Annotated in this window: 48 protein-coding genes and 2 pseudogenes (2 of these 50 only partly in view); 21 read left to right on the forward strand and 29 right to left on the reverse strand. The window is 71.4% G+C overall.

The genetic code is table 11. The features are described from left to right. Positions 1 to 1,589: the 5' portion of a SpoIIE family protein phosphatase gene (locus tag AC3EUV_RS17490; protein ID WP_435603282.1), read on the reverse strand. 910 nt of this gene lie to the left of the window's left edge; 1,589 of the gene's 2,499 nt are visible here — the first part of the coding sequence; the start codon lies at positions 1,587 to 1,589; its stop codon lies off the left edge, out of view. A gap of 241 nt (positions 1,590 to 1,830) precedes the next feature. On the opposite strand from AC3EUV_RS17490, the gene AC3EUV_RS17495 reads away from it, so the two are divergent. The 5 genes from AC3EUV_RS17495 to AC3EUV_RS17515 all read left to right on the forward strand — a co-directional run bounded on the left by AC3EUV_RS17495 (position 1,831) and on the right by AC3EUV_RS17515 (position 9,159). Further along, positions 1,831 to 3,534 (forward strand): sensor histidine kinase, encoded by a 1,704-nt coding sequence (locus AC3EUV_RS17495; RefSeq protein WP_435603283.1) that lies wholly within the window; start codon positions 1,831 to 1,833, stop codon positions 3,532 to 3,534. Continuing rightward, positions 3,527 to 4,213: a response regulator gene (locus AC3EUV_RS17500; protein WP_435603284.1), complete on the forward strand. Its 687-nt coding sequence runs from the start codon at positions 3,527 to 3,529 to the stop codon at positions 4,211 to 4,213. Before AC3EUV_RS17495 ends, AC3EUV_RS17500 begins: the two co-directional genes overlap by 8 nt. Before the next feature lie 274 nt (positions 4,214 to 4,487). Continuing rightward, a complete protein-coding gene (locus AC3EUV_RS17505) occupies positions 4,488 to 5,291 on the forward strand; it encodes an ABC transporter ATP-binding protein (protein WP_435603285.1) in 804 nt (267 codons plus the stop codon). Between the two features lie 41 nt (positions 5,292 to 5,332). Beyond that, positions 5,333 to 7,954: an ABC transporter permease gene (locus AC3EUV_RS17510; protein ID WP_435603286.1), complete on the forward strand. Its 2,622-nt coding sequence runs from the start codon at positions 5,333 to 5,335 to the stop codon at positions 7,952 to 7,954. Between the two features lie 143 nt (positions 7,955 to 8,097). After that, entirely contained in the window at positions 8,098 to 9,159 is a 1,062-nt protein-coding gene (locus AC3EUV_RS17515; RefSeq protein WP_435603287.1) for a zinc-binding dehydrogenase, read from the forward strand. On the opposite strand, the gene AC3EUV_RS17520 is transcribed toward AC3EUV_RS17515, so the two are convergent. Both AC3EUV_RS17520 and dnaE read right to left on the reverse strand, forming a co-directional pair. After that, positions 9,153 to 9,629, reverse strand: a complete 477-nt coding sequence (locus AC3EUV_RS17520; protein ID WP_435603288.1) for a hypothetical protein — start codon at positions 9,627 to 9,629, stop codon at positions 9,153 to 9,155. The genes AC3EUV_RS17515 and AC3EUV_RS17520 overlap by 7 nt on opposite strands. A 124-nt stretch (positions 9,630 to 9,753) precedes the next feature. Next, entirely contained in the window at positions 9,754 to 13,350 is a 3,597-nt protein-coding gene (dnaE, locus tag AC3EUV_RS17525) for a DNA polymerase III subunit alpha (RefSeq protein ID WP_435603324.1), read from the reverse strand. A 523-nt stretch (positions 13,351 to 13,873) separates the two neighbouring features. Between dnaE and AC3EUV_RS17530 the strand changes: the two genes are divergently transcribed. Continuing rightward, entirely contained in the window at positions 13,874 to 14,611 is a 738-nt protein-coding gene (locus AC3EUV_RS17530; RefSeq protein WP_435603289.1) for a flavodoxin family protein, read from the forward strand. Between the two features lie 67 nt (positions 14,612 to 14,678). Here AC3EUV_RS17530 and AC3EUV_RS17535 read toward each other — a convergent pair whose 3' ends face one another. The 5 genes from AC3EUV_RS17535 to AC3EUV_RS17555 all read right to left on the reverse strand — a co-directional run bounded on the left by AC3EUV_RS17535 (position 14,679) and on the right by AC3EUV_RS17555 (position 19,713). After that, entirely contained in the window at positions 14,679 to 15,380 is a 702-nt protein-coding gene (locus AC3EUV_RS17535) for a zinc ribbon domain-containing protein (RefSeq protein ID WP_432144059.1), read from the reverse strand. Positions 15,381 to 15,438: 58 nt separating this feature from the next. Next, entirely contained in the window at positions 15,439 to 15,816 is a 378-nt protein-coding gene (locus AC3EUV_RS17540) for a hypothetical protein (protein WP_432144058.1), read from the reverse strand. Between the two features lie 21 nt (positions 15,817 to 15,837). Further along, positions 15,838 to 17,433, reverse strand: coding sequence for a zinc ribbon domain-containing protein (locus tag AC3EUV_RS17545; RefSeq protein ID WP_432144057.1), 1,596 nt, complete (start codon positions 17,431 to 17,433; stop codon positions 15,838 to 15,840). A 191-nt stretch (positions 17,434 to 17,624) separates the two neighbouring features. Further along, entirely contained in the window at positions 17,625 to 18,371 is a 747-nt protein-coding gene (locus AC3EUV_RS17550; RefSeq protein WP_432144056.1) for a MerR family transcriptional regulator, read from the reverse strand. 115 nt (positions 18,372 to 18,486) lie between these two features. Then, positions 18,487 to 19,713 (reverse strand): cytochrome P450, encoded by a 1,227-nt coding sequence (locus tag AC3EUV_RS17555; RefSeq protein WP_432144055.1) that lies wholly within the window; start codon positions 19,711 to 19,713, stop codon positions 18,487 to 18,489. A 341-nt stretch (positions 19,714 to 20,054) separates the two neighbouring features. Between AC3EUV_RS17555 and AC3EUV_RS17560 the strand changes: the two genes are divergently transcribed. Further along, a complete protein-coding gene (locus tag AC3EUV_RS17560) occupies positions 20,055 to 20,933 on the forward strand; it encodes a dienelactone hydrolase family protein (protein WP_432144054.1) in 879 nt (292 codons plus the stop codon). 277 nt (positions 20,934 to 21,210) lie between these two features. Beyond that, positions 21,211 to 22,395, forward strand: coding sequence for a CaiB/BaiF CoA transferase family protein (locus tag AC3EUV_RS17565; RefSeq protein WP_432144053.1), 1,185 nt, complete (start codon positions 21,211 to 21,213; stop codon positions 22,393 to 22,395). A gap of 142 nt (positions 22,396 to 22,537) precedes the next feature. Here the strand turns inward: AC3EUV_RS17565 and AC3EUV_RS17570 are convergent, their stop codons facing one another. Then, positions 22,538 to 23,785, reverse strand: a complete 1,248-nt coding sequence (locus tag AC3EUV_RS17570; RefSeq protein WP_435603290.1) for a DegT/DnrJ/EryC1/StrS family aminotransferase — start codon at positions 23,783 to 23,785, stop codon at positions 22,538 to 22,540. 231 nt (positions 23,786 to 24,016) lie between these two features. Then, positions 24,017 to 25,048 (reverse strand): LacI family DNA-binding transcriptional regulator, encoded by a 1,032-nt coding sequence (locus AC3EUV_RS17575; protein WP_432144051.1) that lies wholly within the window; start codon positions 25,046 to 25,048, stop codon positions 24,017 to 24,019. Positions 25,049 to 25,198: 150 nt separating this feature from the next. Between AC3EUV_RS17575 and AC3EUV_RS17580 the strand changes: the two genes are divergently transcribed. Genes AC3EUV_RS17580 through AC3EUV_RS17595 form a run of 4 tightly spaced genes read left to right on the forward strand, consistent with a single transcriptional unit; the run spans position 25,199 to position 30,082 of the window. Then, positions 25,199 to 26,524, forward strand: a complete 1,326-nt coding sequence (locus tag AC3EUV_RS17580; RefSeq protein ID WP_435603291.1) for an extracellular solute-binding protein — start codon at positions 25,199 to 25,201, stop codon at positions 26,522 to 26,524. Beyond that, a complete protein-coding gene (locus AC3EUV_RS17585; RefSeq protein ID WP_432144049.1) occupies positions 26,521 to 27,525 on the forward strand; it encodes a carbohydrate ABC transporter permease in 1,005 nt (334 codons plus the stop codon). The genes AC3EUV_RS17580 and AC3EUV_RS17585 overlap by 4 nt, the downstream gene beginning before the upstream one ends. Next, positions 27,522 to 28,370 carry a carbohydrate ABC transporter permease gene (locus AC3EUV_RS17590; RefSeq protein WP_432144048.1) on the forward strand — a complete coding sequence of 283 codons (849 nt, stop codon included), beginning with the start codon at positions 27,522 to 27,524 and terminating at the stop codon, positions 28,368 to 28,370. Before AC3EUV_RS17585 ends, AC3EUV_RS17590 begins: the two co-directional genes overlap by 4 nt. 23 nt (positions 28,371 to 28,393) lie before the next feature. After that, positions 28,394 to 30,082, forward strand: coding sequence for a glycoside hydrolase family 13 protein (locus AC3EUV_RS17595; RefSeq protein WP_435603292.1), 1,689 nt, complete (start codon positions 28,394 to 28,396; stop codon positions 30,080 to 30,082). A gap of 59 nt (positions 30,083 to 30,141) precedes the next feature. On the opposite strand, the gene AC3EUV_RS17600 is transcribed toward AC3EUV_RS17595, so the two are convergent. The 15 genes from AC3EUV_RS17600 to AC3EUV_RS17670 all read right to left on the reverse strand — a co-directional run bounded on the left by AC3EUV_RS17600 (position 30,142) and on the right by AC3EUV_RS17670 (position 42,540). Next, positions 30,142 to 30,993, reverse strand: a complete 852-nt coding sequence (locus AC3EUV_RS17600) for a sirohydrochlorin chelatase (protein WP_435603293.1) — start codon at positions 30,991 to 30,993, stop codon at positions 30,142 to 30,144. 3 nt (positions 30,994 to 30,996) lie between these two features. Beyond that, positions 30,997 to 31,905 carry an ABC transporter permease gene (locus AC3EUV_RS17605; RefSeq protein ID WP_432144045.1) on the reverse strand — a complete coding sequence of 303 codons (909 nt, stop codon included), beginning with the start codon at positions 31,903 to 31,905 and terminating at the stop codon, positions 30,997 to 30,999. Beyond that, the gene (locus AC3EUV_RS17610) at positions 31,892 to 32,695 is read right to left on the reverse strand and encodes an ABC transporter ATP-binding protein (RefSeq protein ID WP_435603294.1); all 804 of its coding nucleotides are present in this window, start codon (positions 32,693 to 32,695) and stop codon (positions 31,892 to 31,894) included. Before AC3EUV_RS17610 ends, AC3EUV_RS17605 begins: the two co-directional genes overlap by 14 nt. A 40-nt stretch (positions 32,696 to 32,735) precedes the next feature. After that, positions 32,736 to 33,845, reverse strand: coding sequence for an aliphatic sulfonate ABC transporter substrate-binding protein (locus AC3EUV_RS17615; RefSeq protein ID WP_435603295.1), 1,110 nt, complete (start codon positions 33,843 to 33,845; stop codon positions 32,736 to 32,738). 212 nt (positions 33,846 to 34,057) lie between these two features. After that, the gene (locus AC3EUV_RS17620; protein ID WP_432144042.1) at positions 34,058 to 35,413 is read right to left on the reverse strand and encodes a sulfate adenylyltransferase subunit 1; all 1,356 of its coding nucleotides are present in this window, start codon (positions 35,411 to 35,413) and stop codon (positions 34,058 to 34,060) included. A 2-nt stretch (positions 35,414 to 35,415) separates the two neighbouring features. Continuing rightward, on the reverse strand, positions 35,416 to 36,351 hold the full coding sequence (gene cysD, locus AC3EUV_RS17625; protein WP_432144041.1) for a sulfate adenylyltransferase subunit CysD: 936 nt from the start codon (positions 36,349 to 36,351) through the stop codon (positions 35,416 to 35,418). Further along, positions 36,348 to 36,881 carry an adenylyl-sulfate kinase gene (gene cysC / locus AC3EUV_RS17630; protein ID WP_042159386.1) on the reverse strand — a complete coding sequence of 178 codons (534 nt, stop codon included), beginning with the start codon at positions 36,879 to 36,881 and terminating at the stop codon, positions 36,348 to 36,350. The genes cysD and cysC overlap by 4 nt, the downstream gene beginning before the upstream one ends. Before the next feature lie 20 nt (positions 36,882 to 36,901). Next, a complete protein-coding gene (locus AC3EUV_RS17635) occupies positions 36,902 to 37,603 on the reverse strand; it encodes a phosphoadenylyl-sulfate reductase (protein ID WP_435603296.1) in 702 nt (233 codons plus the stop codon). Then, positions 37,600 to 37,788, reverse strand: coding sequence for a hypothetical protein (locus AC3EUV_RS17640; protein ID WP_148591000.1), 189 nt, complete (start codon positions 37,786 to 37,788; stop codon positions 37,600 to 37,602). Before AC3EUV_RS17640 ends, AC3EUV_RS17635 begins: the two co-directional genes overlap by 4 nt. Continuing rightward, on the reverse strand, positions 37,785 to 39,482 hold the full coding sequence (locus AC3EUV_RS17645) for a nitrite/sulfite reductase (RefSeq protein ID WP_435603297.1): 1,698 nt from the start codon (positions 39,480 to 39,482) through the stop codon (positions 37,785 to 37,787). Before AC3EUV_RS17645 ends, AC3EUV_RS17640 begins: the two co-directional genes overlap by 4 nt. A gap of 214 nt (positions 39,483 to 39,696) precedes the next feature. Further along, positions 39,697 to 39,780, reverse strand: coding sequence for a putative leader peptide (locus AC3EUV_RS17650; protein ID WP_350257049.1), 84 nt, complete (start codon positions 39,778 to 39,780; stop codon positions 39,697 to 39,699). Between the two features lie 92 nt (positions 39,781 to 39,872). Further along, positions 39,873 to 40,472: a GNAT family N-acetyltransferase gene (locus AC3EUV_RS17655; protein ID WP_435603298.1), complete on the reverse strand. Its 600-nt coding sequence runs from the start codon at positions 40,470 to 40,472 to the stop codon at positions 39,873 to 39,875. A gap of 188 nt (positions 40,473 to 40,660) precedes the next feature. Further along, a complete protein-coding gene (locus AC3EUV_RS17660; protein WP_435603299.1) occupies positions 40,661 to 41,353 on the reverse strand; it encodes a class F sortase in 693 nt (230 codons plus the stop codon). 174 nt (positions 41,354 to 41,527) lie between these two features. Beyond that, entirely contained in the window at positions 41,528 to 41,722 is a 195-nt protein-coding gene (locus AC3EUV_RS17665) for a DUF397 domain-containing protein (protein WP_432144036.1), read from the reverse strand. Further along, positions 41,719 to 42,540 carry a helix-turn-helix domain-containing protein gene (locus AC3EUV_RS17670; protein ID WP_432144035.1) on the reverse strand — a complete coding sequence of 274 codons (822 nt, stop codon included), beginning with the start codon at positions 42,538 to 42,540 and terminating at the stop codon, positions 41,719 to 41,721. The genes AC3EUV_RS17665 and AC3EUV_RS17670 overlap by 4 nt, the downstream gene beginning before the upstream one ends. A gap of 118 nt (positions 42,541 to 42,658) precedes the next feature. Between AC3EUV_RS17670 and AC3EUV_RS17675 the strand changes: the two genes are divergently transcribed. Both AC3EUV_RS17675 and AC3EUV_RS17680 read left to right on the forward strand, forming a co-directional pair. After that, entirely contained in the window at positions 42,659 to 42,853 is a 195-nt protein-coding gene (locus AC3EUV_RS17675; protein WP_432144034.1) for a hypothetical protein, read from the forward strand. A gap of 802 nt (positions 42,854 to 43,655) precedes the next feature. Next, positions 43,656 to 44,363, forward strand: coding sequence for a phosphotransferase (locus AC3EUV_RS17680; RefSeq protein ID WP_432144033.1), 708 nt, complete (start codon positions 43,656 to 43,658; stop codon positions 44,361 to 44,363). 12 nt (positions 44,364 to 44,375) lie between these two features. Here AC3EUV_RS17680 and AC3EUV_RS17685 read toward each other — a convergent pair whose 3' ends face one another. Further along, on the reverse strand, positions 44,376 to 45,665 hold the full coding sequence (locus AC3EUV_RS17685; protein ID WP_432144032.1) for a GAF domain-containing protein: 1,290 nt from the start codon (positions 45,663 to 45,665) through the stop codon (positions 44,376 to 44,378). Positions 45,666 to 45,933: 268 nt separating this feature from the next. Between AC3EUV_RS17685 and AC3EUV_RS17690 the strand changes: the two genes are divergently transcribed. Further along, on the forward strand, positions 45,934 to 46,350 hold the full coding sequence (locus AC3EUV_RS17690) for a hypothetical protein (RefSeq protein WP_432144031.1): 417 nt from the start codon (positions 45,934 to 45,936) through the stop codon (positions 46,348 to 46,350). A gap of 149 nt (positions 46,351 to 46,499) precedes the next feature. Here AC3EUV_RS17690 and AC3EUV_RS17695 read toward each other — a convergent pair whose 3' ends face one another. Next, entirely contained in the window at positions 46,500 to 48,143 is a 1,644-nt protein-coding gene (locus tag AC3EUV_RS17695; RefSeq protein WP_432144030.1) for an acyl-CoA dehydrogenase family protein, read from the reverse strand. Positions 48,144 to 48,161: 18 nt separating this feature from the next. Here AC3EUV_RS17695 and AC3EUV_RS17700 point away from each other — a divergent pair, with 18 nt between their 5' ends. Together AC3EUV_RS17700 and AC3EUV_RS17705 are read left to right on the forward strand one after the other, a co-directional pair. After that, positions 48,162 to 49,208, forward strand: coding sequence for a YihY/virulence factor BrkB family protein (locus AC3EUV_RS17700; RefSeq protein ID WP_435603300.1), 1,047 nt, complete (start codon positions 48,162 to 48,164; stop codon positions 49,206 to 49,208). Between the two features lie 215 nt (positions 49,209 to 49,423). Then, positions 49,424 to 50,815 (forward strand): MFS transporter, encoded by a 1,392-nt coding sequence (locus tag AC3EUV_RS17705; protein ID WP_432144028.1) that lies wholly within the window; start codon positions 49,424 to 49,426, stop codon positions 50,813 to 50,815. 93 nt (positions 50,816 to 50,908) lie between these two features. Here AC3EUV_RS17705 and AC3EUV_RS17710 read toward each other — a convergent pair. Further along, positions 50,909 to 51,688 (reverse strand): annotated as a pseudogene (locus tag AC3EUV_RS17710) (helix-turn-helix transcriptional regulator); the annotation flags it as partial. 3 nt (positions 51,689 to 51,691) lie between these two features. Here AC3EUV_RS17710 and AC3EUV_RS17715 point away from each other — a divergent pair. Together AC3EUV_RS17715 and AC3EUV_RS17720 are read left to right on the forward strand one after the other, a co-directional pair. Then, on the forward strand, positions 51,692 to 51,802 hold the full coding sequence (locus AC3EUV_RS17715; RefSeq protein WP_435603301.1) for a DUF3224 domain-containing protein: 111 nt from the start codon (positions 51,692 to 51,694) through the stop codon (positions 51,800 to 51,802). A 137-nt stretch (positions 51,803 to 51,939) separates the two neighbouring features. Then, positions 51,940 to 53,616, forward strand: coding sequence for a CocE/NonD family hydrolase (locus AC3EUV_RS17720; RefSeq protein ID WP_435603302.1), 1,677 nt, complete (start codon positions 51,940 to 51,942; stop codon positions 53,614 to 53,616). 16 nt (positions 53,617 to 53,632) lie between these two features. Here AC3EUV_RS17720 and AC3EUV_RS17725 read toward each other — a convergent pair whose 3' ends face one another. Next, complete coding sequence (locus tag AC3EUV_RS17725) at positions 53,633 to 55,318, reverse strand: IclR family transcriptional regulator domain-containing protein (RefSeq protein WP_432144026.1); 1,686 nt, start codon at positions 55,316 to 55,318, stop codon at positions 53,633 to 53,635. 174 nt (positions 55,319 to 55,492) lie between these two features. On the opposite strand from AC3EUV_RS17725, the pseudogene AC3EUV_RS17730 reads away from it, so the two are divergent. Continuing rightward, positions 55,493 to 56,293, forward strand: a pseudogene (locus tag AC3EUV_RS17730) (CoA transferase subunit A); the annotation flags it as partial. A 186-nt stretch (positions 56,294 to 56,479) separates the two neighbouring features. Next, on the forward strand, positions 56,480 to 56,675 hold the 5' portion of the coding sequence (locus AC3EUV_RS17735) for a CoA-transferase subunit beta (RefSeq protein ID WP_435603325.1). 566 nt of this gene lie beyond the right edge of the window; 196 of the gene's 762 nt are visible here — the first part of the coding sequence; it begins with the start codon at positions 56,480 to 56,482; its stop codon lies beyond the right edge, outside the window.

The raw sequence follows: 56,675 nt of genomic DNA on the forward strand, positions 1-56,675 counted from the left end.
GAGTTCACCTCGCCGGTGGGGGTGTCCGGATAGTTCCGGGTGAGGTCCTGCCGCGATTCGATGAAGAGCGGAGCGCCGGCGGTCAGGGCCTCCGTTCCGGGCAGCCGGGCGTGCAGCGGTGCGCCCTCCAGCCCGTCGAGGAAGTCCTCCTGGCGCCCGGTGTGGAAGAGCCGGTGCATCGTTCCGTGGCGGACCACGTAGACGGCCAGCTGCTGGCCTCCGAAGGCGGGGAGGAGCTGGTCGGAGACGACCTCGCAGACCTGGCGGGTGGTGACCGCCTCGGTCAGCGCGCTGCCGAGCTGGAGGACGTGGTGCATGACTCCCAGCCGCGTCGGGGTGGCGGCGGTGGCGGGTTCGGCCGCGGACGCGGGCGGTGTGGAGACCGAAGGGGGATGGCCGAGGGGCACCACCCGGCCGGTCACGCCGTCGGCTTCCGGATGGAGGGAGAAGGCGAGCCAGTCGTCGGGCGCCCGGCAGGCGAGGAAGGAGGACGGCGCCTGCGAGATCATCGCGGACCGGTGCCGGGACTCGACGTCGGGGTCGGACAGCCAGGGCAGCGCGTCCCAGAGCACCCGGCCCAGCAGCTCGTCGCCGGACACGTCCAGCTGCCGCAGGGCGGTGTGGTTGGCGTAGGTGACCCGCCCGTCGGGGGCGAGGGAGAACAGTCCGTCCCGCAGCCGTTCGACCGCGGCGACGGCCGCGCTGCCGGCATGGCTGTCGACGACCGCGCCCACCAGTTGGCGGCGGCCCGGCGGGTCGCCGGTGTCCAGGACGCGGGCCCACAGCTCGACCGTGCGGTACCCCTCGCCGCCGCCCCCGCGATCCCGTACGCGCAGGCGCCGCGCGGTGATCCGGTCGCCCCCGGCGGCGGCCTCCCGGGCCGCGGACAGGAAGGCGGCGAGATCGCCGGGGTGCAGGCAGGCGGCCAGCGAGGTGGCCCGTCCGTCGAAGGTACGGGGGTCGCGGCCGAAGATCGCGCAGAGTTCGTCGTCCCCGCGGAAGGTGCCGGAGTCGAGGTCCCAGCCGAACAGGCCGACCCGTACGGCCGTGGCGGAGGGCGCCGGGATCTCGACGGGAACCGTCTCGGGGGCGCATTCCACCGGATCGCCGGTCCGGGCGCGGAGCGCGGCGAGGGAGCTCCCGAGCCGGCCGGCGACGGTCCGGACGTGGCGGCGCCGGGCCCGGGACAGCCCTTCGCTGCCGGGTGAGGCCGCCCAGACGATCGCCAGCGACCCGAAGGTTTCCCCGCCCGCGCCCACCGGCACGGAGCAGGAACCGAAGGCGTACGGCAGCGCCACCGAGAGCTGCGGATAGCGGCGCATCGTCTCCTCGGCGTTGGCCAGGTGGACGGTGCGCCCGGAGCGGTACGCCGTGGCGACCGGGATGGGGCTGCTCACCGGGATGAGGCGCCAGCCGCCCAGCAGGGAGGGTGGCACCCCGAACGTCGCGGCGAGCACGATCGACCGGCGGTCGCGGGAGCGGAGAAAGACGCTGCCCGCGTACGCGCCGGTTCCTTCGACGGCGTCGACGGCGGCCGCGGCGAGCAGATCCGCGCGCTCCGCCGTCTCGCCGACGGTCATCCCGCGCATACCTCCAGTGTGCGCATGAGTCGGCCCACCGGCCCAGAGCGGCAACTCAGGGAGATGTCCGGGTCACAGCCTGCACCCCCGCCGCGCCGGGGCGCCCTCCGGCCCGCACCCTGCCCGTACTGGTCCCGCCTCTGGGGCCGCTGTCTTTGGGCAGCGGCCCCGTGGCCTCTGTCTTTGGGCAGAGGCGGCTCACCCTCAAGAAGCAGGGAAGCCCCGTACGGAGCCCCTGATAATCGTCGTCATGTCCTCCAGTGCCCCGCCCGAGACCGAGCCCCCCGTTTCCCGAAGCCTCTTCGCGGGGCCGGGGGAGCGGGGACGGTGGCTGGTGTGGCGGGCGGTGGGCGAGGCGGTGGTGGCCGCGGCGCTGGTGCTGCTCGTCCATGAGGGGGCGTCGCTGGTCGAGGCCAGGCTGGTGGGTGCGGCGGCGGGCCTGGCGGCTCTCGGCATCGTGCTGGTGCTGGTGCGGCGCCGGTTTCCGGCGGCCTGTGTGGTCGGGCTGGCGGCGCTGATGGGGGCGGTGCCCTCGGTGGCGCTGCTGACTGCGGTGGCCGCCTACACCGCGACCCGGCAGCTGAGGACCTCACGGCAGCGGGCCGGGGTGCTGCTGGGGGCGGCCGCTCTGACGATGCTGGTCGGCGCGGTGCTCGCTCCCGCGGTGGAGCTGGGCAGCAGCCTGTTCGGCCTGGCGCTGGGCGCGGTGCTCGCCGTCAGCACGGTCGTCGTGCCGGGGCTGGTCGGTACCGCCGCCGGGCAGCAGGGCCGGCTGCTGCGGGCGCTGCGGGAGCGCGCGGCCGCCGCCGAGGAGGCGCGGCGGCTGGCCGAGAGCGAGTCCCGTATGCGCGAGCGGTCGCGGATCGCCGCGGAGATGCACGATCTGGTCGGGCACCGGCTGAGCCTGGTCTCCCTGCACGCGGGCGGGCTGGAGATGGCGCTGGAGAAGGCGGCGCCCGAACTGCGGGACGAGGCCGCCGTGGTGCGCCGCGCCACCCGGGACGCGATGCAGGAGCTGCGGGCGGCGCTGGGGGTCCTCGGCCCGCTGGAGAGCGACACCGGCACCGGCGCGCTGACCGACGCGACGGGCACCCGCGCCGACATCGAGGCGCTGGCCGAGGAGTCGCGCCGGGGCGGCATTCCCGTCGAGCTGTGCTGGGAGGGGGCGGACCTGGATGCCCGGCAGGCGCGGGTGCGGCGGGCGGTGCACCGCGTGGTGCGCGAGTCGCTCACCAATGTGCACCGGTACGCGGCCGGCTCACATGTGACCGTCGACGTTCGCCACACCGGCGAGCGGGTGGTGGTGCGGGTGCGTAACGGCGTTCCGCCCACCCGGCCCGCCGCCTCGACGGGTCTCGGCTCCGGGCGCGGGCTGGCCGGGCTGCGGGAACGGGTGGCGCTGCTCGGCGGAGAACTGGAGGCCGCGCGGACGCCCGGTGGCGGCTTCACGGTCGCGGCCGACCTCCCCGCCGACCCCGGGCCCGGCGCCGAGCCGACGGACGCGCGACCGGAGGCCGGTGGCCCGGTCGCTGCCGACGAGCCCGCCGGCCGGCTCTCCGCCCTCCAGCGGCGCGCCGTCGGCGCCGTCATCGGGCTGCTCGGCCTGACCGGGGTGGGCGTGATGGCGCTGTTCGGGGTCCTGCTGGTGGCCCATGCACGGTATGACCTCGCCTACGAGCGCCCCGAACGGCCCCGGTTGGGGATGACGAAGGAGCAGGTGAAGCGGGCCCTGCCACCGGACGACGCGGCCGTGCGCGCGGCCGCCGCGGGGCGTGAACCGCCACGGCGGCCGGCCGCCACCGACTGCCTGTATCCGTACGCGAGCGATGCCGCCGAGGGCAACCGGCTGCCGATCGTCCGCTACTGCTTCCGGTCCGACACCTTGATCGCGATCGACCGCTTTACCGTTCCGATGGTGACCGAACCTCATGCTGGGAGCAGGACGCATGACTGACTACGCCAACTCCGCGGTCTCCGGGCCGGGTTCCGCGATCCGGGTGCTGCTCGCCGACGACGAGGAGATGGTCCGGCACGGCGTCCGGCTGATCCTCCGGCACGCCGAGGGCATCGAGGTGGTGGGGGAGGCGGCCAACGGCGCCGAGGCCGTCCGGCTCGCCGCCGGGGACCGGCCCGATGTGGTGCTCCTCGACGTCCGGATGCCCGTACTCGACGGGCTCGCGGCCGTCGAACCGCTCACCGCCCTGGACCCCGCGCCGCAGGTCGTCATGCTCACCACCTTCGGCGACGAGGAGAACGTCCTGCGGGCCCTGCGGGCGGGCGCCACCGGCTTCCTGCTCAAGGACGAGGGGCCGCAGGAGCTGATCCGCGCGGTACGGGCCGCGGCCGCCGGGGACGCGGTGCTCTCGCCCGGTGTTACCGGGACCGTCGTCCGGCGGATGCTCAGCGGCGGCGGGCCCCCCGTCCAGGACCGCAGGGTGGCGGGGCTGACGGACCGGGAGCGGGAGGTGCTGGTGATGCTGGGCGAGGGGCTGTCGAACCTGGAGATCGGCGGCCGGCTCGGCATCGGGGTGGGGACGGTCAAGACCCACGTCGGCTCGATTCTGGGGAAGACGGGGTGCGGCAGCCGGGTGCAGGCGGCGCTGCTGGCGCACCAGGCCGGACTCATGGGCTGAGGTCCGGGCCATGGGCTGAGGTCCGGCCCGGCCCGTACGGCTGTCTCTTCCGGGACCCGTACGGGCCCCTCCGGCTCCCCCTTCCGGGCCCCTCCGGCTCTCCCTTAGGGGAGAGGGGCCGTGGTCCGTGCGGACGAGGGCGCGGCCCTCTCTCTGCCCTGGGGCAGGCGGCGGATTCCCGACCTGAGGGCGACGGATCCGGGGGTGTGCCGCGACCACGATGGTCGGGAATCCCGCACCCCTCCCGGGCCGACCAACAACTTACGGAGCCCCCATGGCACAGCCCGCACTCCCGGCCACCGGCCTTCAGACGTCCGGCGCCGCCGCCCGCGCGACGGAGCTCACCAAGGTCTACGGCGCGGGCGAAACCCGCGTCGTGGCGCTCGACTCGGTCTCCGTGGAGTTCGGCCGCGGCCGCTTCACCGCGATCATGGGGCCGTCCGGCTCGGGCAAGTCGACGCTGATGCACTGCATGGCCGGGCTCGACTCCTTCTCCGGGGGCTCGGCCCGGATCGCCGACACCGAACTGTCCCGCCTGAGCGACCGTCAGCTCACCAGGCTCCGCAGGGAGAAGGTCGGCTTCGTCTTCCAGTCGTTCAACCTGCTGCCCACGCTGAACGCCCTGGAGAACATCACGCTGCCGATGGATATCGCCGGCCGCAAGCCCGACCAGGAGTGGCTCGACCTGATCGTGGGGACCCTCGGTCTGTCCGGGCGGCTGCGGCACCGTCCCTCGCAGCTCTCCGGCGGCCAGCAGCAACGCGTCGCCGTGGCCCGCGCACTGGCCGGCCGACCCGAGATCATCTTCGCGGACGAGCCGACCGGCAACCTCGACTCCCGGTCCGGCGCGGAACTCCTGGGCTTCCTGCGGGACTCGGTACGCGAGCTGGGACAGACGGTCGTGATGGTCACGCATGACCCGGTCGCCGCCTCCTACGCGGACCGGGTGGTCTTCCTCGCCGACGGGCGGCTCACCGACGATCTGCCCGCCCCCACCCCCGAGGCCGTCCTCGACCGGATGCGGCACTTCGACGCCCAGGACGCACGACCTGACGTGGCCGCCACTCAGCGCCGGTAACCCGCCTCCGCCCCTCGCACCTCTCTGGGACTGAATCGACCATGCTGCGTACCGCCCTGCGCAACGTCCTTGCGCACAAAGCCCGCTTGATCATGACCGCGCTCGCGGTCCTGCTCGGCGTCGCGTTCGTCTCCGGCACCCTCGTCTTCGGCGACACCGTCGCCCACGCCTACCGCAACGCCTCCGCCGCGAGCCTCCGGGGCGTGGCCGTCTCCGTACGGGCGGCGGAGGCCACCCCCGCCACCGATACGGCCGGCGGCGAGGAAGCCCCGGCCCCCGACACCTCAGGCGACGGGGACCCCCGGCGGACCACCCCTCTCGACACCGCGCTGGCCCGGAAGATCGGCCAACTGCCCGGCGTCGCCTCGGTACGCCCCACCGTCCACGGCGAAGCCACCCTGGCCGGCAAGGACGGCCGCCCGGTCGGCGCCGACAGCGACCGGCAGCACCTCGCCACCAACTACGTGCCGGGCAAGGACGGCAAGGACAGCCGCTATCCGCTGACGGCGGGCCGCGGCCCGGCCGCCGCGGACGAGCTGGCCCTCGACGCCAGGACCGCCCAGCGGGCCGGCTACCGCATCGGTGACACCATCCGCTTCGCCCTCGACGGGCCCGTCCTGACGAAGAAGCTGGTCGGCCTCGTCTCCACCGACGATCCCCGGGTCACCGCCGGCGGCACCCTCACGCTCTTCGACACCCGGACCGCACAGCAACTGTTCCTCCACCCCGGCGAGTTCGACGAGCTCGCGGTCGCGGCCCAGCACGGCACGGACGAGCGCGCGCTGACCGGCCGGGTGCGGGCGCTGCTCCCAGCGAAGGGCGTCCAGGCCCTCAGCGGCACCGACCTGGCCGTCGAACAGGCCGACCGGATCGCCCGGAACACCCGGTCCCTCACCAAGACGCTGCTGGTCTTCGCCGGAATCGCGCTGTTCGTCGGCGCGTTCCTCATCGCCAACACCTTCACCATGCTCATCGCCCAGCGCAGCCGCGATATCGCGCTGATGCGGGCCGTGGGCGCCTCGCGCCGCCAGGTCGTACGCGCCGTCCTCATCGAGGCCGCCCTCCTCGGCCTGGTGGCCTCCGCCGCCGGATTCGCGCTCGGCCTCGGCATCGCCACCGCCCTGCGGCCGCTGCTCAACACCACGGGTGCCGGACTGCCCGACGGACCGCTGGTCATCACGCCCGCGGCCCCGCTGGCCGCGCTCGCGGTCGGCGTCGTCATCACCGTGCTGGCCGCCTGGCTGCCGTCCCGCAAGGCCGCGAGGATCGCCCCCGTGGCGGTGCTCAGCAGCGTCGACCAGGCGCCGCCCGGCCGCGCCCTGAGGGTCCGCAATGTGCTGGGCACCCTGCTCACCGGGGCCGGGGCGCTGGTGATGCTGTATGTCTCCACGCTCCGGACGAGCAAGGAATCGAACCTGATGCTCGCGATGCTCGGCTCCGCCCTCACCCTCGGCGGCGTGATCGTGCTGGCCCCGCTGCTCTCCCGGCCGCTGATCGCGCTGGCCGGCCAGGTCACCACCCGACTCTGCGGCGTCAGCGGCAAGCTCGCCAAGGAGAACGCGCTGCGCAACCCGCGCCGTACGGCCGCCACCGCCTCGGCCCTGATGATCGGGCTTGCCCTGATCACCGGACTGACCGTCGGCGCCCACTCCGCCCAGCGCGCCATGGCCAAGGAGGCCACCCAGGGCCTGACCGCCGACTACAAGGTCACCAACAGCACCGCACGCGGCCTAGCCACGGACACCGCCGCCAAGGTCGCCCGCGTCCCCGGAGTCGCCGCGGCCGCCCCCGTCACCTCCGCCGGGCTCGACGTCCGGGGCGAGTACGCCGTGCTGACCGGCACCGACCCGAAGGCGTTCGGCAAGGCCGTGCGGCTGGACGTCCGGGCCGGTTCGCTGGGCGACATCGGCAACGGAAAGATCGCCATCTCCGACGCCTTCTCCCGGCGGACCGGCCTCGGCGTCGGCGACACCCTCGACGCCCGGCTGGGCTCCGGCACGGGGAGCGGCACGACGCAGCGGAAGACGCTGGCGGTGGTCGCCCTCTATGCCAAGACCCGCGCCGCCGACGACGCACTGGGCACCCTGACCGACGTACTCCCGTACGCCGACTCCCAGGAGCTGGAAAACGTGCTGGTCAAGGCCGACCCCGGCAAGGCGGCCGGCCTCGAACGGAAGATCCGCGCGGCACTCGGCGACAACCCTCTGCTGAAGGTCCGCAGCCGGCAGCAGCTCATCCAGGAGAACAACGGCCCCGTCACCACCGTCCTCAACATGCTGTACGGGCTCCTCGGCATGGCCGTCGTCATCGCGGTGCTCGGCGTCGTCAACACCCTGGCCATGTCGGTCTTCGAGCGCACCCGTGAGCTCGGGATGCTCCGCGCCATCGGCCTCGACCGCTCCGGCGTCCGGCGGATGGTCCGGCTGGAGTCGGTGGTGATCTCGCTGTTCGGAGCCATCCTCGGCATTGCCACCGGCACCTTCCTGGCCTGGGCCGGAGGCGGCCTCACGACCTCCTCCATGCAGGAGTACGAAATGGTCCTCCCCTGGGGACGGCTGGCACTCTTCCTCGCACTGGCACTGGCCATCGGCGTCCTCGCCGCGATCTGGCCGGCCCGCCGCGCGGCCGGCCTGAACATGCTGCGCGCGATTCAGCCGCACTGAACCAAGGGGCCGGGCGCGCACCGCACCACGGTCGTGCCGGGTCGGCCGAACGGGCGAAGATGCCGCGACCGGCCGTCGCCAGGCCCGGTCCACGGGAAGGGCGATGACATGAGCCACCCGCAACGAACGACAGGCAATCCGACGTGAGAGCTTTTGTGCTCCGGAGAGTCGGCGAGGTCGGCGTCATCGAGAAGCCGGTCCCCGAACCCGGCCCCAATGACGTGGTCGTGCGCACCACCGCGGCCCTGGTGTGCACCACCGATGTGCACGTCATGCGGGGCGTGATTCCGGTTGCTCCGGACGTGACACTGGGGCACGAGGCGGTCGGTGTCGTCCACGCGCTCGGCTCGGCCGTCGAGGGACTGACCGAGGGACAGCGCGTCGCGGCTGCCGGGATCACGCCCTGCTTCCAGTGCGATTCCTGCCAGCGCGGCTTCTCCTCGCAATGTGAGGGACGGATGCTGGGCGGCGCCCGATTCACCAACCGGCGCGACGGAACGCTGGCCCAGTACTTCCTCGTCAACAACGCCCAGGCCAACCTCGCCCCGATCCCCGAGGAGCTCTCCGACCACCACGCGCTGTACGCCACCGACATGCTCTCCACCGGATTCGTCGCCGCCGAACACGCGGAACTCCAACTCGGCGAGACCGTCGCAATCTTCGCGCAGGGCGCGGTGGGACTGTCGGCGACGATCGGCTGCCGCCTGCTCGGCGCCGGCCTGATCATCGCCGTCGAGTCGGTCCCCGCCCGTCAGGAACTCGCCCGCCACTTCGGCGCCGACCTGATCGTCGACCACACCCGGTGCGACCCGGTCGAGCGCATCCTGGAGCTGACGGACGGTCAGGGAGTCGACGCCGCCATCGAGGCGCTCGGCGCTCCCCAAACCTGGGAGGCGGCCTTCCGGGTCACCAAACCCGGAGGGCGCATTTCCAACGTCGGCTACCACGGGGAGGTGCGGGAGCCACTGCACATCCCCCTGGAGCCCTTCGGATACGGCATGTCCGACAAGCAGCTGTACGGCGGCTTCAACCGCGGAGGCCGCGGCTGGCTTCGGCGCATCTTCCGGCTGATGGAGACGGGCAGGGTCGACCCCACACCGATGACCACCCATGAATTCCGCTTCGACGACATCGAGGAAGCCTTCCGGATGATGGCCTCGAAGGAAGGGGGCATCATCAAGCCGCTGATTCACTTCCCTCAGTGATACTCCCTCAGCTCTCCCGGCCGTGCGAAGTAGAAGCCCCGCGGCCCCTCCGGCTCACCGGTGCCCCCGCAGAGGCAGGGCGCGGGCCGCCCCTCGACCAGCTTGCTGCCGTTGACCACGGGCTTGCCGTCGAAGCGGCGCCCGGCGAAGCCGAAGATATGTGTCCCCCGCCCCAGCCGCAGCATCCCCGCGGTGACCTGCGCCGCCGGCACCGGCAGCCCACCGGCCACGAGACGGACGAGAAAGAAGAGGTTCAGCTTCTCCCGCGCGGCGGGGCCGGCCCACAGCGCGACGATCACCGCCGCCTCGTCCCGTTCCGGGACGCACCCCCGCACGTAATACGGCTTGGCCAACGGCGCGTCCGTGTAGTGCCGGAGCGCCGCGGCAACGGTCCGCTGCGCCCGGGAAAGACACGAGGACGAGCAGGTCACCGGCGGCGCCTGGACGGACATGTCTGGCTGCACCCCCATGCAGTTGTCATCGATTCCGATGACAGTGATGATCCCTCGCGGCCGGGGTACTTGCGGTACGAGGCGACGTGCCGGGCAACGCTCGCACGAGGGGGCAGCGTTCCGGTGCATAGGCGCATCGACCTCACCATGGCGCTTCCCAGGCGTCGGCGCCGAAGGTGCCTTTGACATCGGAGGCGATGGTCGTGGGGTTCACCGTGGCGTGCAGGGCGTAAACGGTGGTCTTGCGTGCGCCGCGGACGCTGAGGTGCACGGGGCTGTCGCCCGGGTGGTCCGCGAGGATGCGCTTGAGTTCCTTGACGGACTGTTCGGTGATGCGGTGCGCGGGGAGCGCGAGCCGTACGGGGGGCTTGCCGCCGTGCTCGGCGGAGGAGATGTCGAGGACAGTGAGTTCTCTGCCGAAGATGTTCACCGTTCCGTCCCGGTCTTCGACCTTGCCCTTGACCGAGATGACGTTGTCCTCGGCCAGTGCGTGCTGGACGAGCTGGTAGGCGGCGGGGAAGAACAGGACCTCCAGGGCGGCGTCGCGGTCGGCGAGGGTCACGATGGCCCAGGGGTTGCCTTGCTTGGTCATCTTGCGCTGGATGCCGGTGATCAGGCCGGAGACCTGCACGTCTCCGGTGCTGCTCCCGGAGGCGAGCAGTTCGCCGATGGTGCAGTCGCGTGCGCCGGCGAGCACATGCTCGGCACCGTCCAGCGGGTGGGCGGAGACATAAAGGCCGAGCATTTCGCGTTCGGTGGCCAGGAGCTGCCGACGGGGCCATTCCGTGTCGTCGAGGGGGAAGTCGAGTCCGAAGGCGGGTTCGCCGCCGCTTTCCGCGGCCAGATCCGCGAAGAGGTCTTCCTGTCCAAAGCTTGCCGCCTTCTTCACCGGGGTGATGGTGTCGATGGCTTCCTCGTGGATGGCGGTGAGGCCCTTGCGGGTGTGGTTCAGGGAGTCGAAGGTGCCGGCCTTGATCAGGGATTCCACGGCTCTCTTGTTCAGTGCGGGCAGGTCGGCCTTGTCGAGGAAGTCGGCGAAGGAGGTGAACTTTCCCTGACCACGGCGGGCCTCGACGATCGCGTCGATGACCTGGTCGCCGACATTGCGCACCGACCGCAGCCCGAAGCGCACATCATCGCCGACGGCGGTGAAGGCGGCGACGGATTCGTTCACGTCGGGCTGGAGGACCCGGACGCCGTTCTTACGGGCGTCGGCGAGGTAAGTGGCGGCCTTGTCCTTGTCGTCGCCGACGGAGGTGAGCAGGGCCGCCATGTACTCGGCCGGGTAGTTGGCCTTGAGGTAGGCGGTCCAGTAGGAGACGAGGCCGTATCCGGCGGTGTGGGACTTGTTGAACGCGTATCCGGAGAAGGGGAGCATGACGTCCCACAGGGCCTTGATGGCCTCCTCGCGGTAGCCGTTGTCCCGCATGCCGGCGTGGAACTTGTCCCACTCCGCGGCCAGCACCTCGGGCTTCTTCTTGCCCATCGCACGGCGCAGCAGGTCGGCCCCGCCGAGGGTGTAGCCGGCGAGCTCCCGGGCGATGGCCATGATCTGCTCCTGGTAGACGAGCAGATGGAAGGTGTTACCGAGGATGGGCTCCAGTGCGTCCTTCAGGTCGGGATGGATGGGGGTGATGTCCTGGCGGCCGGTCTTGCGGTGGGCGTAGTTGGTGTGGGCGTTGGCCGCCATCGGGCCGGGCCGGTAGAGGGCGTTGACCGCGGCGATGTCCTCGAACCGGGTGGGTTCCATCTGCTTCAGCAGGACGCGCATGCCGCCGCCGTCGAGCTGGAAGACGCCGAAGGTGTTGCCCTCGGCCAGCAGCCGGTAGGTCGTGGCGTCGTCCAGCGGGATGACGGTGGCGGAGGAGGCCCCGTCCAGAGGGTCCACCGTGGTCAGGCTGATGCCGCGGTTCTCGCGGATGTTCTCGATGGCCTGGTCGATGACGCCCAGGTTCCGCAGCCCGAGGAAGTCCATCTTGATCAGGCCCATGGCTTCGCAGGACGGATAGTCGAATCCGGTGATCTTCACGCCGTCCGAGGCGCGCATGTGCAGTGGGATGCGGTCCGTGAGGGTCGTCTTGGAAAGGATCACCGCGGCGGCGTGCACACCGGTGCCGCGGGTGAGGCCCTCGACCCCACGGGCGGTGTCGATGACACGTCGGACATCCGGTTCGCTCTCGTACATCTGCCGGATCTCCGCTGCCTCCCCGTACCGTTCGTGGGAGGAGTCGAAGATGACGGCGAGGGGAGCGGACTTGCCGTTCTGGTCCGGCGGGAGTGCCTTGGTGATGCGTTCTCCGTGGGAGAACGGATAGCCGAGAATGCGCGAGGAGTCCTTGATCGCGTTCTTGGCCTTGATCTTGCCGAAGGTATTCACCATGGCGGTGTATTCCTCGCCGTACTTCTCGGTCACGTAGCGGACCATCCGGTCCCGCTGACGGTCGTCGAAGTCGAGGTCCACATCCGGGGGGTTGATGCGCTCAGGATTCAGGAACCGCTCGAAGAGCAGGCCGTGTTCCAAGGGGCACAGCTCGGTGATGCGGGTGGCGTAGGCGACGATCGATCCGGTCGCCGAGCCCCGTCCGGGACCGAGCGGGATCCGGTTCTCCCGGGCGTGGCGGCAAATATCCGCCACGACGAGGAAGTAGGAGCTGAAGCCCATGGGGCCGATCACCGACATCTCGGTCTCGAAGCGCTCCAGAATGTGCGGGGGGACCGGATTTCCGTAGCGCAGGGCCAGGCCCTGGAGAACCTCCTTGCGCAGCCACGATTCCTGGGTCTCTTCCGCGGGCACGTCCGGGAATTGCGGCATTTCGTCGACGTAGTCGAAGACCTCGTCGTAGGACTCGATGCGCTCGGCGATCAGCAGAGTGTTGTCACAGGATTCCGGGAGCTCCGAGAACAGGCGGCGCATTTCCGCGGCGGTCTTGAGGTAGTAGCCGGACCCGTTGAAGCGGAAGCGGTTCGGGGCGTCCTTGTTCTTGCCCACGCCGATGCACAGCAGACTGTCGTGGGCGTCGGCCTGGTCCTCGGTGACGTAGTGCGCGTCGTTGGTGGCCAGGAGCGGGATGCCGAGATCCTTGGCGAGGCGCAGCAGGCCCTGGCGGACATCACGCTCGATGTCCAGGCCATGGTCCATCAGTTCCAGGAAGTAGTTCTCCTTCCCGAAGATGTCCTGATAGGCACCGGCGGCTGCCCGGGCCTCGTCGTACTGGTTCAGCCGCAGCCGGGTCTGGATCTCCCCCGACGGGCAGCCGGTGGTGGCGATGATGCCGTCCGGCCTCTCGGCGATCAGCTCCCGGTCCATACGCGGCTTGCCGGCCGGAAACTGGCCCTCGTAGCTGGCCTGCGTGCTGAGCCAGAACAGGTTCCGCAGCCCCTGAACGTTCCGCGCCCACATGGTCAGGTGAGTGAAGCGGCCACCACCGGACACATCCTTCGAGCCCTCGCCGTCCTCACTCATGGCGCGACGGCCTCCCGGCCCCCAGAACTCCTGCTTCCGGACGAAGCGTGCGGTCGGCGCCATGTACGCCTCGATGCCGATGACCGGTTTGACGCCCTCGAAGCCCTTCGCGACCTGCGCGAACTCGTAGGCGCCGAACATGTTGCCGTGATCGCTCATGGCGATCGCAGGCATCCCCTGGCGGGCCACCTCACGGAACATCGGCGTCAGCTTCTGCGCGCCGTCAAGCATCGAATACTCGGTGTGGTTGTGCAGGTGGACGAAGGAATCCGGCACGAGCGGGGTCACCTCCAGAGGCACAGGGGAAACCCCGACCGGCCCGGAGCGCGGGGAAGACACGTTCCGTGGCCGAACCACCGGCTCGGCGGCGGGGCGAAAAGCCGTCGCGGTGCGGATGCGCCGAGGCGACCACCGAACGCCGCTACGAGAGGCGTCTGCTCAGCTCACGCCGGCGACGCGCGACCTCCCGTCAGGGCGATCGAAGGCCCTGTGCAACCACACGTTGACCCCAGACATGAAAGCGGGCGGTGCACAAAGGAATCAAACAACCATTTCGACGCCATGAACAACGGATGGTTGTACTCGTAGGGTGGGCGTCTCGCACCGTCGCGCTGACGGATCACACCACATCACGCCGCGGCCGCCACCCGTGACCGACCCGCCCGTCGCCTGTTCCGCTGTCGGGGTGGTCGTCGGGGACGGGTCGTGCCGCTGCGGGGTGAGCGGGTGGGGGAGCAGCACGATGGGCAGCGCTGCGCCGCCGTGACCGGCACGGTGGCACGACCCCCGGGAGCGCTCCGTGACCGCCCAGCCGCCGCGTACCGATGCACCGCCCGCCCGCTACGACGACCTGCGCGCCCTCGTGTTCAACTGCACCCTCAAACGGTCGCCGCAGCCCAGCAACACCCAGGGGCTCATCGACCGCAGCGTGGGCATCATGGAGCGGCAGGGCGTGCAGGTCGAGGTCGTACGGGCCATCGACCATGACATCGCCACCGGCGTCTGGCCGGACATGACCGCACACGGCTGGCGGACCGACGCCTGGCCGGCCCTCTACGAACGGGTCATGGCCGCCGACATCCTCGTACTGGCAGGCCCGATCTGGCTGGGTGACAACAGCTCGGTGACCAAGCAGGTGATCGAGCGCCTCTACGCCTGCTCCAGCCTGCTCAACGCGTCCGGACAGTACGCCTATTACGGGCGGGTCGGCGGCTGTCTGATCACCGGCAACGAGGACGGGGTCAAGCACTGCGCCATGAACGTGCTCTACAGCCTTCAGCACCTCGGCTACACCATCCCCCCGCAGGCCGACGCCGGCTGGATCGGTGAGGCCGGCCCCGGCCCCTCGTACCTCGACCCCGGCTCGGGCGGCCCGGAGAACGACTTCACCAACCGCAACACCAGCTTCATGACCTGGAACCTGCTGCACCTGGCCCGCACCCTCAAGGACGCCGGCGGCATCCCGTCCTACGGCAACCAGCGCACCACCTGGGACGCGGGCTGCCGCGACGACTACGAGAACCCGGAACACCGGTAGCGGCCCCCGGCCCCTTCCCCGTCTCTCCCGTTGGCGCGGAGGCGGGGAAGGAGCGAGCCGGGGGCGCTCACCTCTGGGAGATGTCGGCGCTGACGATCGCGCCGTCGGACACCGTGTAGGTGCCTTGGTACACCCGTACCGAGCCATCGGTCTGGGTCGCGCGGAGGACGGCGCTGACCTGTCCGGAGCTGCCGTCGTTCACCGCGCTGAGTTCGATGTTCACCGTGGTGCCGAAGCCCGACTTCCACTCCGAGTACGAGGTGCCCCCGATGTTCTTGCCGCCGAGGTCCCAGGCCGCGGAGAAGTCACCGGCGTTGATGTCCCGGTAGTACTCCTCCACGACCGCGCTCGCGTTGTCGGGAGACGGCGAGAGGTCCGACGGTGTGGGGGAGGGGAAGTCGGTCGGCGGCAGGGTCTCGGTGTAGGTGGGCGGCACGGAGCCGATGTCGGTCGGGGGCGGGGAGCCGAGGGCCGGGTCCGGGGTGGGGCCGGCCGAGGAGAGCGCGCCGACCGTTTCCTCGTCCGGGGAGCCGTCGGACGAGGAGAGCACCAGGGCGGTCGCGCCGCCCGCCACGATCAGGGCCGCCACCACCCACAGCAGCCACTGCGGGAGGATGGTGGGCCCCACCCGGACGTAGCCGTGCCCGGTGCCCCCGACGGGCTGACGGGTGCCGGCGGGCGCCCCGCTCTCGTGCGGCGTACCGCAGCTCGGGCAGAACGTCGCGGCGGCATCCTCCTGGCGCGCGCCGCAGTGTGTGCAGGACGGCATGGTCATCTCCCCCCGTTGTCCTGGGTGTTCCCGGACCCGGCCTTCGCGTCGGACCGGGCTAGAGCCCGTGGATCGCCTCTTCGATCGCCACCGCCAGAGTGGCCAGGGCGGTGAACCCCGGCACCGCGCCCACGAGCGCCCTGGCGAACACCTTCAGCTTGCCCTTGCGCGGTGCCTCCGAAGTGGCCTCCTCGCGGGCGTCCTCGGCGGCCTCGATCAGGTCGTCCCGTTCCGGGTGCGCGGACCGGCCGAGTTCATCGATCAGCCGGGTGAGCAGCTTGTCGAGGTCCTGGGGCTGCGGCTGCGGCCCGTCGCCGTACTGGGTCAGGCCGCTGTCCCGGACCTCCGCCTTGGCGTTCTTGCCGCTGGCCACGGCGTTGCCGACGACATTCGAGCCGCCGGTGGCGATGATCCCGTCGTTTCTGCGCATCTGCATTCCTCATTCCTTCCCGTCCGGTCAGTCCAGCTTGAGCAGCGGGATCTTGTGGATGATGTTCATCGCGGTCCGGGACCGGTCGCCGGAGGCGACCGCGCTGGAATCCACCCGCGATCCGTGGGACGCGATGATGCCGTTGTTGATGATGGTCTGCTGACGCTGGATCAGCTCACCCGCGTCGATTCCCCGCGCTTCGGCGAATTCGACGAGTGCGTCCAGCACCCGCTTTTCCACCGTCTTCAGGACCATGCCGCTGTCGGCCTTCTGGAAATGCCGCTGGTGGTGGGTGGCGGCGGCTTCCCGGCGGACGCTCTGCCGTGCCCCGTAGTCGAATCGGCGCAGCCTGGTGATCAGTTTGTGCTGACGGCGCAGCCGCCGGGACATCCAGGAGTCGGGCGCGAATCCCGCGATCGCGCGCGCAGGGGAGGCCAGCAGAATGAAGAAGGTGCTGACCGCGGTCTCCGAGACCAGCTTGGCGAGCTCGCCCACGGCCGGCCGGGGCATGAGGGTGTCGATGATCCGGTAGCGGTCCAGCAGCGGGAACAGCACCGTCGGGACGGCCTCCACGAAGAGATTGGAGTCCGACCGCACAAAGCGCAGAAAGAGCGAGGTGACCAACTCGCCGCCCCAGCCGGTGGAGTGCACGGCCAGATACGGGCGGGCTCCCTCCTCCGGTTTCCGCTTCAGCGTGTCCATCTGGTCGAACGGAATCCGGGACACCGGCCGGCCGAGCGGATCCGGCAGAAAGCGAGTGTCTCCCAGCAGGGTCGAGCCCTCGGCGAAGAGCCGCTCCTCGATCTCCAGACAGGGCAGCGCCAGCGTGCCGACCCGCTCGGCGATATGCGCATAGAGCTCCGTCACATCGAATTCCTCCGGCTCGCCTTCCGGCCGGCTCGATGTGGTGACGTCGAATGTCAGGGACCATGAATCGAGTTCGGCCCCGTAGCCGATGAACGGTGAATAGCCGCTGTACGTGGTGACGTTCCCGTCGGCGTACTCGCCGATCTGGCGCAGGCGCAACGCGATGTCGTTGTTGAGCGGCGGCGGCGCGGCCGCCGGTTCGAAACGGTCCGGGCGAAGGCTCTGGAGGTGGCGTCCGTACTTCGTGGAGAGCTCGAAGGAGAACACCGTCACCCAGGACAGGAAGAGCACCAGCAGGATGATCCCGGGCTCGGCGGCCACGAACGTGAAGAAGAAGGCCAGCAGGAACAGGACGGCGAGCACGAGATCCCGGCTGTGCCGGCGTGCGTTGGCCAGGTAGGCGTGCCGCAGCACCACGGGAATATCGCACGCCGGGGCCGCCGCCACCCCGAGATGGGGTTCGGCGGCGACCCGTTTGATGAGCGATCCGGCGTAGGCGCGGTCCAGGTAGGCGGCCGCACACAGATATCTGGTCAGGTCCCGGCCGTTGCCCCACCGCGGCACGGTGGCGCGGCGGTTGGCCGGCCGCTCCGCGAGCGGCACCGTGGTCGCGGCCGGCGGCGGAGCACCGGCAGGCTGCTGCGGCAGCGTCACGGTCGCCGCACCGGCCTCCAGGGCCGCACCGCAGGTGCTACAGAACGCCGCTCCCGGAGCGGTGCCCCGGCCACATCCGGGGCATGTCGTCGTATGCGTCATCGCTTCCCCCCCCACACACACATGAGCCCGGCTCACGTCCAACTAGTGCAGCACAAGGGGAATCTGAGAAATTGTCAGAGTCACTCTTTGAGGCTGGACCGTTACCGATCCGGAACGGGCACGCCGGCTGCTTCGGTGTGCCCGCCCCGGTCGGCAGGGATGGTGCCGGAGGGGGAAGTCCGGCCGGTGCCCTAGGGTTCGGCCCCGGCCTCTCCTGCGGTTCGGCGCTGCTTGGCGCGGTGGGCGAGTACGCCGAGGATCCGTTGCCACGCCGGTGATGCCTCGACGACCCGGGAGAATGCCAGCGCCGTGTTCCCTTGCTCGCTGCTGTCCCGTGCGTGGTCGATCTCCCAGTTGTCCAGTTCATCGATGAGCTGGTCCACGCGGGGATCGTGCGGATCCCAGTCGATTGACTGATCGCAGGCGAGGTACAGGCGCGTTGTCTCGGGGTCGTCGAAGCTGGCGGCCTTGTCCTTGATCGCCTGCGGCATGGACTCCGGGTCCAGTGCCTGGAGCAGGATCCACACATCCCGTTCGAGCCGTACGGTCCGTTCGCTGACCCCGAGACTGCGCATCCGGTTCAGGTTGGCGACCACCCCGGCAGGCAGGACAAGCCCTTCGCCGCCGGCCAATTCGGTGATCCGGCGGCGGTGCTCGGTGAGCTGGTCGATCTTGCGCTGCAATTCGGCGTCGATGTCGGTGATGGCCGCGGCGAATTGGCTCGGCTGCGCGTGCAGCAGCGCGTCGATACGGGCCAGCGGCACCCCGGCGTCGGCGAGGGTCCTGATCCGGATGAGATCCACCGCCGCTTGTGCGCTGTAGCGGCGGTAGCCGGAGCGATCGCGTTCGGGTTCCGGCAACAGGCCGACGTGGTGGTAGTGGCGAACGGCGCGCACGGTCACGCCGGCGGTCGCCGCGAGCTGGCTGATCGTGAGCATCGTTCACCTCCGGTCGTCGGGCCACGGGGACGGGCCGAGTCTAAGACCTGGCCTGTGGAGCTGTGGGGGTGTTCCCCTCTTCTGTTCCTGTATGTGACGTGCTCGGTCGATGCCTCTACCGGGGCGTTTCCGTCCAGGTGACCGGCAGTTCGTGGACGCCGTAGATGTTCATGTCGGTCCTGAGTTTCACCTCGTCGGCGGGGATGGCGAGCCGGAGGGTCGGGAAGCGGCGCAGCAGTCCGTCGAAACCGGCACGCATCTCTATGCGGGCCAGTTGCTGGCCCAGGCACTGGTGGATGCCGTGGCCGAAGGAGAGGTGGCCGCGGGCCCGGCGGTGGATGTCCAGGGTGTCGGGGTGGTCGAAGCGCTGGGGATCGTGGTTGGCGGCCAGCAGCGAGACGATGACGGTCGATCCCTTGCCGATGGTTTCCCCGCCGAGTTCGATGTCCTCCGTGGCGTAGCGATAGAAGATGTCGGCAACGGACAGGTAGCGCATGAGTTCCTCGACGGCGTCGGGGAGCAGGTCCGGGGCGGCGCGGAGTGCGGCCAGCTGCTCGGGGTGCTCCAGGAGCGCGAAGGTGCCCAGGGCCAGCATGTTGGCGGTGGTCTCGTGGCCCGCGAGCAGCAGCAGGAAGGCGATACCGGTCAGTTCCTCGATGCTGAGGTCGTCATGGCGGGCCAGGTCGGACAGGATGTCTTCGCCGGGTGCGGCGCGTTTGCGCGTGACCAGTTCGGCGAGGTACCCGGTCATCGCGCCGTACGCGGCCATCTTCTCGTCGAGTTCCTGCTCCTTGACCAGGAACTTGGCGGAGTTGACCTGGAAGTTCTCCCGGTCCTCGTAAGGGACCCCGAGCAGTTCGCAGATGACCAGCGAGGGCACCGGCAGCGCGAACTCCTTGACCAGGTCGACCGGCGGGGTAAGGCGCGCCATCTCGTCCAGTTGCCGCTCGGCGATCTCGACGATGTGCTCTTCGAGCTGTTTCATGCGTCTGACGGTGAAGGCGCCGGTCAGCTTGCGCCGCAGCCGGGTGTGGTCCGGCGGGTCCATGGCGACGAACAGGCCCGGCACCTGCGGGGACGGCTCGGTGGCGGCGGGCATGCCGGGGGTCTCGTACGGCAGGTGGATGACGCCGAGGTCCTGGCGGGAGCTGAACCGGGTGTCGGCCAGGAGTTGGCGGGCCGCCTCGTAGCCGGTGACGAGCCAGCCCTCGTGACCGTCGGGGAAGACCAGGGGACTGACCGGGCGCGCCTCGCGCAGCCGGGTGATCTGGCGGGGCGGGGCGAAGGGCCCCGCGTCGCGCTCCATGGGGAGGCCGTGCGGGATGGCAACCGTTTCACTCATGGGATGTCCTTTCGCGGGCGGCCGTTGCGGCCACGTCGTCATGCGCCAAGGCTCCAACCCTGACGCACGGTCAAGGTCAACCTTTTCGCCGCAGCGGACCGGTGGTGGTGTGCGTCGCGTCCCGTGCCGAGGGCGCGCCCGCCGGTCGTGCCGGTGGGCGCCGACGATCACTCCGCCCTGCCCGCGGGCCGGTTGACCGCAGGCGCCGGACCGAAAGGGCGCTACGCACGGCGTGCGCGGGTAGTCTCGCGCTGGTGCGGCGCCGGGCGTGGGCGAGGTGCCCCGGCCGGGAGCGGCATCGAACAGCCTCCGAGCAGCGACTGACCGAAGCGGTGGTATCCATGGCAGATCATGACCTGACCGGTTTCGAGCGCGGCAGCTTCACCCACGACGGCACCACCCACCGGATTCTGCGGCGCGGCACGGGCCCCGCCGTGATTGTGCTGGCGGAGATACCGGGGATCACACCCAAGGTTCTGGAGTTCGCGGAACGGGTGGCCGCGATCGGCTGTACCGCCGTGCTCCCGGTGCTCTTCGGCAGACCCGGCCGCGATGCCGATCCCGCCCACATCGGCCGGCTGAAGGCCGGACTTCATATGGCCTCGTCCATAGGCAAGGTGTGCGTCAGCCGGGAGTTCACTGTGCTGGCCACCGGGAAATCCTCCCGCGTGGTGACCTGGCTGCGGGCCCTGGCCGCGCACGAGCACGAGCATTGCGGCGGCCCCGGCGTCGGGGCCGTCGGTATGTGTCTCACCGGTGGCTTCGCACTGGCCATGGCCGCCGACGAGCGCCTGCTCGCCCCCGTCCTGTCCCAGCCGTCGCTGCCGCTCGCCGTCACCAAGAGCCGGGCCGGCGGTATCGATATCTCCGCCGAGGATCTCGCCACCGTCCGGGGGCGCTGTGAGCGCGAGGGCCTGCGGGTCGTCGGGCTCCGGTTCTGCGGGGACCGGCTGGTGCCGGGCGACCGGTTCGCCTTTCTGCGCCGCGAACTCGGCGAGGCGTTCACCGCCGTCGAACTGGACGACTCCGCCGCGAATCCCCGCGCCGTGCCGTCCCCGCACTCCGTACTGACCGAGCACCTCATCGACGAACCGGGCCAGCCGACCCGCGCGGCGCTGGACGAGGTGCTCGACCTCTTCCGTACGCGGCTGCTGGGGCAGCGGCACGGCCCGGCCGTGGAGACGCCGGCCGTGGAGGGGGAGAGGGAGGGGGAGTTCTGAGCGCCCTCGGCGGGCCGTCGCTCCGCTGAGGGGCGCCGCGACAGATCCCGCCGGTACGGGACCGCCCGTACGGGGCCTCAGACGGGTCCGGCCTCCGGGAGTGAAGAGCTCTGCGGGTCGGCGAGGAAGGCCGCGACCAGCGGGGCAGCGCGGCGCCGGGATGCCGTAGGTCTTCATGATGACACCGGCCCGGTGGCGCTCACCGGGTGCCGGACCGCATCCTTCCCGGAGCAGCCGCCGGGCCGCCGCGCTCCCTTCAGTCCCTGGAGGTCACCGTATGACCGAGCTTCCGCTCTCCGGTATCACCGTCGTCAGCGTCGAGCAGGCCGTGGCGGCTCCCTTCGCCACCCGCCAGCTGGCGGACCTCGGTGCCCGGGTGATCAAGGTGGAACGGCCCGGGGAAGGAGATTTCGCCCGCCGGTACGACACCACGGTGCAGGGGGAGTCCAGCTATTTCGTGTGGCTCAACAGGTCGAAGGAGTCGCTGACCCTGGACCTGAAGTCGGCGCGTGGACGGGAGATCCTGGAGCAACTGCTCGCCGGTGCCGATGTGTTCGTGCAGAACCTGGCCCCGGGTGCGGCCGGCCGGCTCGGTCTGGACGCGGCCGCTCTCGTGGCGCGGCACCCCACACTGATCCCCTGCACCGTCTCCGGCTACGGCACCACCGGGCCGTGGGCCGACCGCAAGGCGTACGACCTGCTCATCCAGTGCCAGACCGGTCTGGTGTCGCTCACCGGGACCGCCGGGGAGTCCGCCCGCGCGGGGGTGTCGGTCGCCGATATAGCCGCCGGGATGTACGCCTACTCGGGCATCCTGACCAGCCTGTACACCCGGGCGGTCAGCGGGGTCGCGCGGGCCGTGGAGGTCTCGCTCTTCGAGGCGCTGGCCGAATGGATGCATCAGCCCGCCTACTACACCCGGTTCGGCGGCACCCAGCCGCCGCGCCTCGGCACTCAGCACGCGACCATCGCGCCGTACGGGGCCTATCCCGCGGCCGACGGCCAGGAGGTGCTGTTCTCCATCCAGAACGAGCGTGAGTGGGCCGCGCTGTGCGAGCAGTTCCTGGAGCGGCCGGACCTGGTGGACGATCCGCGCTTCGCCACCGGCCCGGACCGGGTCACGCACCGGGACGCGCTGAACGCGATCGTGGCGGAGCGGTTCCGGCGGTCGGACAGCCATGAGGTGACGAAGCTGCTGGATGCCGCGGGCATCGCCAACGCCGGAGTCAACAGCGTCGCGCAGTTCCTCGACCACCCGGTGCTCCGGGAGCGGGACCGCTGGCGCGAGGTGCCGATTCCCGGCGGGACCGTGCCGGCGCTGCTGCCGCCGGTGGACCTGGCCGGCGCCGACCCGCGGATGGACGCGGTTCCCGCCGTCGGCGCACACACCGAGGCGATCCTGGCCGAGCTGGGACACGACGCCGACGGGATCGCCCGCCTCCGCGCCGACCAGGTCATCTGACGCAGCCCGCTACGCGGGTCTTCGGCTACGAGCTGCCGCCCCTGGTCACCGCACCGGGCGCCGCCGCCCACACCAGGGGCGGCGGCCTCGCGCGTCCCCGGCGGGGCGGGACCCGCCCCGCTCTACCGGGACCAGCCCCTCTCTACCGGGGCCCGCAGACCGTCGCCGGCAGCGCCGCCGGGGCCGGCACCCCGCCGTTCAGTTCCGCCAGTGCGCCGTCCAACGCCTCGATGAGGTAGTCCTGTTGATGCAGCGTCAGGGTCGGATGGCAGGGCAGATTGAGATGCTGCTCGAACCAGCTGCGTTCGGCGACCGGGCACTCCCCGCGCAGATGCCCGCGCTGGCGCCATTGCGGCAGCAGATGCTGCGGGAAGTAGCGCAGCTGGATCTCCACGCCCCTGCGGTCCAGGGCCAGGACGAGCCGGTCGCGCAGCTCCTGGTGGTCGGCCAGGCAGGTGTAGAGGTGGTAGGCGTGGGCGCTGTGCGCGGGCGCCGACTGCGGGGTGAGGAACGGGTAGCGGCCGAGCACCTCGTCCAGCCGCCCGGCGAGCGCACGCCGCCGTGCCACGGCCGTCTCGACCCCCGCGAGCTGGGCCTGCCCGAGCGCCGCGACCACCTCCGGCATCGTCGCGTCACTGCCGGGCCGCCGTAAGCAGCCGCGCTGGAGGGGCATGGCGTACGAGGTCCCCGGCAGCCCGGCCGCCGCGGGCTGCGGGTACGCGGTCCGGGTGTCCCCGTCGGGGGCGCGCAGCCGGTGCAGACGCTCCGCCCAGTCGTCCCGGTCGCAGGTGATCAGACCGCCCTCGCCCAGCGCGGTGCTGGACTTGGCGTTCCGGAGGCTGAAGGTGGCGAGGTCCGCCAGGGACCCGGGGCTCCGGCCGCGGTATCGGGCACCCAGCGCATGCACACAGTCCTCCAGCACCAGGAAGCCGTGCCGCCGGGCCAGGGCCATCACGGTGTCCATCTCGGCGGGGCAGCCGCCATAGTGCACCAGCAGCAGGGCCCGGGTGTGCGGGGTGATCAGCGCCTCCAGCGCGGCCGGGTCGAGATTGAGGGTGGTGGGGTCGATATCGCAGAACCGGACCTGTACGTCGTGGTCGAGCAGCGGCTGGACGGTGGCGCGGTGTGTCTGCGGGGTGGCGATCACCTCGTCGCCGGGGGCCAGATCGAGCATCCGGATCGCCATCTGGAGGGCGACCGCTCCGCTGTTCACCGAGATCGCGTGCCGGCTGCCGACCGAGGCGGCGAAGGAGCGCTCGAACCGTTCGCGCCGGGCGCCGGCCGGCAGCGGTGTGCTCTCGTGGACGAGTTCGGCCAGCACGGCGGCCTCGGTGTCGGTCGACAGGCTGCCCCGCTTCCCCCAGGGCACGAGGTAACTCTTGTCCAGCATCAGTTCCCCCCGGATCGTCTCTGGTGCACCGAAGAGGTGCAGTCCTATGACAGTCGAGGGGCGGACTCCGGTGAAGAGTCAGCGGCGGTCAGCAAGGTCAGTTAGGTCAGCTTCCCGAGCCGAAGCCCGGTGCGGCCGCGTCCTGATGGGGCGCTGGGAGCGGCGCGACCGGCCACGACGCGGCGGCCGCACCCGACGGACGGCATCTGCGCGGCACCGTCCGCGCAGCGTTCAGCTCCCCGCGGGCGGCGGCGCCGTGCTGCCGCGCGGGACGAGTTCGGTCGGCAGCACGATATGGCGCTGGTGCGCGCCGTCGGAGTCCTCGATCACCGACCGGGCCAGGTGTACGGCGGTGCGCCCGATCTCGGCGGCGGGCTGCGCCAGCGTCGTCAGGCCCAGGACCCCGGCCATGACATGGTCGTCGAACCCCATGACCGAAACCCGGCCGGGGACCGGGACGTTGGCCTCCCGCAGCGCCGCCAGCAGCCGGAACGCGAAGTCGTCGGTCTCGGCGAACAGCGCGGTCGGCGGGTCCTGGAGGCTCAGCAGCCGGCCCACCGCCGCGCCCATCCCGCTGCCCTTCCAGCCCGGCACGCTCATGATGAGCGCGTCGTCCCGCTCCAGCCCCGCGTCGGCGAGGGCCCGCAGATGCCCGGCGAGCCGGTTCTTGCTGCTCCAGGCGAAGCCGGTCTGGTCGGACGTCTGGAGGAAGGCGATCCGCCGGTGCCCGAGGTTGATCAGATGGCGGGTGCCCCGCAGCGCGGCGTCCGCGTCGTCCACATAGACACTGGGGCGCCCCTCGGCGTGCTGGCTGACGAAGACGAGCGGCATGCCCAGGTCGTCCAGGCGGGCCCGCTCGGCGGGGGTGAGCGCGAAGCTCACCACGAGCAGGGCGTCGGCATTGCGGCGGGCGGGCAACCGGTCGAAGAAATCGGCGCGTTCGCGGACATCGGCCACGCTGTAGACCAGCAGGTCGAGACCCGCCTCGCGCAGCGCGGGCGCCATTCCGGACAGCGTCGCGCTCAGGAACCACGACTCCAGATGCGGGAGGAGCACGGCGACCCGTCCGGTGCGGCCGGTCACGAGACTGGAGGCGCTGCGGGTGATCGCGAAGGACAGCTCGCGGGCCGCCGCCTCCACCCGGGCACGGGTCGTGTCCGAGACCGTCGACAGTCCGCGCAGCGTGCGCGAAACGGTGGATACCGAAACCCCCGCCCGATGGGCCACATCGGCCATCGTGGCCTCGCTCTGAGCTGAGGACATGCCGGGGACGCTAGCACAAAAAGACGATGACAGCGTTGCCAGAAGATCCCCAAGAGAAATCTGTTGTTCACGAGCCGTTGACCTGGCGACAAGGCCACTTCTAGCCTGCAAGCGCTGTCATCGATGGCAGCCAAGACGTGAGGAGCACTCATGGCCTTGAGCCGCAGAACCCTGCTCGCGGGCGGTCTCGCCGCCGGAGCCGGGCTCACCAGCGGTTGCGCGGGCAAGCCCTTGGACACCCTGCTGACCCAGGCTGCCCACGCCCCGCGTACCCCGGCCACCCTCGTCTGGTGGGTGTCCGAAATCCCCTCCCGGAACGGCCCGGTGGTGGCCGACCTGATCATCCGGGCCTTCGAACGCCGCCATCCGCACCTCCGTGTCCGGAAATCGAACGCCCTCAGCACCACCGACGGCAATCGCGCCGCGGTCACCACCCAGCTCGCGGGCGCCTCACCCACCCCCGACGTCTACCTCGGCGACACCACCTGGCCGGCCCAGTTCGGCGCCAACTCCCTTGCGCTGCCCGTGCAGACGCTGCTGCCCAAGGACTTCTGGAAGGACTATCCGGCCGCCCTGCGCCGGGTCAGCGAGTACCGCGGATCCGTGTACGCGCTGCCCTTCTTCACCGACAACTCCTTCCTCTTCTACCGGAAGGACCTGCTGGCCAAGCACGGTCTGCCGGTGCCCCGCAGCTGGGAGGAGCTGCTGCGCACGGCGCGCAGGATCCAGCGGGCCGGGGACGCCCCCTACGGCTTCCTCTGGCAGGGCTCCGTGTCGGAGTCGCTGACCTGCAATGTCACCGAGTTCCTGGCCGACGCCCAGGCCCCCGTACTGGACGACGCGGGCCGGGTGGCGCTGAACGGGCCGGGCGCGGAGCGGGCCTTCGCGCTGATGCGGGAGTTCACCGAGACCGGGGTCACGCCCCGTACGGTCACCACCTACGCGGAAGCGGACTCCCAGGACGCCTTCACCGGCGGCCGCGGCGTCTTTCTGCGCAACTGGTCCTACGCCTGGGGTAACGCGGCCGACCGGTCGGTCTCCAAGGTGGCCGGCCGGGTCGGCGTCGTACCCCGCCCCGGCTTCGACGGCGACGGTCCGCGCGGGGTGAGCTGCGCCGGCGGCTGGAGCAATTTCGTCAATCCCAACTCCCAACACCTCGGGGCCGCGGTCGCCTTCGCCCGCTTCTGCGCCGGAGAAGAGGCGCAGATGATCCTGCTGAAACACGCCGGGGTGATTCCGGCACTCGAAGGCGTACTGACCCGGCCGGAGGCCCGCCGGGTCGGCGATCCCACGCTCACCCGGGCCAAGGAGCTGCGGCTGGTCGCCCGGCCGGTGCAGACCCCCTACTACCCCCAGGTCAGCAAGGCGCTCTACACCCAGGCCAACGCCGTGATCGGCGGCCGGGCCACCCCCGCCCGGGCCGTGCGCGCGGCCCGCGCCGACATCCGGACCGCGCTGGAAGGCAGGGCGCTGTGAATGCCGTTACCTCCTCCGCGACCTCCTCCGGCACCATCCCGCGGCGTACGGCCCCGCAGCCGGCCGGCCGCGCGGGCGGGCCCGTACCGCGCGGCGGCGGCCCGGCCCGGGTGAGCCGGCGCCGACGGGCGCGCACCGGCTGGTTCTTCGCCTCGCCGGCGCTGCTCACCATCGCCGCCGTGACCGTTTTCCCGGTGCTCTTCTCGGTGCTGCTCAGCTTCGCCGATGTCCGCCTGGAGTACGGCGGGTTCAGCATCCGGTCCCTTACGGGCGACCATTACGCCGCCTTGCTGAGCAGCCCGGAATGGCGCCACGCGCTCCTCTTCACCTTCGGCTTCACCGCCGTGACCGTCCTGCTGGAGCTGGTGCTCGGCACCGCGGCGGCGCTCGTACTGGAACGGCTGGGGGCCGCCCGCGGCTGGGTGCTGGCGGTCCTGCTGCTGCCCTGGGCCCTGATCAATGTCGTCGCCGCCCAGTTGTGGGGATATCTCTTCAACGGCACCTACGGCGGGCTGACCTGGCTCTTCGAGCAGATCCTCGGCCATCAGCCGGACATCCTCGGGCAGCCCGCCTCCGCCATGGGCGCCATGGTGGTGGTCGACGTATGGAAGACCACGCCCTTTGTCGCGATTGTCGTTCTCGCCGGACTGATGCTGATTCCCGGTGATGTCTACGAGGCGGCGGAGATCGACGGCGCCGGCGCCTGGACGACGTTCTGGAAGGTGACCCTGCCGCAGCTGCGGCCGATCATGGCCATCGCCGTCCTCTTCCGCATCCTCCAGGCCTTCGGCATCTTCGACCTGCCGTTCGTCCTGACCCAGGGCGGACCGGGCACCGCCACCGAATCCCTGGCGATCCTCGGCTACAAAACGCTCTTCCAGAACCTCGACATCGGCCGGGGCGCGGCGGTGGCCACCACCTCCGCGGTCATCGTGATCGGCTGCTGTCTGCTCTTCCTGCGGGTCTTCCGGACGCAGGCCGACGAAGGAGGGCGGGCATGAGCCGCCGTACACCGGCATCCGGTATCCGCCGGTACCTCAACGCCGTCAACCTCGGCGGTCTGGCGATCGTCGTGCTGTCGACCCTGCCGCTCTACTGGATGATCACGTCGTCCTTCAAGGGACCGGGCGAGATCAGCGCCGCCCCGCCCAGCCTGGTGCCGGAATCGGCGACGCTCGGCAACTACGCGGAGGCGTTCGTCCGCAACGGCATCGGCCGCTATCTGCTCAACAGCGTGCTGGTGGCCTCCGTTTCGACGGCCGCCGTGCTGGGGCTGTCCTTCTTCGCGGGGTACGCCCTGGCCCGCACCCCGCTGCGCGGCCGCGGCGCCATCATGACGGCGCTGCTGATGCTGTCCGTCTTCCCGCCGATCGCGCTGGTCGTCCCGCTGTTCCTGCTGGAGCGGCAACTGGGGCTGCTCAACAGCTACGCCGGTCTGATCGTGCCCTATGTCGCGCTCAATCTGCCGTTCGCCATCTGGATCATGCGCAACTACCTGGTCGGGATCCCCCGTGAGCTGGAGGAGGCGGCCACCGTCGACGGCGCGGGGCCGCTGCGCACCGTGCTGACCGTGATCGCGCCGCTGGCCCGGCCGGGGCTGTTCACCGCGGGCATCTTCACCTTCACCGCGACCTGGGCGGAGTTCCTGCTGGCGCTGACCTTCAACAGCGAGGACGGCCACCGCACGGTTCCGGTCGGCATCGCCCTGTTCACCAGCCAGTACACGGTCCCCTACGGGACGCTGTTCGCGGGGGCCGTGGCGGCCACCGTGCCCATCGGCGTCCTGGTCATGATCTTCCGCCGCTCGATCGTCTCGGGCATGACCTCAGGGGCGGTGAAGGGATGACCCCCGGCCCCCCAGGTGCCCCCATGCGTCCGCTACCGCCCGAAAGGCCCCACGTGACCCCTCAGCACCTCGACTCCGCCCGCGACACCACCGACTGGTGGCGGCAGGCCGTCGTCTATCAGGTGTACCCGCGCAGCTTCGCCGACTCCGACGGCGACGGCATCGGTGACCTCCCCGGCATCACCTCCCGGCTGCCCTACCTCGCCGGCCTGGGCGTGGACGCCGTCTGGCTGAGCCCCTTCTACCCCTCGGAGCTGGCTGACGGCGGCTATGACGTCGCCGACTACCGCGATGTCGACCCGCGGCTGGGCACCCTCGACGACTTCGACGCCATGGTGGCCGAGGCCCACCGCCTGGGCCTCAAGGTGATGGTGGACATCGTGCCCAACCACTCCTCCCACCGGCACGAGTGGTTCCAGGAGGCGCTGCGCGCCGAGCCCGGATCCGCCGCGCGGGAGCGCTATGTCTTCCGCGAGGGCAAGGGCGAGCACGGTGAACTGCCGCCCACCGACTGGATCTCCTGCTTCGGCGGCCCCGCCTGGACCCGGCTGCCGGACGGCTGGTGGTACCTCCACCTCTTCGCCCCCGAGCAGCCCGACTTCAACTGGGACAACCCCGAGGTCCGCGCGGACTTCCGTACCACCCTGCGCTTCTGGTCCGACCGCGGTGTCGACGGCTTCCGGGTCGATGTGGCCCACGGTCTGGCGAAGGACCTGGCCGCACCGCTCCGCGACATCGGCACCGTCGAGGGCTACACACCCGGCGACCTGCCGGAGGACGGCAGTCATCCCTTCTGGGACCGGGACGAGGTCCATGACATCTTCCGGGACTGGCGCAAGGTCTTCAACGAGTACGACCCGCCCCGGGTCGCCGTCGCCGAGGCCTGGGTGCGCAACTCCCGCCGTACCGCCTACGCCACCCCGCAGGAGCTCGGCCAGGCCTTCAACTTCGACTTCCTCAAGGCCCCGCTGGACGCCGCGGAGCTGCGTGCCTCCATCGACACCGCGCTCGCCGACGCACGGGCGGCCGGGGCGACCGCGACCTGGGTGCTCTCCAACCACGATGTGATCCGGCACGCCTCCCGGTACGGCCTCCCGGACGGCCGCGACGAAGAGGCCTGGCTGCTCTCCGACGGACAGGAACCCGTGCTGGACCGGGAGTTCGGCCTGCGCCGGGCTCTGGCCGCGACCCTGCTGATGCTGGCGCTGCCCGGCTCGGCCTACGTCTACCAGGGCGAGGAACTGGGCCTGCCCGAAGTCGCCGAGCTCTCCCGCGACACCCTCCAGGACCCGGTGTGGACCCGGAGCGGTGGTGCGCTGAAGGGGCGGGACGGCTGCCGGGTGCCGCTGCCGTGGCGGCGCGCGGGCAGCTCGTACGGATTCGGCAGCGGCGGCTCCTGGCTGCCGCAGCCCACGGGCTGGGGCGCGCTGTCCGTCGAGGCGCAGGAGGGCGTGGCGTCCGCACCTCTGGAGCTCTACCGCACGGCGCTGGCCACCCGCCGCCGGCTGGTGGGCGACGAGGCACTGGAATGGGCCGGCGGGGCGGACCCGGGCACCCTGCACTTCCGCCGCTCGGGCGGCTGGGAGTGTGTGGCCAACCTGTCGGACGAGTCCCGGCCGCTGCCGGCCGGCGAGCTGCTGCTGAGCTCCGCGCCGGTCACCGGCGACCGGCTGCCGCCGTGGACGACGGTCTGGCTGCGCAGCACGGGCTGAATCGCGTGCCAGGCGTCGCGAGGCAGGCGGGACGTTGAAGTCCGGCCCTGGGGGACCTGTCAGGCGCTCAGCGCCGTCAGGTCCCCTCGGGCGTGCGCCAGGAGCGCCTCGTCGTAGCGCCGTACCAACAGCCGGGCCAGCTCGGGTGCCGGGCCGAGGACGGGGGCGAGGAGGTCGGCGCGGGCCTCCCGGGCGCCGGCCGCGATCCGGTCCGGGAGGAAGCCGGGCGCGATGACGTACGGGGCGACGGCCACCCGCCGTACGCCCTCGGCCCGCAGCGCCCGTACGGCGTCCGCGGTGCGGGGCAGAGATGCGGAGGCGAACGCAGGTCGCACGGCACACCAGCCAGCGGTGTGCCACCACTCCCGCGCGATTTCAGCGAGCACTGCGCCCGCCTCCGGGTCGGAGGAGCCCGCCGAGGCCAGCACGACCCCGGTCGAGCGACGGTCACCGGGCCGCAGCCCGGCCTCCGCCAGCCGGCGTTCCAGCGCGGCGGTCAGCAGGGACGACGGGCCCAGCACGTCGGCCTGACGGATGTTCAGCAGGGGCAGCCGCGCGGCCGCCTCCCGCAGTACCGCCGGGATATCGGACTTGGCGTGGAAGGCCCGGGTCAGCAGGAGCGGCAGCGCCACCACGTCCCGCGTGCCCTCCCGTCGCCCGCCACCACCCCGGAACGAAGGCTCCCCCAGACTCCGTCCGGGGGGACCCCCACCGCGCCGCCCCTCTGCTTCTGCCGACAGGCGCTCCAGCACCCGCGGCACCCGGGGGGCGTTGAAGTCGAGATAGCCGACCTCGACGCGCAGCCCCGGCCGCAGCGCCCGGACCCGCGCGCAGAGCGCGGAGATGGTCGCCGCGTGCCGCGGGTCGCGGCTGCCGTGGGCGATGACGAGAAGCGTGGGGCGGGCGTCCATGGGTCAGCTCTTCACCAGGAGGCCACGGCTGCGCAGCACCCGGCGTTCGACCGGGGCGAAGATCAGCAGCTCGATGCCGATGCCGACGATGAGGATGAGCAGGATCGCGGACAGCACCCAGGACATGTCCTGGAGCTCACGGCCCTGCTCCAGCAGCTGGCCCAGACCGGTGCCCAGGTCGGGCGCGTTCACGATGAGCTCGGCGGCCATCAGGGAACGCCAGGAGAACGCCCAGCCCTGCTTGAGCCCGGCGATATAGCCCGGCAGCGCGGCCGGCAGCAGCACATGCCGGACCCCGGCGAGACCGGTGGCGCCGATGGTGCGGCCCGCCCGCAGATAGAGCGGGGAGATCTGGTCGACGCCCGCCACCAGTCCGTTGGCGATGGACGGGACCGCGCCGAGCAGCACCACCGTGTAGATCGTGGCGTCGCTCAGCCCGAACCAGATGATCGCGGCCGGGACCCAGGCCACCGACGGCAGGGACTGTAGCCCGCTCAGGATCGGCCCGATCGCGGCCCGGACGGCCTTGACCCGCGCGACGATCAGCCCGAGCAGCGTGCCGAGGACCACCGAGGCCAGAAAGCCGAGGGCGCCGCGGGAGACGCTGGTCCACACGAAGTTCAGCAGGGTGCCCTCCAGCCACTTCTGCTGGAGCGAGCGGCCGACGTCGACGGGGCTGGGCAGCAGGTAGTGCGGCTTGAGCGCGAAGTGGTAGGCGAGCTGCCACAGGGCGAGCACGATCGCGATGGCGATCAGCGGGGGGAACGCCTTCGAGGCGGCGGTACGCAGCCACGGCTGCCGGTCGACGACCCTGGATTCCAGGGCGTCGAGCCCGGCCTCCAGACCGGCGATGTCGCCGGAGCCGTCCTCCTCGGCGGCGGTGGCCGGGGCCTTGGTCTCAGTGCTGGCCATGGCGGCGGATCTCCCCACGGAGCTGCTCGGTGATCTCGATGGAAAGGTCGGCGACCGCGGCGTCCTCGATGCGCCGCGGCTGCGGGATGTCGACCCGCCACTCCCGCGCGATCCGGCCCGGACGCGAGGACAGCAGGATCACCCGCTCGGCGAGCCGCACGGCCTCGCGGACGTTGTGGGTGACGAAGAGGACCGAGAGGTTCGTCTCGCGCCAGATCCGGGTCAGCTCGTCGTGCAGCACATCGCGGGTGATCGCGTCGAGCGCCGCGAACGGCTCGTCCATCAGCAGCAGTTGGCTGTCCTGGGCGAGCGCACGGGCCATCGCGACCCGCTGGCGCATCCCGCCCGACAGCTCGTGCACCCGCTTGCCGTGGGCGCCCTTGAGGCGGACGAGTTCGAGCAGCCGCTCGGCCTCGTCACGGCGCTCCGCGCGCGGCACCCCGCGCAGCCGCAGCGCCAGTTCGATGTTGCGGCCCGCGGTCAGCCACGGGAACAGCGCATGTTCCTGGAACATCAGGGCCGGCCGGCCGCCCGGCGTCTCGATGGCGCCGGCGGACGGCGCGTCGAGCCCGGCGACGAGGTTGAGGAGGGTGGACTTGCCGCAGCCCGAGGCCCCCAGGAGGCAGACGAATTCACCGGGCGCCACATCGATGCTGATGTCGTCCAGGACATGCTGCTGTGCGCCGGTGCGGCCGAACGACTTCGAGACATGGTCGATGCGAGCCGCGTACGGCACGGTGGTGCCCGTGTCCGCCGTGGCGGGCTGCTGCTTGGTGAGGGTGGTCGTCATCGGTGTCACCTCCTGGGGGAGTGCGGGTGCGTGGGCGGAGCTACTTGCTGCCGAGTCCGGCGTCGTCGACCGGCTGCTTGCCATCGGCCCGGAGCACCTTGTTCAGCAGGGTGAGGTCGTAGATGCCCTTGAGGTCGGGCTTCTTGAGCAGGCCCGCCTTGACGCCGTGGTCGGCCTCCTGCTGGAGGGTGGCGGCCAGCGGGTCATCGGTGACATCGACGTTCTTGAACGCCGGGTCGAGGACGTTCTGCGGCAGTGCCTTGCCGGCCACGTCCGAGGAGGCGAGCTTGTCGTTGAGGGTCTTCTTCGCCTCGTCCGGGTGCGAGCGGATCCAGGCGTTGGTCTTCACCGAGGCCCGCAGCACCGCCTCGACGGCCTTCGGGTGCTCCTTGAGGAACTTCTGCGAGACGATCATGTTCGTGATGACGAACTTCCCGTCCTTCCACAGCTTCTTCTCGTCCAGGAGCGTCTTGCCGCCCTCGGCGACGAGCTTGGACGCGGTGGGCTCGGGCACCCAGGCACCGTCGATGGCGCCCTGCTGGAAGACCGTGGGTGTCACCTTGTTGTCGGTGCGCTGGACGGTGACGTCACCCTTGCCGGTGGTGGGGTCGACCTTGTAGCCCTTGCCGGCCAGGTAGTTGAGCAGGGCGACGTCCTGGGTGTTGCCCAGCTGCGGCGTCGCGATGGTCTTGCCCTTGAGGTCATTGAGGCCCTTGACCTTCTTGGGGTTGACCACCAGCGAGACACCGCCGGAGGCCGAGCCGGAGATGATCTTCAGGCTCTTGCCGTGCGACTTGACGTAGCCGTTGATCGAGGGGGAGGGGCCGATCCAGCCGATGTCGATGGCGCCCGAGTTGAGCGCCTCGATCTCTTCGGGGCCCGCGTTGAAGACGGAGGACTTCACCTCCGTGCCGCCCAGTTCCTTCTGGAACGTGCCGTTCTGGAGGCCCACCAGGGGGGTGGCGTGCGTGGTGTTGCCGAAGTACCCGATCGTCAGGTGATCGAGCCCATCGGTCCGGGCGCCCTTGGGGGCGACCCCGGCCGCGGTGTCCTTCTTGGCCTGGGAGCCGTAGCCGCAGGCGCCCAGCGCCCCTATCAGGAGCGGGACGGTGGCGGCGGCCGCCAGCAGGCGGTGACGAACGGCAGACACGGGAGGGGTTCCTCTCGGAGGGCCGGGCGGTACGCGCCCTTTACGGCGCGCCCGGCGGAGCTGTGGATCTTCGGAAGGGGGGCGTGGGGGATACGGAGTCGGGCATCGTCAGCACACACATCGGCCGACTCCGCCCTGCCCGCTGCCCAGGGCGCCGCTGCCGATGCGGCCGCCCTCCTTCGCGAAGGTCGCGAACATGTCCTGGAGCATGCTCAGAAGTCCCATCCCTCGTCGTCCGCCGCCTCGGCCGAGGCGGCCTCTTCCGCCGCCTCCGCGAAGGCGGTGCCCGCCATGCCCGCGGTCAGCGTCGTTCCGTCCGCCGGGTCGATCAGCAGGAACGAGCCGGTGCGGCGGGAGTCGGCGTAGGCGTCCAGCGCCAGCGGCTCCGCCGTGCGCAGCACGATCCGCCCGATGTCGTTGGCGGCCAGCTCACCGGGCGCCGGGTGCTGGGAGAGGTCGTCCAGGGTCAGCCGGGACGGGATGTCCTTGACGATCGCCTTGACCGTGCGGGTGGTGTGCTTGAGCAGCACCCGCTGCCCGACGGTCAGCGGCCGGTCCGCCACATGGCAGACGGTCGCCTCGATGTCCTGCGAGACGCCCGGCGCGGTGGCCGTCGGGGCGATCAGGTCGCCGCGCGAGATGTCCAGGTCATCGCTGAGCCGGACGGTCACCGACTGCGGCGCCCAGGCGACGTCCACGGCCTGGCCGAGCGCGTCGATCGCCTCGATGGTGCTCGTACGGCCCGAGGGCAGCACGGTCACGGCGTCGCCGACGCGCAGCACACCGGAGGCGATCTGGCCCGCGTAGCCGCGGTAGTCGGGGTGTTCGGCGGTCTGCGGACGGATCACGTACTGGACCGGGAAGCGGCCGGGGTCGTCCGACGGGTCGTCGACGACGGCCACGGTCTCCAGGTGCTCCAGCACGGTCGGGCCGCCGTACCAGTCCATGTGGGCCGACGGCGTCACGACGTTGTCGCCGGCCAGCGCCGAGATCGGGATCGCGGTGATCTCCGGGACGCCCAGCGAGGCCGCGTAGGTCGTGAACTCCTCGGCGATGGCGGCGAAGACGGGCTCGGCGTAGTCGACCAGGTCCATCTTGTTGACGGCCAGGACCACATGCGGGACGCGCAGCAGGGCGGCCACCGCGGCGTGCCGGCGGGTCTGCTCGACCACGCCGTTGCGGGCGTCGACCAGCACCACGGCCAGCTCGGCGGTGGAGGCCCCGGTGACCATGTTGCGGGTGTACTGCACATGCCCGGGGGTGTCCGCCAGGATGAAACGGCGGCGCGGGGTGGCGAAGTAGCGGTAGGCGACATCGATGGTGATGCCCTGCTCGCGCTCGGCGCGCAGCCCGTCGGTCAGCAGCGCCAGGTCGGGCGCCTCCTGCCCGCGGTTGCGGGAGGCGTGCTCGACGGCCTCCAGCTGGTCGGCGAGCACCGACTTGGAGTCGTGCAGCAGCCGGCCCACCAGGGTGGACTTGCCGTCGTCGACGGATCCGGCGGTGGCGAAACGCAGCAGCGAGGTGGCACCCGCGTCCACGACGTCGATCGCGTCCGTGTTCGTACTCATGGTTAGAAGTACCCCTCGCGCTTGCGGTCCTCCATGGCGGCCTCGGACATCTTGTCGTCGGCCCTCGTCGCGCCCCGTTCGGTGAGCCGGGACGCGGCGATCTCCGTGATCACGGCCTCGATGGTGTCCGCGTCGGAGTCGACGGCGCCGGTGCAGGACATGTCGCCGACCGTGCGGTAGCGCACCTGCCGGGTCTCCAGGCTCTCGCCGTCCTTCGGGCCGCCCCACTCACCGGGCGCCAGCCACATACCGTTGCGGGCGAAGACCTCCCGCTCGTGGGCGTAGTAGATGGCGGGCAGTTCGATCTTCTCGCGGGCTATGTACTGCCACACGTCCAGCTCGGTCCAGTTGGACAGCGGGAAGACCCGGACGTGCTCACCGGGGGAGTGCTTGCCGTTGTAGAGCTGCCACAGCTCGGGGCGCTGCCGGCGCGGGTCCCAGCCGCCGAATTCGTCGCGCAGCGAGAACACCCGCTCCTTGGCGCGCGCCTTCTCCTCGTCCCGGCGGCCGCCGCCGAAGACCGCGTCGAAGCGGCCCTTGTCGATGGCGTCCAGCAGCGGCACGGTCTGGAGCGGGTTACGGGTGCCGTCGGGGCGCTCGCGCAGCTCACCGCGGTCGATGAAGTCCTGTACGGAGGCGACGTGCAGCCGCAGCCCGTGCCGCTCCACGGTGCGGTCGCGGTAGTCGAGGACCTCGGGGAAGTTGTGCCCGGTGTCGACATGCAGCAGCGAGAACGGCACCGCGGCCGGCGCGAACGCCTTCAGCGCCAGGTGCAGCATGACGATGGAGTCCTTGCCGCCGGAGAACAGGATCACCGGCCGCTCGAACTCCCCCGCCACCTCACGGAAGATGTGCACCGCCTCGGACTCCAGGGCGTCCAGGTGCGACAGCGCGTAGGGGTTGTCGAGATCTTCGGTCACGGCAGCGATGGTGGTCATGCCAGTCCCCTCTCGGTGAGCAGCGTGTGCAGCGCCGCCGCGGACTCCTGCACGGTCTGGGTGTGCGACTCCAGGCGCAGATCGGGCGACTCGGGAGCCTCGTACGGGTCGTCCACACCGGTGAGCCCGGAGATCTCGCCCGCCGCCTGCTTGGCGTACAGGCCCTTCACATCCCGCTCGGAGCACACCTCGACGGGTGTGGCCACATGCACCTCCAGGTACGCGGTGCCCTCGCTCTGGTGGCGCTTGCGCACCGCCTCGCGGCTGTCCGCGTACGGCGCGATCACCGGCACCAGCGCCTTGACGCCGTTGCTCGCCAGCAGCTCGGCCACGAAGCCGATGCGCTGGACGTTGGTGTGCCGGTCGGCGCGGCTGAAGCCCAGGCCCGCGGACAGGAACTCGCGGATCTCGTCACCGTCGAGCACCTCGACCCGGTGGCCCTCGCCGCGCAGCCGGCCGGCCAGCTCGTGCGCGAGGGTCGTCTTGCCCGCGCTCGGCAGACCGGTCAGCCAGATCGTGGCGCCCGTCATGGATATCTCCTGATGCTCGGTCATCCGTGCAGCCCGCACTCGGTCTTGTTGCGGCCGGCCCAGCGGCCGGCCCTGGCGTCCTCGCCCTCCAGCACCCGGCGGGTACAGGGCGCGCAGCCGACGGAGGCGTAGCCGTCCATCAGCAGCGGGTTGGTGAGCACACCGTGCTCGGCCACGTACGCGTCCACGTCGGCCTGCGTCCAGCGGGCGATCGGCGACACCTTCACCTTCTGCCGCTTCGGGTCCCAGCCGACGACCGGGGTGTTCGCCCGGGTCGGCGACTCGTCCCGGCGCAGCCCCGTCGCCCAGGCGTCGTACCCGGCCAGGCCCTCTTCGAGGGGCTGGACCTTCCGCAGCGCGCAGCACAGGTCGGGGTCGCGGTCGTGCAGCTTCGGGCCGTACTCGGCGTCCTGCTCGGCCACCGTCTGAACCGGGGTCAGGGTGAGCAGGTTGACGTCCATCACCTCAGCCACCGCATCGCGCGTCCCGAGGGTCTCGGGGAAGTGGTAGCCGGTGTCCAGGAAGACCACGTCCACGCCGGGGAACGCCCGCGAGGCCAGATGCGCGACGACCGCGTCCTCCATCGAGGAGGTGACGCAGAAGCGCGGACCGAAGGTCTCGGCGGCCCAGGTGAGGATCGCCAGTGCGGGCGCGTCCTCCAGATCGCGGCCCGCCTGCTCGGCGAGCTGCTGCAGGTCGGCTGCGGTGGTAGCGGTGGTCACGACTCACCTCCGTCGGGTGCGGCAGGGGACTTGCCGGTCAGCCCCTGGGCCAGCAGGCCCAGGAACTTCAGCCGGAACGCACGGCTACAGGACCGGCATTCCCAGGCTCCGTGGCCTTCTTCGGAAGGCTGGAGATCCTCGTCCCCGCAATACGGGCAGTAGAACGGCGCCGCACGCTCACTCATTTGAGGGCACCCTCTTCCGCCCGGGCCGCCCAGGTGGCGAACCGCTCGCCCTCCTCGCGCTGCGCCTCGAAGTTGCGCAGCACCCGCTCGACGTAGTCGGGGAGTTCGTCGGCGGTGACCTTCAGACCGCGGACCTTGCGGCCGAAACCGGCCTCCAGGCCCAGCGCGCCGCCCAGGTGCACCTGGTAGCCCTCGACCTGGTTGCCCTCGTCGTCCAGGACCAGCTGGCCCTTGAGGCCGATGTCCGCGACCTGGATACGGGCGCAGGCGTTCGGGCAGCCGTTGAGGTTGATGGTGACCGGCTCCTGGAAGTCCGGCATCCGCCGCTCCAGCTCGTCGATGAGCGAGGCGCCGCGGCCCTTGGTCTCGACGATGGCGAGCTTGCAGAACTCGATGCCGGTGCAGGCCATCGTGCCGCGCCGGAACGGCGAGGGGGTGACCTGGAAGTCCAGCGCCTCCAGCCCGGCGACCAGCGAGTCGACCTGGTCCTGCGTCACATCGAGGATGATCATCTTCTGCTCGACGGTGGTACGCAGCCGGTCGGAGCCGTGCGCGGCGGCCAGTTCGGCGATCTTGGTGAGGGTGGTGCCGTCGACCCGGCCGACGCGCGGGGCGAAGCCCACGTAGAAGCGGCCGTCCTGCTGCTCGTGCACCCCGATGTGGTCGCGCCACTTGGAGGCCGGCTCCTCGGGCGCCGGGCCGTCCGTCAGCTTGCGCTGGAGGTACTCGTCCTCCAGTACCTGGCGGAACTTCTCCGGGCCCCAGTCGGCCATCAGGAACTTCAGCCGGGCGCGGGTGCGCAGCCGGCGGTAGCCGTAGTCACGGAAGATGCCGACGACGCCGGCCCAGACGTCCGCGACCTCGTCCAGCGGCACCCAGGTGCCCAGGCGCTGGGCGAGCTTGGGGTTGGTGGACAGCCCGCCGCCGACCCAGAGGTCGAAGCCGGGGCCGTGCTCGGGGTGGACGACGCCGACGAAGGCGACGTCGTTGATCTCGTGGACCACGTCCTGGACGGGCGAGCCGGAGATCGCGGTCTTGAACTTGCGCGGCAGGTTGGAGAATTCCTTGCTGCCGATGTAGCGGTCGTGGATCTCGTCGACGGCCGGGGTGCCGTCGATGATCTCGTCCGCCGCGATACCGGCCACCGGGGAACCGATGATCACGCGCGGGCAGTCACCGCACGCCTCGGTCGTGGAGAGCCCGACGGCCTCCAGCTTCTCCCAGATGGCGGGGACGTCCTCGATACGGATCCAGTGCAGCTGGATGTTCTGCCGGTCGGTGATGTCCGCGGTGCCGCGGGCGTACTCCTCGGAGACCTCGCCGATGGCACGCAGCTGGGCCACGGACAGCCGCCCGCCGTCGACGCGGACCCGCAGCATGAAGTACCGGTCGTCCAGCTCCTCCGGCTCCAGGATCGCGGTCTTGCCGCCGTCGATCCCGGGCTTGCGCTGGGTGTACAGCCCCCACCAACGCATCCGCCCGCGCAGGTCGTTGGGGTCGATCGAGTCGAAACCGGCCTTGGAGTAGATCGTCTCAATGCGTGTCCGCACATTGAGACCGTCGTCGTCCTTCTTGAACTGCTCATTGCCGTTGAGCGGCGTGAAGTGGCCAACGGCCCACTGGCCCTCACCGCGGTGGCGTCCGGCCTTGCGGCGGGTCGTGGCAGCTGCGGGGACTTCGGAGGAGGCGGCCATGGGTGTACGTCCTTCTGGGCGGGCTCAAGGGATCGGGACAGGTCGCCGGGCACCACGATGACCTGCGCAGACACACCGAAAGGCGGCGCGTGGCAACGCGTCGGGGAGGTCTGCGGGTCAAGGGGGTGTCAGCGCGTCCGCGACGATGGGGACGGCGAGAATGCGGTGCTGCTGGGTGCTGCCACGGGGCCGGAGGCCCCTGGTGAGTGCAGCCTCAGCCCGCCCGACAAATGGCGCTGGACATGCGGCCGAGGTCGACGTGCCGCCGACTCACCAAGGCAATTCCAGCTCGAGACATGACGGAAGCCTGGCACGCCGCTCTCCGGCCAGTCCACCGTCATCCAGAATTTGGACACCTCTGTCCCGTATCGCGAGACAGTGTGTTGCCGGTCACTCCCCGGCGGGCACACCGGACGTGAGCGGACCCGCGCCGGGCCAGGGTCCGGGGGTAGCTGTCTCGGGCTCCTCGGCCACCGTGGTCTCGTACAGCCGGAAGCCGCGCCGCTGGTAGTTCGCCATCGCATGCGGCCCGTCCAGGCTGCATGTGTGCACCCACACCCGCTTGGTCGGCGCCCGCCCCGGCCACCGTTCGGCCAGGTCCCAGGCCCGCTCGATCCCGTACGCGAGCAGATACCCGCCGATCCGGCGCCCCCGGAACGCCGGGAGGAGCCCGAAGTAGGTGATCTCCACGGACCCGTCCGCCCCGCCCGTCAGCTCGATGAACCCGGCGGGCGTACCGCGCTCGTACGCCACCCAGGTCTCCACCCCCGGCTGCCCGAGGAACTCCGCCCACTGGGCGTACGGCCAGGCCAGCCGGTCGGTCCAGGTGATGTCCCCGCCGACCGCCGTATAGAGGAAGCGGCTGAATTCGGGCGACGGCACCTCGGAGCGGGCGATACGGACGCCCTGCCCGGCCGGCGGCTCCTGGGCGGGGGAGGCGTCGGCGGGCGAGGTCTGTTCGAGGTACCAGGTGGTGACCGAGAGGCTCATGGGGCCAGGACATCACACCGGACCCGGGCCGGGGGCCGCCCGGCGGGGGGAAGCGGGGTGCCGGTCGGGCGGCAGCGGAGCGTCCTGAACCACCTCGGATCGTCCCGGATCGTGAGACGCCGGTTCACTTCGTGTGGGCGACGCCGGCCCACCGGCTCCTCCCCTCCCCTCCCCTCCCCTCCCCGGCGTCACCGGCCGCCCGGTGGGTCTCCCTGACCGGATCCCGTCATCCGCGCGAAGACCACCACATTGCCCGCGTAACCGGAACCCGCCGCATAGGGGCCGCCGCAGGTCAGCACGCGCAGCTCGGGGCGTCCGGTGGTGCCGTAGACCTTCCGGGAGGGGAACTTCCGCTTGTCGAAGACCTGGATGCCGTAGACCTCGAAGACCGCGGTCCGCCCGTCCTCGCGGGTCACCCGGATCATCCGGCCCTTCTCCAGCGCGCCCAGGCCGTAGAAGACGGCGGGCCCACTGCGGCTGTCGACATGCCCGACGATCACGGCGGTGCCGTTCTCCCCCGGGGTCGGGGCGTGCGCGTACCAGCCCGCCAGCCCGGGCTCCCCGGCCGGCGGCGCCGCGATCCGGCCGTCCCCGTTCAGGCCCAGCGGCATCAGCGGTGCCGACACATCGAGCGACGGAATCGCCACCAGGGCGGGGGCCGAACGGGGCAGCGGCGGCGGTGCGGGGCCGTCGGGCGGGAGGTCACCGGGGAAGAGCGCCGATCCGGCTCCGGGCTGCGGCGGCCCCGCCGGCTCCCCGGTCAGGCCCTGCCGCACCATGCCGAGCCCGACGAGACCGACCAGCGCCAGCACGCCCCACCGGGGCCGACGCGGGGCCGCCGGTTTCCCGGGCACCGCTTCCGGCGGGCCTGGCGGGCTCATCACTCACCTCCCGTGGGCGCGCGCCCAGGAGCACACGGTCCACAGTCGGCACGCTAGGCCCGCCCCGGCCCGGCAGCGACAGCAGCCGACCGAACGGGTGGCGGGGGCCGGTGTGGAACAAGCGCGCCCCCTAGCCATGTGGCTCAGGGGGCGTCTCTCGTGCGTCTGTGTCTGTCAGACGGCTGCTTCCTTCGCGAAGGCGGTGAACGCCGACCATGCCGCAGGGCTGACAGCGAGGACGGGCCCCTGGCCGTTCTGCTTGGTGTCCCGGACGAGGATGGAGGCCACGACGTTGTCAGCTACCTCGATGCAGTTGTCTGCATTTCCTGAGCTGTAGCTGCTCTTGTGCCAGTTCGGCTGGTCGCTCATCGGTACTTCTCCTCCAGAACCCTACGGATCAGGTCGGCCGACGCGTCGTGGCCGATCGCGTTGCCGTGCAGGCGATCGTAGAGCACCGAGTACGGGGTCGCGTCGTCCCCTTCGAGGAGGCTACCGCCGCGAATCCCCTCCATGTAAGCGACTTGTTCGCCACCGGACATCACCAGAACGGACAACGACCCACCCAGCGCAGCGGGCACGGTGGCTTCGTACGGCAGGATCTGGATGTGAACGTGTTCGTGGGCGCCGGCCTCCAAGAGCGCCTCCAGCTGTTCCGCCATGACCTGCCGGTTTCCTACGACGTGGTACAGCGTTGATTCGGCAAGGATTACCCAGAGCCACGGTGGTTTCGGCCGCCGCAGTATCTCCTGCCGTTCCATTCGGTCTTGCACGATCTCGTCGGGGTCTCGTTTGTGGAAGATGCGGGCCGAGGCCACCATGGCTCGCGCGTAACCCGGGGTTTGGAGCAGACCCGGCACGACCTGCGAGAACTCGTGGATCTTCACCGCCTCGGCCTGCCGGGACAGGAACACCTTCGCCCACTCCTCGAACTGAGATCGTCCGAGCAGGGGGAGCAGTTCCATCAGGGCGCCCCTTGCCTCCAACGTGTCGTCCAGGCGTTGGCACAGGTCGGCGTTCGGCGGGTCCGTGGCCAGCTCCACTTGCGCGATCCGTGCGACGGAGGTGAAGACCTTTCCGGCCAGGGCCCCTTGCGACCAGCCCTTGCTTTCGCGCAGTTCACGAACCTTTGAGCCCAGCAGTTCCGCCACGCCGGCCGTGGGGTCCAGTTTCTTGGGCGGTCGTCCCATGCCTCCCCCTGGGATTTTTCAGTCGTCCCGAATTGAAATTGCCACTCCTTGTGAGCGGACGGTCACGCAGCAAGTCTAGAGGCAGTGAGGGGGGTTGGACCGCTTGGAAGGAACGACGATGACTTACCGTCAAGGCGCTTACGTGTGGGACGAGGCCCGCGCCAAGGTCGGCGTGGTGATGGACGAACGCTGGGGTGAGGTGCAGCTTCGTCCGGTCGGTGGCGGCACGGAGTGGTCGGCCCAGAGGCGGGCGCTCCGGCTGGCCACCAGGGACGAGAAGGCCGCGGCCGGCGTCCACGCCAAGTCCACATGACTCGGCTTCTCGTCCACCGTTCGTCGCCACCTGTGACGGAATCATCCACATCCCGGCCACTGGGCAAGGTCCTGCATGCCCGGAAAGGACGCACTGCCTTTGAGGAGTCCGCCCATGTGGCCCCTGCCTGACCATATGTTTCCTGGCCCTCGGCAAAGGCGTTGCCCGGCCAGGAAATCGCTGCGGCCCAGCCGGGCCGAAGTGCAGATGTTCACCTACCACCAAGTTGAGGTCTGCGAGCCCGACCAGAAGTGGGCACGTTGCCAGTTGAGGCACCGCCACAAGGGGCACCACTACGCGCACGTGGAGACGGAGGGCATGACGCTCTGGTGGAAGCGTCGGCACAAGAGGAAAAAGAGGAAATAGACGCCCCGGCCCGGCCACGCGACATCCCCCGTGTAGTGGTCTGGGCCGGGGAACTCCGCACTACCGGCAACGCCACCCGCCGGGGTGCGGAAGGGGCCGCCTGGGCGCACACCCCGCCGCGTCCAGGCGGCCCGCACGAAAAACGAAGTGCGAGACCCGAGTGGAGAGTTACCAGAAGTCCGTACAGGCTCCCGCTCAGCGGTGACACATCCTGAGGCGGGTTGTGGGAAGTACGTGCTCGATCACACGAGAAGGAGTCACGGCAGTGTCAACGATCTCCAGTGAGTCAGCATTACCGACCGAGCAGCAGACCGCGACGAAGCTGCTGTGGCTGGACCTGACACGGAAGTGTCAGCTGGCGTGCAAGCAGCTGTGGCCCCGTGGGCGACGGTGAGTGCTCTCCGGGGTATCCCAGCAGTTCGTGTAGCCCGAGGAGTTGAGCCCCATCGACAACGAGGCCCTGTGGACGCTGGTGCGGCCGTACACCGGTGAACAGCATGAGGTTCAGCCGACCACGCGAGGGAACGGTTCCGACGTCACGGCTCTGGTCAACGGCGACGAAGGCCCTGTCTTCGTCAAAGCCTGCCGGAACAGTCCAGGAGGCCGGCGCGCTTCCATCATTCGGGAACGACTGGTGAATCCGTACGTTCGACCCGTCTCACCGGCTTTGCAGTGGCACGCGGCGGATGACGAGTGGATCGCTCTCGGCTTCGAGGTCATTGAGGGGAGATCGTCGGACTTCACGCCCGAATCTCGCGACCTTCCCGATGTCGTCGGCATCGTCGAACAAATCGGGGAACTGCCACTCCCCGGCGAGGCCGGCGAATGGCAGGAGACGCGTTGGGACCGTTTCGCAGACGAGGCTGACGCCCAACTGTTCCGGGGCAAGACGCTGTTGTTCACCGACGTCAACCCGCACAACCTGATGATTGGGTACGGGCGGGCGTGGGCGGTCGACTGGTCATGGCCGACTCACGGGGCCGCCTTCATCGACCCGTCGTGCCTGATCGTGCAGCTCATCGCGGCCGGGCACACGCCCGAGTCCGCCGAGTGCTGGGCGGGTAGCTGCAAGGTGCGATGGCGGAGGCAGCGCAAGCGTGGGTGGACCACCGCGCCCGATAGCGTCACGGGTGCTGTCCGCTGAACAGAGCCGGCCTCACCCCCGCCGCGCCGCCGCCACCGCGGGCGCCATCGACTGGGGCAGCAGATGTACGGGATGCGGCGGCAGTCGGAGTTCCACCTCCACCCCGTCCGCGAAGCGGTAGGGGCGGTGTGCGAGCACGCTTGCGAGATGGCGGCGGAGCCGGGACAGTTCGGCGCGCACCGTGACCGTGCGGCTGTCGTCGCCGAACAGGTCCCGGGCGAGTTCGGCGGCGCTGCGGCCCTGTGGATGCGCGGCGAGGACGAAGAGCAGTTCGGCATGGCGCGGGGTCAGCTCGTGTGACCAGCTGCCGGCCGGTCCGCTGACGGTGACCGTCGAGCCGTCCCGGCCGCTGACGTCCAGCACCACCCGGCTCGGACTGAGGTCGCGCTCCCGCTGGCCGATACGGATCAGCCAGCCGCCGGGCAGCGGCTCCAGCGTGCACATGCCGTAGCGCGGCAGCCACAACGGCCCGGTCTCGGGTGACTTGGGCAGCGCTACCCGGTCCGGCGGGGTCAGTCCCGTTACCCCCACGACCCAGCCGTGCGGGTCGACGGCCAGCGCCCGGCCGCCGATCCGGGCCAGGACCGGCGCCGCGCTCGACCGCAGCCGTTCCAGGGAGAGGTGATGGCGGGTGCGCAGCTCGCCCTCGGCGAGCCGGGCGACCGCGGACACCAGTGAGAGCGTCGTGGGGTGGAAGCCGGGCGCCGGGCCGCTGACGTCGACCGTGCCCAACAGCCGCCCGTCGCGCGGGTCGTGGAGCGGTGCCGCGGCACAGGTCCACTGGTGGTGACTGCGGACGAAGTGCTCGGCGGAGTGCACCAGCACCGGCCGGCGGGCGACCAGGGCAGTGCCGATGGCGTTGGTGCCGACGACGTCCTCCGTCCAGTCGGCGCCCTTGTCGAAGCCCAGCCGGTCGGCCATCCGGCGGACCGGCGCGCTGCCCTCCCGCCACAGCACCCGGCCCTCGGCATCGGTGACCACCATGATCTGCTGCGCCGCATCGGCCGCCGCCAGCAGCCCCTCGTTGAGCACCGGCAGCACCGGGCTCAGCCGGGACATCTGCCGACGGTGCTCCAACTCCGCGACGGACAGCGGGGTTTGCGCCTGCTCCCCGTCCGGGTCCACACCCGAGGACCGGGCCCGGCGCCAGGACTCGCCGATGACCGCGCGGGGCGCGTCGGACGGGGCGTCGGACGGTGTCCCGCCCGCGAGCGCGGCCTCCCGGACCGTGGCGAGGCGGTGGGCGGTCACACGGATGTCCTGGGCCGACCAGATGGCACTGTCGATCGGTCTCTCGCTCACACTGCTCTCCGTTGTGCGCTGTCCCCGGGTGGTGCCGTCGTGCCGTCACCAGGCAGTCCTGGAAGGGCCATTGTTCAGGTCCGGACCGGAGCACTGCAACGGACTGCAACCGTTGTGGCCTATGACGCGTTCCCGGGAATCTTGGCGGAGCGGCCGATGGTGCCCCGCCACCGCGGGTTCGCCGGACACCCGTCGGGGAACCACCGGTGAGGGCCGGGGATGCCATCGGCCGCCGGTGCGATGTCGGCAGTGCGGGGGAGGGGGCACCATGAGGGCCGCTGTCCCGCGCGTGGTGGTGATCGGAGCCGACGAGGGCACCCGCATCGTGCGGGCGGCCCGGCTGGCGGAGCACTACGGGGTTCCCCGGCTGCCCGCGGTCGATCTGCTGATCGGGAGTCAGCGGCTGCCCGCCGACGGCTATGTCGTCGACGGCGCCCCGCAGCTCCTCGACCGGGTGGCCGGCACCGGCGGCCTGCTGCCCGCGCTGGCCTTCGCCGACCTCGTGGTCCTGCTGCACGGTGCGGAGTGGAGCGGCGCCGACGAGGCCGGCCGGGTGCTGCGCTACTACGAGGCGCGCGGGCTGCTGGTGGCGTTCCCGCCGGACGCGCCGGACGGTGACCTCGTCGTGGCCATCGATGCCGCGGTGCGCGGGCGCAGCGCGGACCCGCCGGAGCGCCGCCCCTGAGACCGGGGAGCGGTGCCGGGTCGGCGCGGCACCGCTCCCTGACCGGCGCGGCGGCGGTAACCCCCTGTCCCCGTCGCTCCGTGCGGCCGACGGCCCGGAGACGGCGGGGAGCCGCCGCCGCGTCGGGGAACCGGCCGGGCCCGCGGGGCTCAGCAGTCGATCACCGGCCGGGCCCGCTCCACCACCGAGGCGAGATCCAGGGTGTGCGGCAGCGTGCCGAACGCCGCGCCCGCGTCGCCGCCCAGCCGGGAGGCGCAGAACGCATCGGCGACCTCGGACGGTGCGTGGCGCACCAGCAGCGACCCCTGGAGTACCAGTGCCATCCGCTCCACCAGCCGCCGGGCCCGCGCCTCGATGCCCTCCAGGTCGGCGAGTTCGGTGAGCATCCCCTTGATCGCCCGGTCCAGCCGGTGGTCCGCGCCGCGCGCCGCCCCGACCTCGGTCAGGAACGCGTTCAGCGCCTCGGGTTCGCGCCGCAGGGCCCGCAGGACGTCCAGTGCCTGGACATTGCCGGCGCCCTCCCAGATCGAGTTGAGCGGCGCCTCCCGCAGCAGCCGGGGCAGCCCCGACTCCTCGACATAGCCGTTGCCGCCCAGGCACTCCAGTGCCTCCGCCACCATCGGCGTGCACCGCTTGGTCACCCAGTACTTCGCTGCCGGGACCGCCAGCCGCAGGAAGTGCCGGTCCCGCTCGGTGCCGCCGTCGTACGCGGCCGCCAGCCGCAGTGCGAGGGTGGTCGCCGCCTCCGACTCCAGCGCCAGATCGGCCAGCACATTGCGCATCAGCGGCTTGTCGATCAGCCGGCCGCCGAACGCCTCCCGGTGGGCGCTGTGGTGCACGGCCTGCGCCACCGCCTGTCGCATCACCGCCGCGGAGGCGCTGACGCAGTCCAGCCGGGTCGCCGCGACCATCTCGATGATCGTCGCCACCCCGCGCCCCTCCTCGCCGACCCGGCGCGCCCAGGTCCGCCCATCGAACTCGACCTCCGCCGAGGCGTTCGAGCGGTTGCCGAGCTTGTCCTTGAGCCGCTGGATGCGGAAGGCGTTACGGGTGCCGTCCGGCAGCACCCGCGGCAGCAGAAAGCAGGTGAGCCCTCCGGGGGCCTGGGCCAGCACCAGGAAGGCGTCCGACATCGGCGCCGAGCAGAACCACTTGTGTCCGGTCAGCACATACTCGCCGGGCGCGGCCAGCGGCTCGGCGCGGGTGGTGTTGGCCCGTACGTCGCTGCCGCCCTGCTTCTCCGTCATGGCCATCCCGGCCAGCGCGCCGCCCTTCTCGGCGACCGGCCGCAGCTCCTGCTCGTACACCGGGGAGGTCAGCAGCGGCTCCCATTCGGCCGCCAGTTCCGGCTCGGCACGCAGCGCGGGTACCGCCGCATGGGTCATCGACACCGGGCAGCCGTGCCCCGCCTCGGCCTGCGTCCACACGATGAAGCCGGCGGTGCGGCGGACATGGCCGTCCGGCCGGGACCAGGCGCCGGTCAGGCCGGAGGTGACGGCGTGGCCGAGCAGCCGGTGCCAGGCCGGGTGGAACTCCACCTCGTCGATGCGGTGGCCGAAACGGTCGTGGGTGCGCAGCACCGGTGGATGCCGGTCGGCCTGTTCGGCCCAGTGCCGGGCGTGCTCGGAGCCGGCCGCCTTGCCCAGCGTGCCCAGCTCCTCGCGTACCTCGTCGAGCCGCTCGGCGGCGATGTAGCGGGTGATGCCCTCGGTGAGGGCCGGGTCGTTCGCGAAGACGTCGTAGCCGACCAGCGGCGGGGGCTGGTTCGTGACCGTGTGAGTGGTGGCTGCCATGCCGGATACGGTAAGGAGGTGCAGCCGGAGAACGAACCAACCGAGCGGCCCGCGGGCCGTCTGACCAAGGCCAGAGCCCTCTACCGCAACGTTTCCAAGCGCCGGCTGGCCTGGCTCCTGCTGAAGGACACCGTCAACTCCTGCATGAAGTACCGGGTCACCGGTCTGGCCGCCGAGGCCGCGTTCTGGAGCCTGCTGTCGTTGCCGCCGCTGATCCTGGGGCTCCTGGGTGTGCTCGGCTATACGGACGCCTGGATCGGCCACGACACCCTGAACGGTGTCCGGCAGCGCATCCTCGACGGCGCCGGCACCGTGCTGTCCGACAAGGGCGTGAACGAGATCGCCCGGCCGCTGCTCAACGATGTCTTCACCGGCCGCCGCCCGGACGTCATCTCCTTCGGCTTCGCCATCGCCCTGTGGTCCGGCTCCCGGGCGATGAATGTCTTCGTCGACACCATCACCATCATGTACGGGCTCGACGGGCGGCGCGGCATCGTCAAGACCCGGCTGCTGGCGTTCGTGCTCTACCTCGCCGCGCTGCTGGTGGGCGCCGTCGCGCTGCCGCTGATGGTGGCCGGCCCCGACACCGTCGTGAGCTGGCTGCCGGCCAGCGAGCATGTCATCCGGGCGCTGTACTGGCCGGTCGTCCTGCTGCTGTCGGTCGCCTTCCTCACCACCCTCTACCACGCCTCCGTACCGGTCCGTTCGCCCTGGCCGGAGGACATTCCCGGTGCGGTGGTCGCGCTCGGCATGTGGCTGCTCGGCAGCTTTCTGCTGCGGCTCTATCTCACCTCGACGGTCGAGGGGCCCACGATCTACGGCTCCCTGGCCGCGCCGGTCGCCGTGCTGCTGTGGATCGGGGTGTCCGCCTTCGCGGTGCTGGTGGGTGCCGCGATGAATGCCTCCCTCGACCGGGTATGGCCGTCGGTCGCCACGGCCGCCGCGCGCGAGGAGATCGCCCGGCGGATGGCCACGAAGACCGGGGCGACGGCGGACACCGGCGAGGCGGACGGTGACGGCCGCGCGGGCGGCGACCCGGGCCGGGGCGACGGCCGGGACGGCTGACCCGGCGCCACTCGTCCGGCCGAGTACGGACGCATCCGCCCGCATCCGTCAGCATCCGGCCACAGTGCGCAGCGCGCGACGGTGCGGGAAGCCGTGCGCGATGCGGGATGCGCGCTGCGCGATCCATTGACACTCACGGAACCCGGGCAGATGATCCTTGCCGACCGTTCGGCGAACGAAAGTTCACCAGGCGAACATCCCGCTGGTATCGCACCGTGATCCGTGAATCCGAGGTCCCCATGTCTCCCACCGGCATGCCCCCCACCGGTCTCCCGCCCTCCGCCGCCCGCGGCCACACCTTCCGTTCCGTCGCGCCCGTCCTGGCGCTGTGCTGGCTCGCCGTCTTCTTCGACGGGATGGACGTCAGCATCTACGGCGCCGTCATGCCGCACATGCTCGACGACCCCGGATTCGGCCTCACCCCCGCGATGGCCGGCACGATCGGCAGCTGGGTCACCCTCGGCATGCTGATCGGCGCGCTCGGCACCGGAACCCTCACCGACTGGCTCGGCCGCCGCCCCGTCCTCGTCGCCGGGGTGCTGGTGTTCTCCGCCGGTTCGGCGGCGTGCGCGCTCGCCGGCACGCCCGGCCTGTTCGGCGCCGGACGCTTCCTCGCCGGTCTGGGGCTCGGCGGCCTGATGCCCATCTGCCTGTCGATGGTGATGGAGTTCGCGCCGCGCGGCCGGGCCGCCCTCGCCACCGGGCTGCTGATGACCTCGTACCACGCGGGCGCCATGTGTGCGACGGTCCTGGGACTGACGCTCGCCCCGACGCACGGCTGGCGGTGGGTGTTCTGGATCGGTGCGCTGCCCGCGTTCGTCGCCGCTCCGCTGCTGCTGCGTCTGCTGCCGGAGTCGCCCGGTGTGCTGCTCGCCAAGGGCCGTACCGCCGAGGCCGCGGCGGTCGCCGGCCGCTACGGCATGGCCCCTCCTGTCCTCGCCGACGCACCGGCCCAGGGCGCCAAGGGCCGCCTCGTCTCGGTCCTCGCCCTCTTCCGCCCCGGCGTCCGCCTGGCCACCCCGCTGCTGTGGCTCGCCTCGTTCTGCGGCCTGCTCCTGGTGTACGGCGTCAGTACCTGGCTGCCGCAGATGATGCGCGCCTCCGGGTACGGCCTCACTTCCTCGGTCAGCTTCCTGTTCATCATCAACGCGGGCGGGATCGCCGGCCTGCTGATCGCCGGCCGCCTCGGCGACCGCTACGGCCCGGTCCGGATCTCCGCCCTCTGGTTCCTGCTGACCGCCGCCGGCGCACTGCTCCTCGGGGCGCGGCTGCCGCTCGGCGCCACCTATGTGGTCGTCGCCGTCACCGGCGTCTGGCTCTTCAGCGCACAGGTGATGGTGTACGCGGCCACCCACCGCGTCTACCCGCCCACCGAACGGGCCACCGGCCTCGGCTGGGTTGCTGGCATCGGCCGCACCGGCGCGGTCGTCGGCCCCTGGCTCGGCGGCGTCCTCGCCGCGACCGCCAACAGCCAACTCGGCTTCACCGTCTTCGCGTTGGCCGGTCTGCTGGGTGCGCTCGCCATCGGCGCGGTACCGCTCGCCCGGCGCCTCGGCGGCGCGTCGGCAACGGCGTCGGTGCCGGAGGTGGCCGGCGCGGAGCGGTGAACGGGAGGACCCGCCGGGTCCGTGTGCCGGAACGCCGGCCCGGTCCGCGATGCCGACGCTGCCACGACCAAGAAAGCAGCGCCCAGGACGGGTTCAGGGTGCCGTCGAGTAGCGGTTCGCGAGTACGGCAACGGCCTGGGCGAGGGCTTGCCGCAGTGCGGAAGGGCCGAGCACCTCTGCCTCCGTGCCGAGCCTGAGCAGGTCGCTGACCGCCACGGCGGGCCCCTCGACCGGTAGCTCCACCTGCACCCAGCCCTCGTGGTCCGGCGGCCCGGCGCTCTCCAGGGCTCGTGCGCCCGCGGTGCCGAACTGCACCGGTAGCAGCCGCTGCGCCAGGGGTGAGATCCGCAGCCGTGCGGTTCCCTGGTGCAGCGTGGCCTCCAGGCGGCGGGAAGCCTCCTCCCAGTAGGCGGCCAGGGCGAATCCGGCCGGTCGCTCGAAGCGCTCTCCGGTTAGGTCCACGGTCATGAACCGCGCCATCCGGTAGGTCCGTACGGCCCCGTCCGCAAGCGCCACCAGGTACCAGAGGCCGCCTTTGAGGACGAGGCCGAGCGGATGGAGTTCCCGGTGGATTTCACCGCTCCAGCGCCGGTAGTGCACACGGAGCATCTGCTGCTCCCACACCGCCTGCGCGACCGACGCCAGATGGGGCGCCGGATCGGCGTCCCGGAACCAGGCGGGCGCATCCAGGTGGAACCGGTCCTGCATGCGGCGGGTGCGCTCGGCCAGTTCGGCCGGGAGAGCGGCCTGCACCTTCAGCTGCGCGGTCGCCAGCACCGAGCCCAGGCCCAGCTCCCGCGCCGGCCCGGGCGCTCCGGCGAGGAAGAACGCGGCTCGTTCGGTGCCGACGGCTCTGTGCGCTGCACCTTCGAGGTCGTGCCCGGAAGCGGCACCGGGGAGCTGACCGGGCTGCGAGGGACCGGCAGTTTCACCACCGGCCCCGGCGCCTCGTCCTTCCCCTACACCTTCCGCTACGACCTGGACTGACCCCGGGCGTCGCGCACGGTCGCCGTGCGCGCGCCCTCAAGGGCGGCCTCATGTCCCGCTCCGGCGCCCGGAGTTGTGGAAAGCGGTCGGGCGTCCGGTATTCTCGTGCAACGTACGGGAATAGCGGAGGGGAAACCATGACGCCACACACGCATGACGTCGTACCGAGGCCCCACTGGGCCGCGCCGTCCGGGAAGCCGCCGCTGTCCTCGCGGTTGATGCGGGCGACCTGGCGCGGACTCCCGGCCAGGCAGCACGAGGTCGGCTGGGAACCGGGCCTCGAGGTGCCGGCCGCGGACGGCAGCCTCCTGCGGACGGACCACTACTTCCCCCGTACGGAGGGCGACTTCCCCACCCTGCTCGTCCGGTCGCCCTATGGCAGGGGCGTGCCCTGGTCACCCCTGTTCGGTGTGCTCTTCGCCGAACAGGGCTTCCATGTGGTCCTCCAGAGCTGTCGCGGCACCGCCGGGTCGGGCGGCCGGTTCGATTTGTGGCGCAACGAGGCCGCCGACGGTCAGGCCGCGGTGTCCTGGCTGCGGCAGCAGCCCTGGTTCACCGGAATCCTGGGCACGATCGGCCCCAGCTACCTGGGCTATGTCCAGTGGGCGCTCGCCCTGGACCCGCCGCCGGAGCTCAAGGCGATGGTGATCCAGGTCGGACTGCACGACCCGCATGCCCTCTTCCACGCGGGCGGTGGGTTCCTCCTGGAGAACGCACTCGCTGTCGGCGTCGGCATGACCTACCAGCACCAGGGGATGCTGCCCCTGCTGCGGGCGGGGCTGCGCCTTCAGCGCCGGATGCGCGAGATCACCGGCGCGCGGCCGCTGCGCCGGGCGTATGAGTCCGCCCTCGGAGAAGTGCCCTGGCTGGACGGGGCGATGACCCACCCGGACGCCGGCGATCCGCACTGGCAGGGTGCGTCCGTGGCGGAGGCGGCGGAGGGGCTGAGCGTGCCCACCTGTCTGATCACCGGGTGGCACGACGGGCTGGCCGGCCAGAGCTTCCAGCAGTTCGCCCGGCTGCAGCGGGCCGGATGTGCGTCGTCGCTGCTCGTCGGCCCCTGGACGCACACCTCCGCGATGCAGCAGGGCTGGCCCGAGGTCTTCGCCGAGAGCCTCGCCTGGCTGCGTGCGCACCTGTGCGGCGACCCCGCCGGGCTGCGCCCCACCCCCGTACGCGTCCACGTCGGCGGCGAGGACACCTGGCGGGACCTCGACGACTGGCCCCCGGCCCCTGCCACGACCGCCTGGTTCCCCGCGGAGAACGGCACGCTCAGCGGGCAATCACCGGTGGCGGACGGCCCGTTGGCGTCCTTGCGCTACGACCCGGCCGACCCCACCCCGTCCGTGGGCGGGCCGTCGGTGTCCCGCAGCGCCGGTACCCGTGACAACGGCACCCTGGAAGCGCGGGAGGACGTTCTGACCTTCACCGGCCCGCCGTTGACCGAGCCCGTCGATGTCCTCGGACCGGTCTTCGCGCGGCTGCGGATCGCCACCGACACCGGCCACGCCGAGGTCTTCGCCCGCCTCTGCGACGTGGACGCCCGGGGCCGGTCCACCAACATCTGCGACGGGCTGATGCGGGTGCGGACGAGCGGGGCGACCCCCTCGGAGGTCACCGTGGCGATGGCCGACACCGCCCACCGCTTCGCCGCCGGTCACCGGATACGCCTCCAGGTCAGCGGCGGCGCCCATCCGCGCTACGCCCGCAGCCCCGGCACCGGTGAATCGTCGGTCGAGGCCACCCGGCTCCAGCCGGTCCACCTCACGGTGCATTCGGGATCGGCACTGACGCTGCCTCAGGGGAACCCGTAGGGGAGTGCCGGGGCGGTCACTGCACCGGAATCCGCGCGTACCGCCCCGCCACCCACAGATCGGCCTCGATGCCGGCGGCGGCGGTGCGCAGGGCGGGCAGCAGGGTCTCGCGGGCCTCGTCGGGGGAGCTGCGGGCCGCGTGGGTGGAGACGTTGACGGCGGCGACGACCCGGCCGGTGCGGTCGTGGACGGGGACGGCGAGCGAGCGCAGGCCCTCTTCGAGCTCCTCGTCGACCAGGGCGAAGCCCGCCGAGCGGGCCTCTTCCAGGAGCGCGCGGAGCCGTTCGGGGTCGGTCACGGTGTGACGGGTGAGCGGCTCCGGGCGCAGGCGGGCCAGCCGCGCGGAGCGCTCGGCCGGGGGCAGGCCGGCGAGCAGCACACGGCCCATGGAGGTCGCATATGCCGGGAAGCGGGTGCCCAGTGTGATGTTGACGCTCATGATGCGCACGGTGGGGACCCGGGCGATGTACTGGATGTCGTCGCCGGAGAGGACCGCCATCGAGGCGGAGTCGTGCACCCGCTCGACCAGCGAGGCGAGATGGGGCCGGGCGATGTCGGGCAGGGTGAGGCCGGAGAGGTGGGCGAAGCCCAGCTCCAGCACCTGCGGCGTGGGGCGGAAGAGCCTTCCGTCGGTGGCGAGGTAGCCGAGGTGCTCCAGGGTGATCAGGGCCCGGCGGGCGGTGGCGCGGGCCAGGCCGGTGGCCTCCGCCACGGCGGTGAGCGGGAGTGCCGCACGGCCGGTGCCGAAGGCGGTGAGGGTGATCAGCCCACGGGCCATCGATTCGACGAATTCCGGGCCCAGTTCCTGCTTGGATGCGCGCATCCAGGTGGCGTGGGACGGGCCGGGGGCGGCGTCGGGGACCGGGCCTGTGCGGGGTGCCCGTAGCGCGTCCTCCATGGCGGAGACCGTCTCGCGCAGACGGGGGAGTACCGCGTCGGGCAGCGCGTCCGCGCTCAGCCGGCTGGTGTGGCTGACCACGCTGAGCGCACAGACCGGGTGGCCTCCGGGGTCCCGGACGGGCATGGCCACGGCCACCAGCCCCGGCTCGATGAGCTGATCGTCCAGGGACCAGCCGGCGGTGCGGGCGGCGGCCACCCGTGCCACGAAGTCCGCGGCCGCGGCGTCGGCCCCCTCCTCGGCGCGCCGCGGTGGGACGGCCGGGAAGCCCGCGTCCGTCGGGTCGGCCGCCCGGCGCGCCCGCCACCGCTGCCAGTCCGCCTCGTCCCACCCGTCCGCGAACAGCGCGCCCGGCGCACCCCGCTCGGCGGGCAGCAGATCGCCGATGCGGAAGGCCAGCGACATGGCGCGGCGGCGGGTCGCCTGGTGGACGAAGCGCACCCCGTCGCCGTCCGGCACCGCGAGCGAGACCGACTCGTCCAGCTCATCGGCCAGCCGGTCGGCGAGCGGGCCGAGCCGGTCGGGGAGTTCGGAGGCGGCGAGGTAGGCGTTGCCCAGCTCCAGCAGCCGCGGCGCGAGTACCGCGTCCCGGCCCTCGGTCCGTACGTAGCCGAGCCGGGTGAGGGTGCTCAGCACCCGGTCCACGGTCGAGCGGGCGAGGCCGGTGTCGCGCACCAGATCGCCGACGGACCGCCGCCCGCCGCCGGCCGCCAGCTCCCGCAGCACGGACAGGCTGCGCATCAGCGGCCCCACCGCCTCCGGTGGCGGCGGCGCTGACGGGGCGGTGGCAGCGGGGTGGGTCATGGCCTCTCCCTGGAGCGTCGATCTCGTCGGAACCGTACCCGGCGCACCGTTGACAGGGCCGGGGGCCGGGGCCAAACTCAGGACCAGAGCATTATGAACTTAAGTTCACTGTGCGAACAACCGCTGCGGGGCGGTCCTTGAGGCCAGGCCCCGGGATGACCCGAGGGCGAGGACATGGCCGACATCCGTTCCCTGCGCGAGGCCGTCGCGGAGCTGATCCATGACGGCGACACCGTGGCGCTGGAGGGGTTCACCCACCTCATCCCGTTCGCCGCCGCGCACGAGATCATCCGTCAGGGCATCAAGGACCTCACGCTCGCCCGGATGACCCCCGATGTGGTCTACGACCAGCTGATCGGCGCGGGCGCGGCCCGGAAGCTGGTCTTCTCCTGGGGCGGCAACCCGGGCGTCGGTTCGCTGCACCGCTTCCGGGACGCGGTCGAGCACGGCTGGCCCGCCCCGCTGGAGATCGACGAGCACAGCCACGCCGGGATGGCCAACCGCTATGCCGCGGGCGCGGCCAGGCTCCCGTTCGCGGTGCTCCGCGGCTACCGGGGCAGCGACATCCCGTCCCGTACGCCCACGGTCTCCACCGTCGTCTGCCCGTTCACCGGTGAGGAACTGGCCGCCGTCGCCGCCCTCAACCCGGATGTCACGGTCATCCACGCGCAGCAGGCGGACCGGGCCGGCAACGTCCAGCTGTGGGGCGTGACCGGGGTGCAGAAGGAGGCGGCGCTCGCCGCCCGGCGCGTCCTGGTCACCGTCGAGGAGATCGTCGGCACCCTGGAGCCGCGCCCCGGTTCCGTCGTCCTGCCCACCTGGATCGTCGACGCGGTCGCCCTGGTCCCCGGCGGCGCCCACCCGTCGTACGCGGCCGGCTATTCGGTCCGGGACAACGCCTACTACCGGCAGTGGGACGGCATCGCACGGGACCGGGCGGCGTTCGGGCGGTGGCTGGCGGAGTGCGTGCGGGGGGAGGGAGGCGGGGGGCGGGGAGCGGCTGTGGGGGACGGGGGCGTGGGTGAGGGAGACGGTGACCGAGACGGGGCCGGGGCCGGGGCCGGGGGCGCCGCCGCTCCGGCCGCCACCCCTGAGCGCGCCCCCGACTCCGCCCCCGACCGCACCCCGGAGACCGCCCCTGACTGCACCCCCGACGAGCTGATGGAGGTCAACGCCGCCCGTGCGCTCGCGGGGGCGCGGACCTGCTTCGTCGGGATCGGGCTGCCCAGTACGGCCGCCAACCTTGCCCGCCGTACGGTCAATCCGGAGCTGGTGCTGGTCTACGAGTCCGGCACCCTCGGCTCCAAGCCGACCCGGCTGCCGCTGTCCATCGGGGACGGCGAACTGGCCGACACCG

Source organism: Streptomyces sp. bgisy130 (genome assembly GCF_057708345.1).

Coding starts and splice junctions, on each gene's coding strand:
- AC3EUV_RS17495 (WP_435603283.1), top strand. CDS start 1,831: ATGTCCTCCAGTGCCCCGCCCGAGACCGAGCCCCCCGTTTCCCGAAGC.
- AC3EUV_RS17500 (WP_435603284.1), top strand. CDS start 3,527: ATGACTGACTACGCCAACTCCGCGGTCTCCGGGCCGGGTTCCGCGATC.
- AC3EUV_RS17505 (WP_435603285.1), top strand. CDS start 4,488: ATGGCACAGCCCGCACTCCCGGCCACCGGCCTTCAGACGTCCGGCGCC.
- AC3EUV_RS17510 (WP_435603286.1), top strand. CDS start 5,333: ATGCTGCGTACCGCCCTGCGCAACGTCCTTGCGCACAAAGCCCGCTTG.
- AC3EUV_RS17520 (WP_435603288.1), bottom strand. CDS start 9,629: ATGGGGGTGCAGCCAGACATGTCCGTCCAGGCGCCGCCGGTGACCTGC.
- AC3EUV_RS17535 (WP_432144059.1), bottom strand. CDS start 15,380: ATGCCGTCCTGCACACACTGCGGCGCGCGCCAGGAGGATGCCGCCGCG.
- AC3EUV_RS17540 (WP_432144058.1), bottom strand. CDS start 15,816: ATGCAGATGCGCAGAAACGACGGGATCATCGCCACCGGCGGCTCGAAT.
- AC3EUV_RS17545 (WP_432144057.1), bottom strand. CDS start 17,433: ATGACGCATACGACGACATGCCCCGGATGTGGCCGGGGCACCGCTCCG.
- AC3EUV_RS17550 (WP_432144056.1), bottom strand. CDS start 18,371: ATGCTCACGATCAGCCAGCTCGCGGCGACCGCCGGCGTGACCGTGCGC.
- AC3EUV_RS17555 (WP_432144055.1), bottom strand. CDS start 19,713: ATGAGTGAAACGGTTGCCATCCCGCACGGCCTCCCCATGGAGCGCGAC.
- AC3EUV_RS17560 (WP_432144054.1), top strand. CDS start 20,055: ATGGCAGATCATGACCTGACCGGTTTCGAGCGCGGCAGCTTCACCCAC.
- AC3EUV_RS17565 (WP_432144053.1), top strand. CDS start 21,211: ATGACCGAGCTTCCGCTCTCCGGTATCACCGTCGTCAGCGTCGAGCAG.
- AC3EUV_RS17570 (WP_435603290.1), bottom strand. CDS start 23,785: ATGCTGGACAAGAGTTACCTCGTGCCCTGGGGGAAGCGGGGCAGCCTG.
- AC3EUV_RS17575 (WP_432144051.1), bottom strand. CDS start 25,048: ATGTCCTCAGCTCAGAGCGAGGCCACGATGGCCGATGTGGCCCATCGG.
- AC3EUV_RS17580 (WP_435603291.1), top strand. CDS start 25,199: ATGGCCTTGAGCCGCAGAACCCTGCTCGCGGGCGGTCTCGCCGCCGGA.
- AC3EUV_RS17590 (WP_432144048.1), top strand. CDS start 27,522: ATGAGCCGCCGTACACCGGCATCCGGTATCCGCCGGTACCTCAACGCC.
- AC3EUV_RS17595 (WP_435603292.1), top strand. CDS start 28,394: ATGCGTCCGCTACCGCCCGAAAGGCCCCACGTGACCCCTCAGCACCTC.
- AC3EUV_RS17600 (WP_435603293.1), bottom strand. CDS start 30,993: ATGGACGCCCGCCCCACGCTTCTCGTCATCGCCCACGGCAGCCGCGAC.
- AC3EUV_RS17605 (WP_432144045.1), bottom strand. CDS start 31,905: ATGGCCAGCACTGAGACCAAGGCCCCGGCCACCGCCGCCGAGGAGGAC.
- AC3EUV_RS17610 (WP_435603294.1), bottom strand. CDS start 32,695: ATGACGACCACCCTCACCAAGCAGCAGCCCGCCACGGCGGACACGGGC.
- AC3EUV_RS17620 (WP_432144042.1), bottom strand. CDS start 35,413: ATGAGTACGAACACGGACGCGATCGACGTCGTGGACGCGGGTGCCACC.
- cysD (WP_432144041.1), bottom strand. CDS start 36,351: ATGACCACCATCGCTGCCGTGACCGAAGATCTCGACAACCCCTACGCG.
- cysC (WP_042159386.1), bottom strand. CDS start 36,881: ATGACGGGCGCCACGATCTGGCTGACCGGTCTGCCGAGCGCGGGCAAG.
- AC3EUV_RS17640 (WP_148591000.1), bottom strand. CDS start 37,788: ATGAGTGAGCGTGCGGCGCCGTTCTACTGCCCGTATTGCGGGGACGAG.
- AC3EUV_RS17645 (WP_435603297.1), bottom strand. CDS start 39,482: ATGGCCGCCTCCTCCGAAGTCCCCGCAGCTGCCACGACCCGCCGCAAG.
- AC3EUV_RS17650 (WP_350257049.1), bottom strand. CDS start 39,780: ATGTCTCGAGCTGGAATTGCCTTGGTGAGTCGGCGGCACGTCGACCTC.
- AC3EUV_RS17655 (WP_435603298.1), bottom strand. CDS start 40,472: ATGAGCCTCTCGGTCACCACCTGGTACCTCGAACAGACCTCGCCCGCC.
- AC3EUV_RS17660 (WP_435603299.1), bottom strand. CDS start 41,353: ATGAGCCCGCCAGGCCCGCCGGAAGCGGTGCCCGGGAAACCGGCGGCC.
- AC3EUV_RS17665 (WP_432144036.1), bottom strand. CDS start 41,722: ATGAGCGACCAGCCGAACTGGCACAAGAGCAGCTACAGCTCAGGAAAT.
- AC3EUV_RS17670 (WP_432144035.1), bottom strand. CDS start 42,540: ATGGGACGACCGCCCAAGAAACTGGACCCCACGGCCGGCGTGGCGGAA.
- AC3EUV_RS17675 (WP_432144034.1), top strand. CDS start 42,659: ATGACTTACCGTCAAGGCGCTTACGTGTGGGACGAGGCCCGCGCCAAG.
- AC3EUV_RS17690 (WP_432144031.1), top strand. CDS start 45,934: ATGAGGGCCGCTGTCCCGCGCGTGGTGGTGATCGGAGCCGACGAGGGC.
- AC3EUV_RS17695 (WP_432144030.1), bottom strand. CDS start 48,143: ATGGCAGCCACCACTCACACGGTCACGAACCAGCCCCCGCCGCTGGTC.
- AC3EUV_RS17720 (WP_435603302.1), top strand. CDS start 51,940: ATGACGCCACACACGCATGACGTCGTACCGAGGCCCCACTGGGCCGCG.
- AC3EUV_RS17725 (WP_432144026.1), bottom strand. CDS start 55,318: ATGACCCACCCCGCTGCCACCGCCCCGTCAGCGCCGCCGCCACCGGAG.